At 54.0% G+C, this 43835-nt stretch carries 27 protein-coding genes and 2 pseudogenes (1 of these 29 only partly in view); 5 read left to right on the top strand and 24 right to left on the bottom strand.

Features of this window, described 5'->3' with window-relative positions:
* Window positions 1-143: 143 nt before the first annotated feature.
* Both ACIOU9_RS16580 and ACIOU9_RS16575 read right to left on the bottom strand, forming a co-directional pair.
* A complete protein-coding gene (locus ACIOU9_RS16580; protein WP_400288793.1) occupies window positions 144-1238 on the bottom strand; it encodes a branched-chain amino acid aminotransferase in 1095 nt (364 codons plus the stop codon).
* A gap of 115 nt (window positions 1239-1353) precedes the next feature.
* Window positions 1354-2412, bottom strand: a complete 1059-nt coding sequence (locus tag ACIOU9_RS16575) for a 3-isopropylmalate dehydrogenase (protein WP_105659143.1) — start codon at window positions 2410-2412, stop codon at window positions 1354-1356.
* Window positions 2413-2595: 183 nt separating this feature from the next.
* Between ACIOU9_RS16575 and ACIOU9_RS16570 the strand changes: the two genes are divergently transcribed.
* Complete coding sequence (locus tag ACIOU9_RS16570; RefSeq protein WP_105659142.1) at window positions 2596-3828, top strand: sensor histidine kinase; 1233 nt, start codon at window positions 2596-2598, stop codon at window positions 3826-3828.
* Window positions 3829-3835: 7 nt separating this feature from the next.
* Window positions 3836-4528 carry a response regulator transcription factor gene (locus tag ACIOU9_RS16565; RefSeq protein WP_105659141.1) on the top strand — a complete coding sequence of 231 codons (693 nt, stop codon included), beginning with the start codon at window positions 3836-3838 and terminating at the stop codon, window positions 4526-4528.
* Window positions 4529-4605: 77 nt separating this feature from the next.
* On the opposite strand, the gene metG is transcribed toward ACIOU9_RS16565, so the two are convergent.
* From metG to ACIOU9_RS16525, 8 genes are all read right to left on the bottom strand, one after another.
* The gene (gene metG, locus ACIOU9_RS16560) at window positions 4606-6156 is read right to left on the bottom strand and encodes a methionine--tRNA ligase (RefSeq protein ID WP_402697609.1); all 1551 of its coding nucleotides are present in this window, start codon (window positions 6154-6156) and stop codon (window positions 4606-4608) included.
* 57 nt (window positions 6157-6213) lie between these two features.
* Window positions 6214-7221: an NYN domain-containing protein gene (locus tag ACIOU9_RS16555; RefSeq protein ID WP_105659140.1), complete on the bottom strand. Its 1008-nt coding sequence runs from the start codon at window positions 7219-7221 to the stop codon at window positions 6214-6216.
* 122 nt (window positions 7222-7343) lie between these two features.
* Window positions 7344-8528: a non-hydrolyzing UDP-N-acetylglucosamine 2-epimerase gene (gene wecB, locus ACIOU9_RS16550; protein ID WP_133834663.1), complete on the bottom strand. Its 1185-nt coding sequence runs from the start codon at window positions 8526-8528 to the stop codon at window positions 7344-7346.
* A gap of 27 nt (window positions 8529-8555) precedes the next feature.
* Window positions 8556-9788 (bottom strand): UDP-N-acetyl-D-mannosamine dehydrogenase, encoded by a 1233-nt coding sequence (gene wecC / locus ACIOU9_RS16545; RefSeq protein WP_133834664.1) that lies wholly within the window; start codon window positions 9786-9788, stop codon window positions 8556-8558.
* Window positions 9789-9920: 132 nt separating this feature from the next.
* Window positions 9921-11696, bottom strand: a complete 1776-nt coding sequence (locus ACIOU9_RS16540; RefSeq protein WP_402697608.1) for a glycosyltransferase family 4 protein — start codon at window positions 11694-11696, stop codon at window positions 9921-9923.
* On the bottom strand, window positions 11677-12852 hold the full coding sequence (locus tag ACIOU9_RS16535; protein WP_286172294.1) for a glycosyltransferase family 4 protein: 1176 nt from the start codon (window positions 12850-12852) through the stop codon (window positions 11677-11679). Before ACIOU9_RS16535 ends, ACIOU9_RS16540 begins: the two co-directional genes overlap by 20 nt.
* Window positions 12853-12902: 50 nt before the next feature.
* Entirely contained in the window at window positions 12903-14816 is a 1914-nt protein-coding gene (locus ACIOU9_RS16530) for a glycosyltransferase (protein ID WP_402697606.1), read from the bottom strand.
* Window positions 14817-14925: 109 nt separating this feature from the next.
* Entirely contained in the window at window positions 14926-19359 is a 4434-nt protein-coding gene (locus ACIOU9_RS16525) for a glycosyltransferase (protein WP_402697604.1), read from the bottom strand.
* Between the two features lie 394 nt (window positions 19360-19753).
* Here ACIOU9_RS16525 and ACIOU9_RS16520 point away from each other — a divergent pair.
* Window positions 19754-19902 (top strand): annotated as a pseudogene (locus ACIOU9_RS16520) (ISL3 family transposase); the annotation flags it as partial.
* Here the strand turns inward: ACIOU9_RS16520 and ACIOU9_RS16515 are convergent.
* The 7 genes and pseudogenes from ACIOU9_RS16515 to serA all read right to left on the bottom strand — a co-directional run.
* Window positions 19884-20327, bottom strand: a pseudogene (locus ACIOU9_RS16515) (IS481 family transposase); the annotation flags it as partial. The pseudogenes ACIOU9_RS16520 and ACIOU9_RS16515 overlap by 19 nt on opposite strands.
* Window positions 20328-21509: 1182 nt before the next feature.
* Complete coding sequence (locus ACIOU9_RS16510) at window positions 21510-23330, bottom strand: hypothetical protein (protein WP_402697602.1); 1821 nt, start codon at window positions 23328-23330, stop codon at window positions 21510-21512.
* Window positions 23327-25501, bottom strand: coding sequence for a glycosyltransferase (locus ACIOU9_RS16505; protein WP_402697600.1), 2175 nt, complete (start codon window positions 25499-25501; stop codon window positions 23327-23329). Before ACIOU9_RS16505 ends, ACIOU9_RS16510 begins: the two co-directional genes overlap by 4 nt.
* Window position 25502: 1 nt before the next feature.
* A complete protein-coding gene (locus ACIOU9_RS16500; protein ID WP_402697599.1) occupies window positions 25503-26663 on the bottom strand; it encodes a hypothetical protein in 1161 nt (386 codons plus the stop codon).
* Window positions 26664-26744: 81 nt separating this feature from the next.
* A complete protein-coding gene (locus ACIOU9_RS16495; RefSeq protein WP_402697597.1) occupies window positions 26745-27650 on the bottom strand; it encodes a hypothetical protein in 906 nt (301 codons plus the stop codon).
* A gap of 17 nt (window positions 27651-27667) precedes the next feature.
* A complete protein-coding gene (locus tag ACIOU9_RS16490; protein WP_402697595.1) occupies window positions 27668-28549 on the bottom strand; it encodes a hypothetical protein in 882 nt (293 codons plus the stop codon).
* Between the two features lie 164 nt (window positions 28550-28713).
* On the bottom strand, window positions 28714-30312 hold the full coding sequence (serA, locus tag ACIOU9_RS16485; RefSeq protein WP_402697593.1) for a phosphoglycerate dehydrogenase: 1599 nt from the start codon (window positions 30310-30312) through the stop codon (window positions 28714-28716).
* 431 nt (window positions 30313-30743) lie between these two features.
* Here serA and ACIOU9_RS16480 point away from each other — a divergent pair, with 431 nt between their 5' ends.
* Complete coding sequence (locus ACIOU9_RS16480; RefSeq protein ID WP_402697591.1) at window positions 30744-31829, top strand: glycosyltransferase; 1086 nt, start codon at window positions 30744-30746, stop codon at window positions 31827-31829.
* A 25-nt stretch (window positions 31830-31854) separates the two neighbouring features.
* On the opposite strand, the gene ACIOU9_RS16475 is transcribed toward ACIOU9_RS16480, so the two are convergent.
* The 5 genes from ACIOU9_RS16475 to ACIOU9_RS16455 form a co-directional block, all read right to left on the bottom strand.
* On the bottom strand, window positions 31855-33300 hold the full coding sequence (locus tag ACIOU9_RS16475) for a glycerophosphodiester phosphodiesterase (protein WP_402697590.1): 1446 nt from the start codon (window positions 33298-33300) through the stop codon (window positions 31855-31857).
* Window positions 33301-33370: 70 nt separating this feature from the next.
* Window positions 33371-36898 (bottom strand): PKD domain-containing protein, encoded by a 3528-nt coding sequence (locus tag ACIOU9_RS16470; protein WP_402697588.1) that lies wholly within the window; start codon window positions 36896-36898, stop codon window positions 33371-33373.
* Window positions 36895-37647, bottom strand: a complete 753-nt coding sequence (locus ACIOU9_RS16465; RefSeq protein ID WP_402697586.1) for a hypothetical protein — start codon at window positions 37645-37647, stop codon at window positions 36895-36897. The genes ACIOU9_RS16470 and ACIOU9_RS16465 overlap by 4 nt, the downstream gene beginning before the upstream one ends.
* A gap of 19 nt (window positions 37648-37666) precedes the next feature.
* Window positions 37667-38107, bottom strand: a complete 441-nt coding sequence (locus ACIOU9_RS16460) for an adenylyltransferase/cytidyltransferase family protein (protein ID WP_402697584.1) — start codon at window positions 38105-38107, stop codon at window positions 37667-37669.
* A 109-nt stretch (window positions 38108-38216) separates the two neighbouring features.
* Window positions 38217-39404 (bottom strand): DUF1972 domain-containing protein, encoded by a 1188-nt coding sequence (locus ACIOU9_RS16455; protein WP_105658099.1) that lies wholly within the window; start codon window positions 39402-39404, stop codon window positions 38217-38219.
* 397 nt (window positions 39405-39801) lie between these two features.
* Here ACIOU9_RS16455 and ACIOU9_RS16450 point away from each other — a divergent pair, with 397 nt between their 5' ends.
* Entirely contained in the window at window positions 39802-42348 is a 2547-nt protein-coding gene (locus ACIOU9_RS16450) for a right-handed parallel beta-helix repeat-containing protein (protein WP_402697583.1), read from the top strand.
* A 78-nt stretch (window positions 42349-42426) separates the two neighbouring features.
* Here ACIOU9_RS16450 and ACIOU9_RS16445 read toward each other — a convergent pair whose 3' ends face one another.
* Entirely contained in the window at window positions 42427-43719 is a 1293-nt protein-coding gene (locus ACIOU9_RS16445) for an O-antigen ligase family protein (RefSeq protein ID WP_402697581.1), read from the bottom strand.
* 2 nt (window positions 43720-43721) lie between these two features.
* Window positions 43722-43835, bottom strand: partial view of a Wzz/FepE/Etk N-terminal domain-containing protein gene (locus tag ACIOU9_RS16440; RefSeq protein ID WP_146112302.1) — the final stretch only. 1179 nt of this gene lie beyond the right edge of the window; the window shows 114 of its 1293 coding nt (coding positions 1180-1293); its start codon lies beyond the right edge, outside the window — the gene reads right to left on this strand; it ends in the stop codon at window positions 43722-43724.

The raw sequence follows: 43835 nt of genomic DNA, 5'->3' as shown, positions 1-43835 counted from the left end.
CAAACGCTATCTCGCCCGTCGGATCTTCAGAATCTTCAGTGCTTCAAAAATGATTGAAGAGGTTCCGGTTGCGGCTTGACAGACATAGAAGAGTCACTGGTCCCGAGACTACAAGTCTCGAGACCAGCAACTTTGAGCTAGCTTTACGCCAAACGTTCCAGCCAACCGTGACGGTCTTCCACGGTACCCCGCTGAATTCCCAGCAGTTCTTCGCGAATGGACATGGTCACCTCACCGGCTGCAGCATTCTCCTCACCAATGAGCTCTTCGCCGTTCTTCAGCAGGCCGATTGGGGTGATCACCGCTGCTGTACCGCAAGCAAAGACCTCGGCAATATCGCCTGAGGCGATGCCTTCACGCCACTCATCCAGGGTGATCTTGCGTTCTTCGACCTCCATGCCGCGATCCTTCGCGAGCTGGATGACCGACGAACGGGTCACGCCTTCAAGGATGGTTCCGGTCAACGCTGGGGTCACCAGCTTGTTGTCCTTCGTTACGAAGAAGACATTCATGCCCCCGAGCTCTTCAACGGCATTGTCATTGAAGGAGTCAAGGAACAGAACCTGCTTGCAGCCGTTTTCTTCAGCTTCCAGCTGGGCTACGAGCGAGGCCGCGTAGTTGCCACCGCACTTAGCCGAACCTGTACCGCCTCGGCCTGCTCGTGCGTAGTTCTTCGATACCCAAATAGCCACTGGCTTGAGTTCGCCACCGAAGTAATTGCCTGCTGGAGATGCGATGACGCGGTAGGAAACCTCACGCGCTGCACGCACACCAAGGAATGCTTCGGTAGCAATCATGAATGGACGCAGGTACAGGGCTTCGCCGTCCCCGGTAGGAACCCAATCGATATCCGTTGCCACCAGCTTGCGCAGCGAGTCGACGAAAACGTCTTCATCCAGCTGCGGAAGTGCTAGGCGCTGAGCCGACTTGTTCATGCGGGCAGCGTTGGCCTGCGGGCGGAAAGTCCATACCGAACCATCGGCGTGGCGGTAGGCCTTCAGGCCTTCGAAGATTTCCTGGCCATAATGCAGGACCGAGGCGGCCGGATCCATGGCGATAGGGCCGTATGGCTCAATTCGAGCATCATGCCATTCACCGTTACGGCCGCTATCGTCTGCTGACCAGTCGATGACTGCGGTGTGGTCAGTGAAGAAGTCTCCGAACCCAGGATTAGCCAAGACGCCGGCTCGGTCCTGTTCGCTCTTGCGATTCGTTGAGAGATTTTCGGTGAATTCCATCTACCCTGGACTTCCTAGTTCAATAAACAAAGAACGGATGCTCCACGCCTCTGCGGAACATCCGTTCGTGGATTTGGCTACTGGTTATCAGCTAACCAGAAACGTCACTTTCAGCTTATGCCAGTAACGCGACAATTGCATCGCCAATTTCACTTGTGGTGCGATTATCGGTCAATTCTTGACGTGAAGTGATCTCTTTTTCAACAGCTTGCTCAACTGTGCGAGCTTCTTCAGCCAACCCGAGGTGATCAAGCATCAGTGCCACGGACAGAATCGCCGCGGTTGGGTCTGCCTTCTGCTGGCCGGCAATATCCGGAGCCGAACCATGAACCGGCTCGAACATCGATGGGTAGGTACGGTCCATATTGATGTTGCCACTGGCTGCCAGGCCAATACCACCGGTAATGGCGCCGGCCTGGTCGGTGAGGATGTCGCCAAAGAGGTTGTCAGTGACAATCACGTCGAAACGCGATGGGTCCGTGGTCAAGAAGATGGTAGCCGCATCCACGTGCAGGTAATCGTGGGTAACCTCTGGGAATTCCTGCGCCACCATTTCGACAGTGCGCTTCCACAAATGCCCAGCGTGCACCAGCACGTTGTGCTTGTGCACCAGGGTGACACGCTTGCGTTCACGCTCTGATGCACGGCGGAATGCGTCGCGGACAACACGTTCCACACCATAGGCGGTATTTACCGATACTTCGGTAGCGATTTCATGCGCGGTGCCCGTGCGCACCGAACCGCCGTTGCCTACATACGGGCCTTCGGTACCTTCGCGAACCACCACGAAGTCAATTTCACCGGGGTTAGCCAGGGGGCTCTCAATTCCAGGATAGAGCTTAGCCGGACGCAGATTCACGAAATGATCCAGCGAGAAGCGGAGCTTCAGGAGCATTTCGCGCTCGATAATTCCGGACGGAATGCGCGTATCTCCAGGGGCAGCGCCAACAGCGCCGAAGAGAATGGCATCGTGCTTCTTGAGAGCTTCCAGCGTCGCATCCGGAAGTGTTTCGCCAGTCGCCAGCCAATGCTCTGCACCAAGCTTGTAGTCGGTCAGCTTGATCTCGTTCTTGCCACCATTAGTGACGAACTTCAGAACCTTAACCGCTTCGGCAACAACTTCTGGGCCAATACCGTCACCCGGAATGACCGCAATATCAATTACATTTCCCATGGCACAGATTCTATCGACTAGCGTCCGCCATTTGAGAGTTCATCTCAAATAATGAGATTTGATGAGTTTCCGCCGACATATTTCCTCCCTGGGCATGAGGCATCGCCGTCTTCATTGCCGATAACCTTGGATAAACAGATCCTTTGCTTCGCTATACGGATCAACAGCTACTAAAACGTTGAATTGCAGGAACTCTTGATCTTTGCCAATCCCCACCGTCGAATTGACGGTTGGATCCGCGAGAATCCCGGACGGGTAGATTTCATCACCGGCCTGCTGTACACGCTGTTCTGCATACCGGCCGCCCTCAGCCTCGCTTCTTCGATGTCAGTTGCCGCCGTTCTCGCCGTGCTGAGCCTTTCTCTTCTCCAGTCAGCTCCGCTGATGGTGCGGCGTCGCTGCCCATGGGCAGCGACCCTCGTTGTCGCCACCGGGCATGTATTGCAACTGGGCTTTGACGGGCTAATGATGTTCTCGCAAGTATCCGTTCCAATCATGGTTTATACCATGGCTGTCTACGGGAAACGCTGGCAGTCATTCAGCACGCTGGGGCTGGGTCTGATTGGCGCGTTGTTGGCGACGTTCAGCATGTTCGGCGCCTCAAGGTACTCGCCTGATCCATCCCCCGTCTTCACCTTCGACATGATGATTTCTTTCGTGGGTCTTGCATTGGTTGTCACCCTTTCTTGGACCTTCGGTGACTTAGCGCGAACGAGGCGTCTGGCCATGAAGTCCCTGAGGGATCACGCCGAACGCCTCGAGAAAGAACGCCTCACCGAGCGCGCCCTGGCAGCTTCCGACGAGAGAAACCACATCGCCCGCGAGATGCATGACATCGTGGCCCATTCGCTCTCTGTCATCATCACCCAGGCTAACGGGGCACGATATGCGGCGGCGAAAGACCCGGAGATTGCCATCGAGACCCTGAAGACAGTTTCAGATACTGGCCGCGCTTCACTGAAAGAAATGCGCAGGCTTCTGGGAGTTCTACGCAAAGATGAGGAATTGGAGAATCGCCCTCTTCCGTCATTGGCAAACGTACCTGAACTCGTAGAAAGCGTTGCCGTGTCCGGACTGAATGTCCATCTCGAAACTTCTGGAACCCCGCGGAAAGAACTACCGGCAGGCGCGGAGCTCACAATCTATCGATGCGTTCAAGAATCGCTCACGAATGTCATTAAGCACGCTGGTCCTGATACACAGACCCAAGTCCATATTGAGTGGACTTCCCGGGGCCTGAATTTGAGCGTCAGCGACGATGGGCGAGGTGCCGGTTCCATCGTCCTGGAAGGCGTAGGACAAGGTCTGCAGGGAATGAAAGAACGCGTAGCCTTATATGAAGGTACCTGCACTGCACTCCCCCGGACCGGGGGCGGTTTCGCCGTTAATGTTTTCATCCCTTACACCGAGGACTAATATTCAAATGCCTAATACAGATGCCATCAAGGTCGGCTTGGTCGATGATCAGCTCTTGGTTCGCAGTGGCTTCAGAATGCTCATTAATTCCCAAGAGGATATGGAAGTCATTGTTGAAGCTGGCAATGGCCGTGAAGCACTAGCTGCACCACTGATGGCTCAGGCGGATGTCATCTTGATGGACGTGCGAATGCCGGAAATGGACGGCATCGAAGCTACCGAACGCCTATTGGATCCAGATAAGAAGGCCGCTGATGGTCCCAAGATCATCGTGCTGACGACTTTCGACATGGACGAATATGCGCTAAGCGCCATTCAAGCCGGCGCCAGCGGCTTTCTTTTGAAGGATGCGCCCCCAGAAGAACTCTTGGAGTCAGTACGCACCGTCAATCGAGGAGATGCCGTCATAGCGCCATCGACCACTCGACGGTTGCTGGACCACATGGCGCCAATGCTCAAGAAGAGCTCGTCACAGCACAAGGATCACCTGATTGCCGCGGTTGAATCGCTGACGCCTCGCGAGCGGGAAGTGTTTGGCCTGATTGCAGAAGGTTTTTCCAACCCGGAAATCGCAGAAAAACTATTCCTGTCAGAAGCTACAGTCAAAACCCATGTGGGTCATATTCTGGCCAAACTGGAAGCTCGTGACCGGGTCCAGGCTGTAGTCATCGCCTACCAGACCGGAGTCGTCACACCCTGACTGAATGAAAAAAATTGAGGTGTTCTGCTCGGATTCAGAATCAAGCAGAACTCCTCAATTTCCTCTCAGGAAAATTCTTACTTCTCTTCCTCGTAACGTGGGAACACAGGAGAAGGAGCTGGGAGCTCAGTGCCTGGGACCAAAGCGCTATCAAAGGACTCGAAGGTTCGCGCCGAACCTTCGCCAACTGCCAACGCATTGAGCATAGAAGTCATGGCCTGCGGCAATACTGGCTGAAGCAGCAACGCCACCTTGCGGACAATCTCAATGGTCACGTACAAGACAGTAGCCATACGCTCAGGATCGGTCTTCTTCAGCTTCCATGGCTCCTGCTCAGCGAAGTAGGCATTGGTATCGCCCAGAACGTGCCAAACGGATTCAAGTGCCTTGCTGAATTCCTGACGCGAGAAAGCATCTCGGTTGATCTCCAGCAGCTTGCCGGCTGCTTCCAGAATCTGCTGATCAGCTTCCAGCAATTCGCCCGGGGTCGGGACTACTCCCCCACAGTTCTTTGCGACCATCGAAAGTGAACGCTGTGCAAGGTTGCCGAAGTTATTGGCCAGGTCACCGTTAATACGGGCAACGATGGTCTCGTGGTTGTAGCTGCCGTCGGCACCGAACGGAACTTCACGCAAGAAGAAGTAGCGTACCTGGTCCAAGCCATAACGGTTCACAAAATCATCTGGGGAAACAGTGTTGCCCAGGGATTTGGACATCTTCACGCCGTTATTATGCAGGAATCCATGGATCATGACGCGCTTAGGCAATGGCAGTTTTGCAGACATCAAGAATGCTGGCCAGTAGATCGCGTGGAATCGCGAGATGTCTTTGCCGATCACGTGGACATCTGCCGGCCAGTATTTCTGGAAAGAAGCAGACTCAACGTCCGGGAATCCAACGCCCGTCAGGTAATTGGTCAGGGCGTCTACCCAGACGTACATTACATGCTTCTCGTTGCCCGGTACCGGGATGCCCCAATCAAAGGTCGTTCGAGAGATCGAAAGGTCCATCAGACCGCCTTCGACAAACCGTACTACTTCATTGAAGCGGGAACGTGGCGCGCCGAATTCAGAGTTGTTCTGGTAGTACTCCAGCAACTTGTCCTGGTACTTGGATAAGCGGAAGAAGTAGGACTCTTCTTCAGTCCAAGTAACTTCAGTGTCGGTTTCAACGGCATAACGAATACCGTCCTTGCGCACTTCCGTCTGGTCTTCGGTGTAGAAGGCCTCATCGCGTACCGAGTACCATCCTGCGTACTTATCCAAGTAAATGTCATCATTGGCTTCCATGCGGCGCCAGAGTTCCTGCGCAGCCGCATGATGGTCTGCATCAGTGGTACGGATGAAGCGGTCGTAGCTTGTACCCAGCTCATCATTCATGGCCTGGAATGCATCCGAGTTACGCTGGGCCAGCTGAGCCGGCGTGACCCCAAGATTCTCTGCGGTCTGCATCATCTTCTGGCCGTGCTCGTCGGTGCCGGTCAGGAAGAAGACGTCAAAACCATCCAGGCGCTTGAATCGAGCCATAACGTCGGTAGCCACTACCTCGTAGGCATGCCCAATGTGCGGGGTACCGTTCGGGTAAGAAATAGCCGTGGTGATGTAAAAAGGTTTCTGCTGAGAAGTCACGATATAAATTTACCTTAGCTAGCGTCGGAAAGCGGATTTCCAGATTGTACTGACTCGTCACATGATCTTGCCCAAATACTCCCAGAAGGCGCCACGAAGTGTGCGGCGGATGATCTGCTGATCAGTTTTCCATTCCCCAAGCACTTGAGCGCAATCCTTGAGCAAAGTCCTGTCAATTTCGGGTGGCAGCTGCGGCTTGTCAGCAATGAGTTCTACTACGTCAGACTGTGTCGTGAAGGCAAGCCAGGATTCAGCAACCTTTGCGCCGATCTCTTCTGCAACCTTCAACTCTTGTTGCTCATAAGCCGCGGAACCCTGATAGCCAGAAGCTTCACCACCACTGGAGTAGATCACCACAGGTTCGGCTTCCGGTTCAACGGCTGGCCTGATAACTGGCTTCTGAGCCATGACGGCAGGAGTAGGAACCGATGGCTTCGCTGCTGGCTTTGCTTCTGTCTCCAAAGACGCACTAGCAATTAGAGACGTCTTTTCAGAATGATTCTTGTCCCATTCAAGAACCTTGGTGAATGCGCTATCCAATAGTTGATTCGGAACGATTTCAATGTAGTCAGCGGTCAAAGCCAGGTGTTCAGCCACCGAGGCTACTCCAAGACGGCTATCGGATTTCGCTACGCCTAGTAACACTACTTTCATGCCCAAGTCTTGCGCTTCTTCGACGGCCTCGGCGAGGTCGTCATCGCCGGAGACCAAGTAAGCAATTGATGCCGAGCCATTACGGGCAACCCCTACAAGGTCCAGCGCCAGTCTCAGGTCCACACCTTTTTGCTCGCCGTTATAAGAGATACGACCTAAGCGCACTTTAACGCCGGGTATCAAGCCAATCCGCTTATGCTGCTCAGTAAATAGCCCGTCTTTCGAGGCGTCATACCAATACACGCGGAGGTTATTAAGACCCGTATTCTTCTTTACGGTTTGCACGATCCCGCGTACCAGCGCCTCGTAATGGGTTGTAAAGGCTGATCTTAAGGTCGTTCCGGCGGCACGATGACCGCCTAGTGAGAGCAGAAATCCGGCATCAATAAATATTGCAGTTTGATTCATCATGATTCGATCGTACTGATAAAACTAGGCAAACCATATTGAAAGGGCCTGCATCGCATGACTCTTTCCGGTGTAAACCAGAAAAGACCAGTTCAACTGGTGTTGAACTGGTCTTTTGAACGGAACTAGATGCTGGTTGCCCGCATCATGTCTTCTGGATCTGACAGACTGGAATCGAATTCCTCGATACGCGAACCTACGCCAAGCAATTCTGCAATTGCAGCGACGGTACGTACGGAAGCCCTGCCATCACCGTAAGGGTTTACAGCGTTAGCCATTTCGTTGTAAGCCGCTTCATCATGCAACAGCTCAGTGACCGATTCGAAGATGCGGTTTTCATCGGTGCCGATCAGGCGTACGGTACCCGCGGTTACAGCTTCAGGACGCTCGGTGTTCAGGCGCATGACCAGAACAGGCTTGCCGAGGCTTGGAGCTTCTTCCTGGACGCCACCGGAATCGGTCAAGACGACGGTCGAAGCATCAATGATGCGAGTGAATTCGCCGTAAGCCAGCGGCTCGGTCAAAGTCACGTTAGGCAGTCCATCGATTTCCGGAAGCAACGCTTCGCGAACCGCAGGGTTGCGATGCAACGGCAAGATGAATTCAACATCTGGTTCCGCCTTGGAGAGCTTTGCCAATGCACGGCCGATGCCGCGCATTGGTTCGCCTTGGTTCTCACGACGGTGCGTCGTCACCAGAACAATGCGCTTGTCAGAAGAAACCAATTCTTCCAACTTGGGATCCGAGAAAGGAACCTTCTTTTCGACAACAGTCAGCAGTGCGTCAATGACAGAGTTACCGGTGATAACGATGTCACTTCCCTTGAACGTTTCACGCTCAAGGTTACGCTTGCTCAACGACGTTGGAGCCAAATGCAGGCTGGCGATCTGGCTGGTCAGCTTGCGGTTAGCTTCCTCCGGGAATGGAGAGAAGATGTCATAGCTCCGAAGTCCAGCCTCAGCGTGAACCACTGGGATACCACGGTAGAAAGCAGCGATTGCGCCAGCCGTCGAAGTGGTGGTGTCGCCCTGGACCACTACAGCGTCAGGCTTTTCCTTTTCGAAAATCTCGTCAAGACCAGCAATGGTCTTAGTAAGCAGACCATTCAGGGTCTGGCGCGGCTGAATGACGTCCAAGTCATAGTCCGGCGTGATGCCAAAGAGCTCGTTGACCTGATCCAGCATTTCCCGGTGCTGTCCAGTTACGACAACAACGCATTCAAACTCGTCAGCTTCTTTCAAAGCCTTGACGATCGGCGCAACCTTGATGGCCTCAGGACGAGTGCCATAGATCGGCATGATCTTCTTCATAGATATATACCTTGTCAGCTTGGAGAACTAGCGCCAGAGACCGCGAGTGTCGATAACTTCCTTGCCGGCCAGCGCGGTTGCTGGTACGGACTTGAACTGGTCGTGGTCGACCAGCAAAGTAATTACACTTGCCGATTCTAGGGCTTCATCGGTTGCAACCAGCTTCAGGTTGGCGATGCCCGCAAGATTCTTAGGCAATTCTTCTACATGTGGCTCCACTGCAAGGAACTCGACGGTTGGGTTGGCTTCAGCCAACTTGCGAGCGATCGCAATCGATGGCGATTCACGCATGTCGTCAATGTTCGCTTTGAAAGCCAAACCCATGACCGCTACCTTGCCGTTGAAGGATGGGAGTTTGGTAGCTTCTACAACCTTGTCGATAACCCAGTTCGGCTTTGCATCGTTGGTGTTACGAGCCATGCGGATCAGCTTTGATTCTTCAGGAGCAGCCGAGACAATGAACCATGGATCAACTGCGATGCAGTGACCGCCAACACCTGGACCGGGCTGAAGAATGTTTACGCGTGGGTGGCGGTTGGCCAGGGAGATCAGTTCCCAAACGTCAATGCCCAGCTTGTCGGAGATGACCGACAATTCGTTAGCAAAGGCGATGTTCACGTCGCGGTACGAATTCTCGACCAGCTTTGCCATTTCAGCAGTCTTAGCATCGGTGGTGAGGATAGCTGCCTGGCAGAAGGTCTCGTAAAGAGCCTTGGCCTTCTCTGCAGCTTCTGGGGTGATACCGCCGACAATACGGTCATTGGTGACCAATTCTTCCATGACGTAGCCAGGAAGTACGCGCTCTGGGCAGTGTGCTACAAGCAGGCTGTCCTTGTTCAGGTCGGGACGCTTCTTCAGCAGGTAGTCGAAGAGGTGCTGGGTTGCACCTGGAGGCGAGGTCGACTCGAGGATAACCAGTTCGCCGCCCTTCAGCTTTGGAGCGATGCCCTCTGCTGCAGCCTCAATGTATGAAAGGTCAGCGGTGTAGTCATCGTTGAACGGCGTTGGCACAGCAACAATGTACGCTTCAGCTTCTGGAGTATCGAAGCTTGCAGACAAGGTACCTGCAGTCACCGCGGCGGAAACGAATTCGCCCAACGCCGGCTCTACGAACGGCACCTCGCCCTTGTTGACTGCCTCTACAGTTCGAGGAGTTACATCGACGCCTTTTACGGTGATGCCCTTCGAGGCAAGAATTGCAGCAGTTGGCAATCCGATGTAACCCAAACCGATTACGGCGACTTCTTTAATGTTGTTCACTAAAGTGACTTTCCTTCTGGTACGAGCGATGTTCCCTACGAAAGGGCCTGCAAGCTGATCTTGAAGCACAAGAAGTGCAAGATTAGCCCTATAAACCATATCCCATCACTGAGTTCAGCGACAGCCTCATTGTCACGGAGCTTTACTTATTACTTGCTCGTAAACTTGGACAACGCTAAGCGCGTTTTGCTCCCAAGTTCTATTGGCAAGCACGAATTCCCGCCCTGACTTGCCCATGCGTTCAGCTGCCCCTTGGTTTAAAATCAACTTTTCGATATTTTCGGCCCACTCAGCCACATCCCCCGCAGGTATCAAGTGACCGTTCTCACCGTCAGTGATCAGCTCCTGCAGGGCAGGAAGATCGGATGCCAAGACAGGTACGTTCGATGCCATTGCTTCAACTGGTTTGAGCGGAGTTACCGAGCGAGTGACAGCAGAGTCAATTCGTGGCACGACGAAAGCGTTCAACGCAGCATGATAGACATGCGACTGTTCCCGCGGAATGCGACCAGGAAAAACACAACGCGCGGCGATGCCTAGACTTTTGGCAAGACTGATCAGATTCTCGCGATCCGTACCATCGCCAACGATCAACAAACGTAACTCCTTGTGCTGCTTCGCAAGTTCAGCAACAGCACGGACAACTGTCGAAAGCCCCTCATAAGGGACCAAGCTGCTAACCGTCCCCACATAAAATGCTTCAGAATCGAGGTCCAGCTGCGCACGAGCTTGGTCCCTGGGCACGGGTTCCTCTAGGAACTTTTCCCCTATCCCGTTCGGTAATATTGAAATCTTTGATTCATCAACGCCCGCGTCAATCAGGTTGCGTTTCATGGCATCGCCCAAGGTGAAGACATGATCGGCATGCCGAGCTACAAACGCTTCGCGTTCCACGAATAGTCGGTATCGTTCTGAATCTTTCGAGCGCTCGGGACGCGTAGAAAGCCACGTGTCTGCCAGCTGTCCGCGAACTTCATAAACCCACGGTATACCGGTCGCTTCTGCAACGGACTTAACCGCTAGAGCGTTAGAAAAATCTGTCGTCGTGTGAAGTACAGAAGGGGCCTCTTGAAGGACTCTGCTCAGTAGGTCTTCAGCTTGTTGCTGGATTCTTCCGGTGAAGTCATGCTTCGCTGGAAAAGGCAGGCAGCGCTGGTATTCGATACCAGAAACCACGTCAGCTTCTAAGACGGATAGTTTGCCGATATTCAAGGGATAATTCACACGGGTAAGTCCTTTGACTCCCCATCCTGCATCCCTTAATGACGCGAGAATTGAATGAGTTCGTTGTGCGTAACCGCTACCAGTGTGTGGCAACGAATTGGTAGCAACGTAAAGAACAGAACGAGTCGCGCTAGTCGATATACCGGCGGTACGGAGCGGAGAAAGACAGGGCTCTGCCCCCTTGAAGGATGCCAATTCTGATTCATAGTGACGAAGTTGACGGCCACTGCGATTCTGCTGCAACAGCTCAATGGCATCTGTCATCCAGCCCAATGACCACAATAGACGGGCCTTGGCACGTACGTGGGCGATGGAAGGTTTGCCCCTATTGAGTAATTCTTCTGCAAGTTCCCACTCATTGGAAGCAATGCAAAGGTTAGCCAGGAATACTGACTGCCTTGGGTTGCTGTCGGAGCTTAACCATTCTCTGCAGGCAGAGAGCAGGGCACTAGTGTCATCCTTCAGCATGGCCGAGAGCGCGCGTAGCCGAATGCTGGATTTATCACTCCCAAGAGTAATAATCAACGAGCGTAGAACCGGCTTGGACTTGAAGCGGCGAGCAACTTGGAGCGCAAAATAAGTAGGATCATCAGCAATGTTGGAAAGTACCAAATTACCGGTGTTGATTGCATTCGGAATGACTTTTAGATTCAAAAGTTCTGCTCTATCTCTTGGAGTACGCATCGACGACTGTGGCTAGTAGTTCGGCATATTCCCGCCCGGCTTGACGTAGCGATCCATGTTTCCTGACCCAGTCGGTCCCGCGACGATCGGTCCGCAAAATTCCAGGGTTCGCAACCAAGTTGTTAATGTAAGCGGCCAGGGAAGGTACATCTTGTTCAATCACAGTCCCAGCCTCGGAATCACGAATAATTTCCGCTGCTTCTCCTCTGACCAAACCGCTGACGTGCTGATTCAAGTAAAGAAGTTCATAGAGTTTCGAAGGCACTGTGTGATTAAAGCTCGGCCAGTCAGGACGCAGAGAAACTAGGCATGTATCCGCCCACGAGTAATTTTCCAGTACCTCCTGGCCGTAGACAGGGTCTTGGAAGTCAATATCAAGCCCAAGATCCATCGCTAGGCTCATCAATTTACTCTTTTCAGTACCCTGGCCAACAATGCGCAGACGTACAAATTCTGGTACGTACTCCATCGCTCGGATAACGGTCTCCAGACCCTGGCTCCGACCAATGTTCCCTAGATAGAGAATATGGAATTCGCCATCGATCTCGCGTTGAGAAACTGTAAGATCTTCGCGTTCGGTTTCAACGCCGTTGGTGATTGTGGCGACGTTCTTCACGCCATTTCGCTTCATCTTCCCCGCCAGGCCGTACGTCACCGTGACGAGCATATCGCTTTTATTCACAACGAAACTGATGATCTTCGAAATAGCTGGCTCGACCCAGCGGAACTTGATAACTTGTGATTCACTGAGCAAATCTGGCCAAGCATCCCGGAGGTCGACAACTAAGGGTACACCCCGTAAACGGCTGGCCACGAAGCCAACAATTAGCGTTGGAATTGCTGGGACAGTTGCGATAATAACGTCAGGCTTTTGCCCTCGGAATGCAGCAGGGACGCTCAGAACTGCATCAACGCCATGCTTCAATACTTTTCCGAGCATCGTTTTGGAACGACGCATTGATGGATAGTGCTGCAGCTTCAAATAATGATTATCAAGAAGACGACTTTGCCGTTTAGTTGCAATCCGATTTGATTTCGGGGTCACTACAGTAACTTCGTGCCCCAATTGCCCCAGTTCGTCGGCAATAATTGACCAGCGTCGCTGAGGTGGCGAGATCTCAGGCGTGAACGAGTGAGTCAGAAGCATAACTTTCATCTTCTTCACTCCCCTGATTTACCTCGTACTATTTGCACAATAAGACTTTCCTAGAAAAAGACATGTTTATCATTGCGTCCAAACCACTGAATACTACCAGTTGCAGTCAACTCCGCATCACTCAGATCCCAGGTATGCGCTAGCCCATCATTCCCGCGCATCTGGGTAAAGTTGAAACGGTCACTCGAATAAATGGTTCCTCCACGTTCAATGACGTCTTTTAGGAATCTTGTATCTTCGCCACGGTTACGTGTATCAAAGGGTGTCTCGCGGAAAACGTGCGCGCGGCCAAGCATCGTCGGACCCATCACGAGGTTTGTAAAGCGGTGCTCACGTTCGGCAAATCTCAGCAAAGTAGCATCTGAATCCGCGAGGTACATGTAATGCGCCTGCTTGCCTACTATCGAGGCGCCACTGTATCGAAGCGCTGAAACTTGATCGAAGAGATAGTACTCCCCGTATAGGTCGTCATCATCCATTTTGGTGATGAAGTCGCCGTTGGCCATGGCCACCGCGGCGTTCAGGCAGTCACCCAAAGTATTTTCTTCACCCATCTCAAGCAGTTGGTAGTTCGCTACTCCAGCTGCTGATGCCATATCGGCCAGTTGTCCAGTGGCGGCCGAGAACTTATGAGCCACGAGGACGAGCTCAACTTCAACATCCTTCTGTTTCCCTACAGTCTCGAATATATGCTGAAGCTGGTGAGGCCTTATGGTCGAAACAATCGCACTTACCTTTGGAGTGCAGGACATGGACATTGGCTGACCGTGAGCAGAACGGAGCCCAACGAATTGTTCAACCTGTTGAGCACGATGCGCATAAGTATGGTTCTTCCAGATCCTGCGCTGACCCATATGGACCATTCGCTGGCGAAGTTCTGGGCTCCGAACCAAGCTGCGAATCGAGTTAGATGCTTGTTCCCTGGTGGATACCTGAAGTACCTCTGAAGGCGTGAAGAAATTCTCTATCGCTGCGCTTGGAGCCGAAACCACAGGAGTGCCAGCGGCGGTGATCTCGAATATTCGACGGGCACACATGCTTGGCGAATCGACCACGGAGTTGACGTTCAGAAAAACGTTGTAGTTCTTGTACGCAGAAAGCATCTTGTCATAGTCGAGCGAGCCGACAACATTCTGGTCATACGGTGCCGGGAACTGGTACTTCGCGTCTCCGCCGTGCTGCCGGGAGAAAATGTCTAGCCCGCTAGTGAGCTTTGGCGAGATATCCATGGCTCCGCCAAGCACGATCTCCATCTGTTCTTGTCGTTCGGGGTACTTGTCCGCAAAATACATTCCGGCGAAAGCTACATCTCGGCGTTCTTGGCTAAGTGTCCGTACCGGATTATGGAACTTCGGCTGAGCTGCAAAGCTCAACGCTGCGACACGTTCATGGCCCAGTGCTTCATGGTATTCCGGAATTTTGCGGGAATCTGATGTGAAAACGACATCGAACAGCCTTGCAGAATCGAGGAAGTCGGCGAAGTGCGGTGGGTCTTCTTTATTCCAGAAAACTGCTGGAACAGATCGTTCTTTAAACGCTTCCACCATCTCGACAAACGCTGGTCGAGGTGCCGACGGACCGGTTAGGTGGTACTGCCAAGACTTGTTGTTTCCAGCCCAGGCCGACTCCACGAAGAGAAGATCAAATTCTCGTGTTTCAAGTTCATCCTGCCATGAGCTGGGGGTGATAAAGGTGCAGTTCCATTCAGGCGCCCAAGCTTTCGCGCTGAAATCATCAAGAATGACGGCAACGTTTAACTTTCCATCGTGGTCCTCTGAAGGTTCAAATTCTACCGGTGGGAATTGCAGTCCAAGCAATTTCTCAACATCTGTTCGCAAGTAGCGCTGCTGTCCCCCGATGCGCAAATCATAGTTGCGGCGCTGGTACCACTCCTGCAATTGCTGTGGACCACCCTGGCGAAGATGCCAAAGTGCTTTTCGGAAGTCCCCTAATGCAATTTTCACTTCTCAACTCACTTTATCTTCAATGCAGACTAGATCAATAATACAGTGAGGTGCATTCGGTGGCGATTGCCACTGAACGCACCTCACTAGAGAAAAGCACTAAAGAGCGCTAGTTAGCTTCAATTTCATTCATGATTCGAGCAAGCACATCGTTGGAATCGTAGTTCTTCACAGTGAACTCGCGTGCAGCTTCAACCTGCTCTGCCAGTTTCGCTTGATCCTGTACCTGACTGATCACGTATTGAGCTGCTGACGCAGTGTCTGCATGCAACCACTCATTCGGGTACAGCCATTCCGCTCCCGGCCAGGCCAGGCCTACCGGCAACGCACGAGATGCCGCTCCATCTGCAAGAGTGAAGTGGAAGGACTCGAAATCACTGGTGGATACGGCAACACCGATCTCCTGGTACCACTGGGCCATATTATCGCCTTGAGGATCGAAGACCACAGCACCGCGGAGTAGATCAGATTCTTCAATACGAGCATACTGCGCCTCGTAGAAAGCCATTTCTTCCTCGCGTGCAGCCATCCAGGGGTAATCTTCCGGTCGTTTGCCCTTGACGCGCAACGTAAAGCGGCTATCGATTGCACGCAACTTTTCCAGTAGATCAAGCACGAGGTCGAATCGCTTCATCTGCGGAACCATGCCGACGAAGCCCAGTACAAATTGAGAATCATCGGACTTGGGAAGATCCAGCTTCCTGGTATCCACAGAGTTAGGAATGACCATCGTTTTTTCCTCAGGAATTCCGAACTTTTGAATCGCCATTCCTCGGATCAACTCGCTGACAAAGATCACCTTGTCAACCTTCTTGAAGTTCACCGATCGAGGGTAATCCGTGAATAGTTCCTGCGAGTGGAATCTGGTAACCAGTTTCTGCCCGGGCTTCAAATGCGTTGAATACCACGCCAAATTGCCAAGTGACCATTCGCAGAACACCGTGTCAGCATCTTCCAGAAGATCCTGGCTCTCTTCAACATTGTGCTGAGCGTGGCCGTCCCACTTATCGATCTTCAGGTTGTGCCCGTGTTCGGATATCCCGGCCATGATTGACCCGGCAAACTTCAGGTCATGACCCGCGACTAGGATGTTCTGCGAGTCCTTGGACGCAGGATTGTCAATGAGCGTGCCGTCCGCTTCTTCGACGTCAAGTGGGCGTCGAAGGCATATGGTCTCTACGGCAGAATCTGCGATGTTGCTACTGCGCGTCAAGGTGGGCAGCTGCGCATCCACGTGCTCGCGCATCCAGAGCGGCAGGCCCTGCGTACCCACGTACTTGTCAGAGACCTGTACCGTTGCAGCTTGGCTATAGAACATGGCAGTTAGCATGTCTTCAAGAACCTGATGATCTTGGAGAATTTCTTCAGCGTTGGAGGCAATCACCTCTGCTTCACGAACTGCGTCATTGCTCATTACTCCAATTCCTGCAGTTCGCAGAATGTTTACTGCAGTATCATCGTCGCTGAACCCGGCAACGTATACCTGCATAGGTCGCACGCTAGCTGCTACAAGATCCCAAGCAATTTCTTCGGTTAACGTCTTCAGTTCAATGCCAAGTGATGGCAAAGTCGGGATATCAACTGCGAGACCAGCCATGCGAAGCGCCATGGCCAAACGATGGTGCGCCAGATGTTTGCGGAAGGTCACACGCAATGGCTCCCAAGCATCGGCCACGCGATCAGCTTCGGAGTTCATCCACAGTGTTGAAATCAGTTCCGATTCCCGGCGCGAACCGACCACAGGAACCGACCCATCAAACATCCAAGTAACGCCGAAGCTCTTGCCGCTAATTACCGGAGTACCACATGCCGCAAGCTCGAAAACTCGACGGGAGAACATAGTTGGCGAGGCATTCACCGAGTTAACGTTCACGTGCACCGGATGAGACTTGTAAGCCTCTACCATTTCTTCGTAAGTCAGACCACCCTGGACATAGTCCTGCAATGCTGGTGGGAACTTGTATGGCGATTCAGGATTATCGGCTTGGCGATCATAGATGGTCAGCCCCTGGGGACGTGCTCCCTCGAGGATTGCGCGCAGTTCCTTCGAACGCTCCGCATAACGATCACCATAATAGGAGCCACCGTACGCCACAGTATGCGAGTAGGTGCGGGAAGATCCCATTGGATTGTGGATTTCCGCTTGCGCCCAGAAGGAAAGGCTGCCCAACGCCTTGAGATTTCCACCACGGTGATCCCAGTAGTCCCGCAAGCAGTTGGCGTCAGTAGTCAAAACAACGTCGAAGTACTTTGCGGTACGGCGGAATCGATTGAAGTGAACCGGGTCTTCCTTGTTCCAGAAGATTGTTGGGATGTTCTTGCTGCGGCAGTAGCCAATTAGCGCTACTAGATCCGCACATTGCTCATCATCGTAGTAACCGACCTTGCGGGTCCAAGTTCCATCATTGCCTGCCCACGCCGATTCTACGAAGAGCACATCGACCGGATTCGATGTCAAGGCTTCTCGCCAGTTCTCAGGAGTTGGCGACACGACATTAACTTCGCGGCTGATGGTTGAGGTCGTAAATTCGTCAGCGATAAGAGCCATACGAATCTTATTAAGCTTCTTGCCCGTTGGCCTACGGCCCTGGACACTGGCAGCTTGGGAAACGAAAGTTTTTGCCACGATTGGCCATGTACGGTTCTCTACCGTCCACTTACGGGCACGACGCCCCATATCCTGCGCGGTCCTCGGATCATTAGCCAGGATGGCGATCGATTCAGCCAAGGACTGCACATGATCCGCTTCAAAGAGCAAGCCTCGAGCACTATCGGTACCAAGCAACGTAGCAATTGGCGAAACGTTGGATCCGATCACCGGACGGCCTGCAGCCATTGCTTCAATAGGCTTCAATGGTGAAACTAGTTCTGTAACAATATTCGATTTTCGCGGGCAGACCACGGCGTCAAAAATTGCCAGGTAATCGTTGATTTGTTCATTCGGTACGCGCCCGGTGAAACGAATTCGCTCTTCCAAGCCCAATTCGGTCACTTGCCGCTTGAGCGCGGGTAAGACCAAGCCGTCGCCAACGATTAGTGCGCCAACGTGCGACAGAGATTCTGGTAGCTCGGCTACCGCGTTGATTAGTAGATCCAGCCCCTCGTAGTCCACAAGGCTGCCAGCATATCCAAGAAGGAACTCGCCCTTCTTTTTCTTGTCAACGACCTTCGATCGCTCAGCTGGGAGAGGGACGTACTGGAAAATGTTCGCAGCATTCGGCAAGATTTCAATCTTGTCTCTTTCTGCACCGCGCTTCACCAGTTCCTCACGGACTTCCTCCGTGATTGCGAAGGCGCGATCCGCTTCGTTCGCCACCAGAGTCTCAATGCGGCGTGCTAGTTCGAATCGTTCCGATTTATGCCAGGTTTCGTTACCAGCGGCTGCGGTAATTTCCCAAAGCCCACGTACTTCGTAGATGAACGGGATTCCAAGACGACGAGCTGCGATCAATGCTGGCAACGCCGTAATGTGATTGGACGCAGAAACGATCACTGAAGGTCGATTCATCATCGCTTCGCGAACATAGATATCCGCCGCGATCTGCACAAACTTATCCAGTGGATCGCTACGTAGTGACACACCTGGGTTAAAGTACGTATCGACGCCCTGGTAATCGCGAATCAGGCGCTTTTCTTTCGGCATCTTCTTGTTGACTTTGGAGTCCCAAGGGTAGCCAGGTCGCGCTGCAATGAAGAGATCCATGCCGGCTTCGGTGACGGCAGTGGTGAGACCAGTCGTACGCGTCGAATAACCGTTGCTGTTGTATTCGCCAGTGCTGTGCGCGCAATACATCACTTTATCCGGCTGCGGCATATAAGCAGGCGTAGAGGTCTTCGGCGGAACTACCGGCAAGGAATCGAATAGTCGGGCTTGTCCCAGAATCTGATCGTGCAAGGCTCCGAAGCTTGAAGGCGATTCCTCCTTCGCAGCAAGAGCAACTAACCCTTCTGAAGGTTCAACAATCTCGCCCTGGTCGCGGTAACGGGCTATATATGCATCCGCTTCACGCTTAATAGCATCGATGAAGCTTTCTTCGATGCCGGTTCCGGCAGGACTGCCTGGCCGACTTAAATTGTCGAAGTTGGAAATGATTGGTGATGCCGCCAGAACTGGAACATTCTTTTGAACCTGGCGAGGAGCAACAGGCTTACGCGCAAAAGGGCTCTTCAATCCGCGTGCGGCTCGAACGACCGGATGGTTCTTTAGATTCTCATACGCGGACTTGAATTTCTCGGCACGCTCATGTTCATTGGCGAGTTGCGTCTTGAGAATCGATGCCTCACGGCTGAATTTCTGTCGCGCGTCCATAGCGGAAGCAAGTTCTTGCTCAAGCCTTGCGATTAGGCCCTCTGACTTCACCCTACGCGATCGCAAAGACTCGTTCTCCCGCGATAATTTCGATGATTGCGCACGGTACTTAGCCAAATCGTCCAGTACTCTGGTCTCAAAATCACCTTCAAGATTCAGATATTCCTGTTTGATGCTAAAAAGTTCGGCACGCGAACTCATTGCTTGAGCGGTCTTGCGATTCGATCGTTTCAACGAGGAAACTCCCTCAACTTTGTGTTGTTATCCGCAAGTAATTCTAGCGGTTCGATTGGAAGAGCTGAATTCTGACACAATCTAGACACAGAGATTCCGCAAAGCCCTGCTCAACTCATCGCGTTGTCGATAGAACCGACGTTCTATCGACTTTTGGAGGCTCTTCGAGTTTGAGCGTGGAGAACCCGGAAAAGAAGTGATGCTCGCACTCCCCTCTACGAATATGGATGTTGACTAAGTCAATTCATACGCGAAGAGCTACGAGCCGTGTTTAACGGATACCGGCCGAATCGACGCTGCGTCGATTCTGTTGAATGTCGCCGACTACTGCGTCATCACCGTGGTCCAGGAATCTGCCGGACGGTACATACTTGTTGATCCATCGAAACTGCCCCGGGTCGAGGACCATCCCGCCGACGGTGACGTCCTGCAGGTCCTAGTGCGCAAGCGTCGCATGCTTGCCAGGAATCAGCATGCCCACGCCGTTCGTTCGTACAATCCACCGAGCTGTTGCCCTTGCGTGCACGGCTCACCACTCGTCTGTTTATCAGAGGTATTTGGTAGCACCAGTGTTCGGGATCCGACGAAATGAATTCGTCGTCGGTGATAGTCCTCAGGAATTCTCGGTCGGCATAGGTCTGCGGCAGTGAAATCGGCTTGCGCCGATATTAGGTTTGGCAGTTGTCCTTATTGACCCGGACCAGCATCTGATGGCGTACCTGGTCCATGCCAGGCTCGTGCTGCTGAGTTTGCTTCTTCACGAAGTCGCCGGTCTTCGAAACGACAAGGTCAGCGCTGTTCACCTCAGAACTACCGAGTCGGCGCTTCAACAGGTATTCAGCAGCCTTTGTTTCCAGCACCACCATCGGTATCGGCTCGGTAGCCGGTGTGTGTTCCAGCAGCTCCCAGGCTTTCTGTGGAGTTGCCTGGTTCAAGGACTGATGGGGGCGGCGCTGGTTGTAGTGCTCACTGCAGAATAATCCTTGAAGGTACTGCCATTCTTGCAACATGAAACCACTGTTCTTCCAACCAGGTACTGTTCGCCACTGTCGCTGCCCCAAGACGGATCGTTCAACCGCCTTCCGGCCTCGAATCTGTCAACGGCAACTTCGCTTGGCTGAGAAATAAGAAGGCCGTAGCACACCCGGATTATTTGCCAGCGTGGCAGCTCGTTGCCATTCCGAAAGCACCGCGGAGATGCTACCCAAGATTCAATCGACGGATGACCTGATGATTCCCTGGGACCCAGGTTGCGCGGCACGAAGATTCCCCGTCCTTCAGCAGCGACGAAACTACAGCAATGCGTACTACCTCCGACTGTTAGATGACCACATGGTTGGGTTGGTCCGATGCGATCCTCATGGACTCCTAACGCACCAAAGCTCACATCATCAGCGGTACCTTCTAGCAGGTTTTGAAATACCAGGTCGCAAGAATCGCTCGGTACCCGGTCACAGGAACTGAAGTACCATTTCGTGCTATTCGGTAATCGTGGGTGGCATCTAACTTGCCAGCGGGCCCGAGACCTGCCAAGAACCATTAGAGAAGTAATGAGTTTCAGTGTCCACGAAGTCCCGGGAATTCACACTATTTGGCCGGAATACCGGTAGCCTAAAGCGCTATTCATCGATGTGGCCCTCACATGGTGAAAGGAGCATGCTTTGAGGGTTCCAATGACGCTATTGCTGGAATCCAAGCAGAATATTTGTGGTTCGCGGCGGTGGTTCCATAGAGCAATATCGTTGGCCCCACAACGGCTGATATTCATATGATCCTGACCGACAGGGGCCAAGCGAGCTATTCCCTTTAGATCCCTTTTGAGAACCATAGGAACGGCCGCTGCTTGCTTTCAATCACATGCCAAAACACAAAGCAATCTAATGTATCTCAAGGTGTGACACCAATGGAATATCAATGCCACACCTAAGGCACTCAAAGTTGCATTGCCAATCTCGAATTCCAGTATCCGCGATCCGAAATCAATATTCGATTTTGTTAGTCACGAGAATTTCATTCAATATCCGACTAGTGCATGCATGAACCCCACATTTATCACTACTATACGCACTTCAAAAACTAATCAGAGTTTCATAATAAGCTCTAGAGATAGCAAGCGCAGAACCACAATATGGATTAAATGATATGTTACTCTAATCCCGAATCCAAGACCCTGAAAACCATACGCAAGCCGTAAACACACGCCAAACATATTTCGCAAACTCTCGATGAATTTCAGAATACTTTTGTTCTTCACCTGCAGCAACAAGCACTACGTTCTGAACGAAATCAGACTGTAAATGACAGGAAACAAACTTCCAGTTTTCCAGCTCAACCAGTTCCCGACATAGATCCGCGACAATTGGCTTAGATAGCTCTCCACCCTCGCCAGGTACAGAATCAGCAGTCCGCTCTTCGATCTTCGCTGGTGGAAGATCAACCATCTTCATCCTGTGAACATACGAATCACCAGAGAGAACCGGATCTGCACCACCGCTTTCAAAACGCCATGACGAACCGTGGAAGCTGTAGTTCAGCGATTCCGGCCAAATTTTCTTCAGAGCCACAAATAACGCCTTTTCGGAAACCTTTTCAGCCATTGATAGCCGGTCGCATATAGACGTTACGCGCATGTCACTTATCGGATAAAGGAGCTTGGCATCCTGCGAATAATGATTGACATGGGATTGCATATAGAGCCCTGATCGAAACTCCCGGGCAAACAAATAGAGCTTTTCCAACTCACTACTTGCGGAAACGTTCTTACTCCATTGCGACAAGAAGTCATCATGCTCTATCTGATATGCATTAAGCAGAATTCCAGAAGACTGCTTGGCTAACATCAAATTCACATACTCAGTCGTATTTCGCAGAAGCTTCGCCATACCACCTTTCCAAAGTGGCCACTGCCCTAACGAAATTGCTTCACCGGGAAATTCAGGCGCAGATCCCTTGTATTGAGATAAGTGCGCTTCAGATGGTGGAATTCCTAAACAATCACTTAGAACGTTCCGAACTCTTGCTTTCGTCGTATTTCCAGGCACGAATGATGGACGTCCAATAAAGTGCTTGATACCGGACATCGAAGCTAGTGTCGAAGCAAGATGTGTTTCTAAATCAGAGTTCGTTCCGTAAGTGACTGCTCGCACATTAGCGTTGGTGCGCTTTAGAGCCCCTAGAAGCATCCTGGAGTCTTTGCCGCCACTAAGCCTAAGTTGCACCCTAGGATCCTTGAGAGCATCCACTGCATCAGTCGTAGACTCAAGCAATGCATTAGCTAGAGCCTCGCCCCCCTCATTCAGATCATGATCAAATGAAAAATCAGGCACAAGTCCACGAGGGAATTCAGTGAGTGAAAGCCGGCCGTCTTTTATCTTTAGTGTTTTATTAATTGGCAGGCACAACACATCTTCAAATGGAGTATTTCCCGCCAACGAATATCCGTAATTAAGATACTCCAGGAGATAAGAATAGCTAAGAGCAACACCCCGACCGGAAACCTGAGCAAGGGCCAATGCTATCAAAATTGGTCGATTTGATATGAAATGAAAACCAAATTTTGAACTATAGTGAATAGGCTCAAGCGCTGGGGTTGTATTCCAAGCAAATAATCGGTTTATATACCGATCGCCAAAAACTGCACCATAAGTTCCCCACACCGGCTGCTGATATTCTAGACTGCCCCCGATAAGCCGTAAATTTGAATGTACATTATGGGAGGACGACGGATCCGAAGATATAGTCCAGAAATCGCCCTTTGAAACAAAGAGTGATTCATCTTCGCTCCGGGACATGGCAAAGGTTCCATATCGACTTGCTGATGAATGAAGTTTAGAGCCTGCAACAACATTTTTCTGAGCATATTTTTCATACTCTGAAAATGCAGCTTCGAGAATACTACAAATATGATCTTTCAATTCATCTGAGATATTATTTTTGCCAGCAGTAGGTGTAACGACTAGAAATTCGCTCACGCAGACATCTCCTTAGCTATAAGTCCGGCCCAGAGCTGCGCACCGACTGTAACATCATATTTTCGAGCCTGATTCCTAGCCTTCTCAACAAATTTAGTTCGTGTTGACGATGCACGCAACCCAAGAACGAAGTCAGTCATCTCTTCGATGGAATCATGCACAAATTCCTCTGAAAATATCTCTTCTGCTCCTGGACGATCCCACACGACTGGAACCGCCCCGCCCGCCATTCCCTCAATCGGTGCTAAATGAAAACTTTCTCTCGTGCTGCACGACAGAACTACACCTATCTTTCTAAACCAGGATCCCATATCCGGACCAAAGTCCTCAAACACGACTGAATTAGATAGTTTAGGATCAGAAGCTATAGCTTCGAAGAACTCTTCATACGCGTATCGCTGGAGACCCTTATTCCATTCATAGGTATACTCCCATGGCATCCGCCCGCGAATATGAAGCGTATAGCGTGAATCATGTTCTAGGAGGCTAGAAAGCAGCTTAACAGCTCGGTCAGGGCGCTTAATGAAAGGAACTATTCCCACAAGTCCAATTCGATATTCCGATTCTGGTGCTTTTGGTCTGTCTAAATCTAGGCAGTCAATAAGATTTGGAATAACAGCGATTTTTTCTTCGGGCCAATTGGTAATATCCGCGGTCAATCCTGCATATAGATCAGAAACACAAAGCACCTTGCTAACATTCTTGATGCTAATATCTTTCAGCCAAGCGCCGCGAAGTTCAAAAGCATGTAAACGTACATATAACCGCTGATCAATTCCAACATTCTGAGAATACCAAACTGCATTCGGTCCAGCCCACTCACAAATTACAACATCAGCATCATTTAACAGCTTCCGGCTTTCTTCCTGATCATGTTTATGCAGGGTTGACCATTTATCGATCACCAATTCTACATTCGGCGAAGCTTCAAGATACTGGATTAACTCGCCACAAAACTTAAAATCATGACCAGCAAGCAGAACACGAACCGATCCGACTTTTCCTCGCACTGGAGTATTCACCGGCAAATCACGTTCGAAATAAGCTTCGAATCTTTTTGCAGCTGAGGTCATCGAATATCTAGAAACCGAATCTCTCACTTTCGATTTATAGGCATCGATCTTATTCCGACTTTTATCAAGCATTTCTACAACGCTTTCAATTTCATCGGTTACAAAGAATGGATAATCCTCACCAAATATTTCTTCATGTGCACGAGTTCGATTAACAACCGGGGGTATACCAGAGGCGGCATATTCCAAAGCTTTGGTTGAAATTTCCATACTAGAATCTAAAGCCGACGTTCGCCAGCCTAGACCCAAGTCTGCCTTACGTATCTCAAGCATAGTATTGTGTCGACTTAATCCGCCCAGCCATGAGACATCAGCGTCAACAATTCCGGACTCCATTTGTTCGTGCCACTTCGGGTCACGCCGACTCTGTTGGAATTTATTGCCGACCATCGTGAGTTGTACATTAACTCCGGAATTCTGGCATTTTTCTGGAAGAGACAACATCTCCAATGTCTTCCAGTCTTCGGCGAACTTACCTGCATAAATAAGCTTCAGTGCAGATATTGAGTCATCAGCAATCGCATCGTCGAACTCTTCGAAATAGATGTCAGGAACCATCGGTGACATTAGACGAGTTTTGCCCGCTGCCTGTGGGCAAAGAGCTTCGAGATACGCACGTGATTCTTCTGTCTGAGAGAAAAGCCTGTATGCCTTCGCCGTAATGATGTTCAAATCATCGAGTGACTTTTCGGAAACCTTCTCGATTGGAAATGGAAGATCAGTGACGTATAGCCATGATCTCCGATGCAATCGCTCGGACATTGCAATAAATTTGCAAACCGTCATACCACGAGCAATTATCGCGCTGAAATGATGTTCGGAGTCCAATCCCAAGATTCTCTGCGCAGCCTTACGCGGGCTAAGGGATGAAGATTCCCCTGGTTCTATATCCACTGTTGTCGGCTGATGAATAACGAAATTTGCGTTCTGGCTAAGTCTTTCCAATGAGTCGTTTGAACTCACCTTTGTCTTTAGCAAGACATGCACTTGTACACCTGCGAGCAAGAGGGCCTCGGAGATAGAGGTTAGCCAAATGGCGGAACCGTCAATGATGTTTAGATTAACATCCCCGTAGACTAAGACTTTACGTAGGTTCACTCTATTTCTCTTTCTCATTAAGGTAATCCTGGAGCAAGCGTGGAATCCGCAATTCAGTGTCAAATGCCCAGTCTTCTTCGAATTCTTTTGTGGTGATACACGCATCCACATTACTTTCAAGACTCGACGAGAATGTATTCGCTGACTTACCATTGCCAACTAAGAACGAAAAACCTTGTTTTTCTCGAATTATACCGGAGATTTCTCCAATGGTGCGGTACAGGCGAGTTCCCGACGATGAAAGTGATGATGCCCAAATGCCATCGTCAAGCGCGTTCATCTCAATAATGAAAATTGGGATTACTTGACTCGTAGTTTCTGATAGAGCATTGGTGACCTCATAACCACCAGCTGAGGGATGAAGCGTTGTGACTTGAATCCCTAATTCGTTGGAGAGATGCAGTTCAAGTTGATCGCTGCCGAGGAGAAAAACTCGGAATTCGCGATTAAGCTTTAACCTACTGAAGATTTTGAAAGTTCGTTCCGGGTCAGCCTGAACTGCCGCAGCTCCCCGGCCATATACGGTAGAAGTATCTCGAGACTCATTGTTGTAAGAATGATTTTTTGTGAGCATATTACGCGTCAGGGGAGAAGGATTCCGGTCTGACAGCACGGTCTGGTCAGTGAACTTACGGAGTGCTTTCTCCAGTCCGGCGTTATTACTCTGTTGGATCTTACCAATTTCGTGGATAATATTTCTGCTTGACTGCTCCAATGCGTCGACCAGACTCTTCGTCATGTATGGAACCTCGTAAGTAATTTTTTTCTCGAGCTTCTTTTGATCTTGTATGAACCGACTCAATACGTTATCAAGTTTAGGTTCGAACGAATTCTCTAGTTTCGCGCTCACTTCGCGTGTTGAATTGGAGTGCTTTTTATCAATAAATTCCAACAGTCCCGATAATTCATAACTAACCTGCTCCGTTGATGATTTCTCAACTTGTAGAATTTCCCTCTTGACTCTTTCTATCCTTTTCGCCAGGAATGCCTTGTCCAAATTAGTTTGTACAATTACAAAGATTGATACGATCCAAGTGAACGAAAGCACTAAAGGAAAGGTTATGTTCTTCGTGTTAAAGGCAGTAAACACGATACATACAAGGGCAGCTAATGTGACTGTTACTCCGAGTAACCAGGTTTTCCTATCAAGGTTTCGCATCATGCGCTTTCTCCTTAATTTTTCTAAAGCTTAAAATGGCAATCTCGGCAATTATGTAATCCGTGGAAATAATGCAATATGTCATTATTGATCATTCGACCAAGCTCTGAAAACTTCCGCAGCAAAGGTCTTAGATGGTGCTTGTGTAAAACTCTTTTCCAATAGAGCGGATTCCCAGGTGTTTTTTGGGTCGAACACACCTTGAAGGACGCTTCTGAAAAGTTCCACCGGTGGAGCTATATGACCACGACCCCAGTCACCCATCAATAGAAAGAGATTTCGCGAAGGACGTTTATGGCCTCGAATCCAAGGGGCGAGGTGCTTATCTCTATGATGTCCGTCTCCTATATTCTGAAGATAGGCCACGCTATTGGGAAAACCGTCCGCATAAAGACCAGTTAGGTCACTAACGATTTTTACATCTTTAATAGAATCCGAGCACCAGGCTCTTTGAAGATAGTCGTCTACAGGTCCTTTAGTGTAATTACCAATATCGGTTTGAGGATTCGCTACTAAAGCCAACGATCCGGGGAATAGATAGGAATAAAATAGCGCCGCAAAACCGCCACCGGAAGCACCGAAAAATACCGTTCGCTCAGATGATCGAAGAGACTTGAGCATATGCCTAATGACTCCCGGTAACTGGGATTGGAGGAGCTGTGATTTATTTCCAGCGAACCATGCCAGTTCAAGTCCTAAATCTAAGGAAGGATCCGAAATCGCAATGATATTGGAATCGATTCCTTCCATCATGCCTAATCCAGAAAAGACAGGATAAGAAGACCATGCCTTCGATTTTGCTGCATGAAATATTACAGTGGTGTTCGTTGATTGACGGTCGACCATGAGTATATCTAAAACACTATCGCCATATACAATCGTCGAAATTCCCGCTTCTGCTCTCTTTGAATGAAACTCCTCGAGAGACGAGAATCTATTTTGTTTGTAATGGAAACGATTTATGTTACGTTGGAGCATACTTGAATTCATTACTACTTTCTTGTGCCTTAATGATCAATAACGTTAGGATAAGAGTCAGTGAAGCACATTTTCTGCAAAATTAGATTTACTGTCTTCAGGTACCTTCTCCTGCCATCTTTCTGAAAATCTTGTAAGACTATCGCACGGTTTTCATCAAAGTGATTCGTACCGATAATCAACTCGTCTGACGAAGCTGTCTTCCAAAAAGATACCAATTGCTGAGAAAAATTGGAATTACCGGCCTGTTGTAAGAAAACCATTCTTCTCGGTGTGGTAAACGTTTCAAGCGATCTAACGGATGTTCGAATACTTTGTTCAGTTCTTTTTTTGCAAAAGTCTTTCCAGTCTTCACGTCTCAGTGTCGCATTCGAAACACCAATTATGGCGCGCAAATATGGCTTCACGAATTTAGCGGGAGATTCGTAAATATCTGTATGAGCATCCCAAGTAAGAACGCTTGATTTCCCTTTGAATTTTCTTCCAAATTCTAGCGCCGCATATCCTCCTCCATTTCCACCGGCAAATAGTATTTCTTTGCCGGTCGTCCGTTGGAGGGACTTAATAAGATCCACTAGATAATCGTTAAAATTGTCTTCAGGTTTACCCGTAAACCAAGCTAATTCGAGTTCTGGGTTGGACTTCAATAGCGGATCCGCGATTTGTACAACTGGCAGGTTGCTCTCAAGAATTCGAGTAAATGCCTTTACAGGCCATGCTAATGATTCGTTCATGCGCCGCGCACCGCTAAATAACACAATTATCGATCTGGTTCTCGTGTCAAATACCGGCCCACTAATTTCAAGTTCAATCGATGACCCATCGTCGAAAGCTACTGAGTGGATTCCCGTCAAACTGCTCACGTTATCTTCAAACTCGTCCAAGTCATCCCAAACGTATACTTCGTTCATTTTCTAATTCCCTTTACCCATTCGGTAGCTTTCCGAGAGACTCGCTTAGATTTCCTTGTAAAATCGTATCGTGATTAAAGCAAAAGACTTGGCAACCTACCGAGTAAGTTTTGTTGCCAAGCCTTTTCCAGTTACTGTGCATCAGTTGTTTTACAATGTCATGTTTAGGCGTCTGCCAAGTTGATCTCTCGCGCGACGCTCGCACCAATCGCCGCACCAACGACGTCCAGAACGCCCTGCGGCAGTGCGGAATCAATGTTGATGACAGCCAAGGCCTCCGCCTTCTTTTCATCGCGCGATACCTGCATACCGGCAATGTTGACGCCCTGCTCCCCCAGCACATTGCCCAGCGACCCAACGACGCCTGGACGATCCGCGTAGCGGACCACGATCATGTGATCCGAAATAGGGATTTCAATTTCGTGGCCGTTGATGCCTACGAGCTTCTCGATCTGCTTAGGCCCAGTCAAGGTGCCTGCCACAGCAAGCTGGGTGCCCTCGTTGGTGGACCCCTTGATGGTCAGCTGGTTGCGGTACTCAGGCGAATCAGGGGTGGTGATCAGACGGGTAGCAACACCGCGCTGCTCAGCCAAGACCGGGGCATTCACGTAGGAGACCTGATCCGAAACAACGTCCATGAAGACGCCCTTGAGTGCCGAGAGCTCCAGTGCCTTGACATCCAGTGAAGCGATCTCGCCGGCAACTTCAACGTCAATGCTGGTCAGCGAGCCGGAAGTCAAGGCGTTGAAGATACGGCCCAGCTTCTCAATCAGCGGGATGCCAGGGCGCACGTTCTCATCGATGACGCCGCCGGCAACGTTCACAGCATCCGGGACCAATTCGCCGGCCAGTGCCAGGCGAACCGACTTGGCAACCGAGACACCGGCCTTTTCCTGTGCTTCATCTGTTGAAGCGCCAAGGTGCGGGGTGACGGTGACGTTCTCGAATTCAAAGAATGGAAGATCGGTGCTTGGCTCCTTGACGAACACGTCAATGCCAGCGCCTGCAATCTCTTCATTCTTCAATGCTTCGTAAAGCGCGTCTTGATCCACCAGACCGCCACGGGCCACGTTGACCACGTATGCGGACTTCTTCATCATGGTGAAGGCATCCTTGCCCAGCATGCCCAGGGTTTCCGGAGTCTTTGGCATGTGGATGGTGATGAAGTCGGCCTCAGCCAACAACTCGTCCAAGGTCAGCAGGGTGACGCCCAGCTGTGCAGCACGGGCAGGAGTGACGTATGGGTCGTAGGCAACGATCTCCATGCCGAAGCCCTGCAGGCGGGCAGCAACCAGTGCACCGATGCGGCCCAGGCCGATAATGCCGGCCTTCTTCTCGAAGAGTTCAACGCCAGTGTAGGCGCTGCGCTTCCATTCGCCGTTCTTCAGCGATGCGTTGGCAGCAGGAATGCGACGTGCCAGGGACACGATGTGGCCCACGGTCAATTCAGCCGCGGAGATGATGTTGGAGGTTGGAGCGTTGACCACCATGACGCCAGCCTGGGTGGCTGCCTTGATGTCTACGTTATCCAGGCCCACGCCGGCACGGGCGATAACCTTCAGGTTCTTTGCTGCGGCGATAGCTTCGGCATCCACCTGGGTTGCGGAGCGAACGAGGATTGCATCTACCTCGGCAATGGCTTCGAGCAGCTGGGAGCGGTCAGCTCCGTCGGTCTGACGAATTTCAAAGTCGGGGCCGAGAGCAGCAACGGTTGCTGGGGAGAGTTGTTCGGCCAGAAGTACGATTGGCTTGTTGTCAGACACGGGTGTGGCACCTTTGCGATTTCTTGGGCTGATGCTTGCATGGAGGCAGCTGTTTTCCACTGCCTACATTTCCAGAGTAGCGCTATGCATCCCCCGTTTTCCCTCGAATTCATGCATGTTACGCAGGGAAAAACCGACTTTGTGAAAACTTTCACTTATTGGATAGGATGTATCGAATGCCGGTGCGAAACATTACGTTTCCGCTCAGGATGCCATCTCTCATCCCTGTGTTTCCGGATCCACACCAACTTCGCCGCATTGCTGGCGGATTTTTTGCGGTCCCCCTACTTTTACTTGGATACAAGATCTGAGACTGACTGCTCCTATCGGATATCAGTTTCGAATGGGAAGATCATTTCATGGGGGCAAAGGCATCGAACCGAACGATCGTGGTAGCGCATCCAGGTTCCGAAATGTATGGATCCGACAGAATGCTGCTGGAGGACGTCAAAGGCTTGTTGCGGGGAAGTTGGAGGGTCACCGTCGGACTTCCTGCCGAGGGTCTGCTGGCGTCGGCCTTGCGTGAGCAGGGCGCCAAGGTAGTGGTCTGCAATACGCCGGTGCTGCGCAAGTCAATCTTCACCCCGCGCGGGGCCGTGGGGTTTGCCAAAGACACTTTCCAAGGCGTGCGCCAAATGCATGCATTGCTCAAGAGCACCAAGCCATCCGCTGTCCTGGTGAACACCACCATCATCCCCTTATGGGTCGCCTATGCCCGCCTGTCGGGGCACAAGGTTGCCCTGCACGTGCACGAGTCCGAATCCCATTCCCCCAAACCGATGCGCTTGGGCTTGTCCCTGCCCGGGACCTTCGCTCACAGGATCATCGCCAACAGCCGCTTCACCAATGCCGCGTACCTCCAGCACGTGCCTTGGGCGCAGAAGAACAGCCAAGTCATCTACAACGGCATCGCAGGACCCCCGCATCCAGCGCCGGCCCGGCAGAAACTTGACGGCCCCTTGCGATTGCTCTACGTCGGACGGCTCTCTGAGCGAAAAGGGTTGCTGGTGCTGCTCGATGCCGTCACGATCCTGCAACAGCAAGGCGTGGACGTGTCGTTGAGCCTGGTCGGGGCCGTATTCGAAGGCTACGAAGCCTTCGAACAGGCGCTCAAAGATCGCGTCAAGGCTCTGCCGCGACCCGAACTTGTGGAGTTCCTGGGATTCCAATCCGATGTTTGGCCCCATTATGAATCCGCGGACATCGCTGTGGTCCCCGCGCAGCTCGAAGAATCCTTCGGGAACACCGCGGTGGAAGCCATACTCGCCGAACGTCCGGTCATTGCCTCGCGCATCGGCGGCTTGCAGGAAGCCGTGGAACCGTATTCCAGCGCGGTACTCGTTGAACCAGGAAATCCCCAACAGCTGGCGGCGGCCATCGAGACGATCCGCAGCGGGTGGGAGCAGTTCAGAGTTTCGGCGCAGCAGTCGGCGGTGAAGGCGCGAGAATTCCACGACCCCGAGCTCTTCGGACAGCGCATGGATTCCGCCTTGAAATCGCTTCTTGCCTCCGGATAGTCTCCAGCTCCATGCTCTGGCCCGGTTACGCCGACGCTTCCAGCTCCAGCGACACCTTTCGGAAGTCCACCCCATACCCGGCCGGAATCAGGTTCAGCAGGTTCAGGTAGCCTGGCGCAACAGATTCGCCCAGTTCCGCTGCCAATGCCTCGCCACCGCATTCGGCCAGGATCCGTCCATCCGCCATCACCAGCTCGATCTGCGCCCATTCACCTCCAGAAGGCGCATTCCACATTGCCCTTCCCAGCTTGTGCGGAGTTTTCCCGCCTGCTCGCCAGAGCGATACTTCGCCGTGGCTTTCGAGCTGGAGGTGGAATCCGTCTGCCTGCGATTCCTCGAATGCCCGGTAGGGCTCATCCGTTGGCAGTCCGAAGGCCAGCCCGGCAATCTGGTTTCCGCTTCCCCGCTGCGGCCAGCGGATCTGGGCCTTCAAACGCCAATTGCCGGCCCCAGCCAAGGCCATAGATCCCAGGGCATAGGATGCCTTGCGGGAGTCGCCAAGCGTGAGAATGCCCTCTGCGGCCAAGATCTGCGGCTGCGCTTTCCAGGTGATCGCATCGGGCAGATCACCCGCGGCCCGCAGGCCGCTGGTAAAGCCGTCTGCAACCGTAGGCACGGCTTGCGGTGAAGAAGTTACGTAGGGCAAGTTCGAGCACATCATTCCCCGCACGCCCTGCCGTGCCAGCCAGTCCCTCTGGCTTCTGCGGTGCACTTCCCAGCAGATCACTGGAAGCCCCGTGTCCACTGCGCGTTCAATGGTGCCCGGGTCAGCCGAATCGTGGATTCCTAGTGCATCGAACCCACCAGCAAGCTGTTCAATGCCGCCAAAATTCTCCGGGGCGAAGTAGCCCCAGGTCTTCATCCCGGCGGCCGATGCCAATTCGGCTCCGGTGCCGGTTGCCGGCTGCTTCCACACCGTCGATTCGATAGGAACCGGGGAAGCAGCAATCATCTCGATCAGCTCGGCGGCGTGCTGTCCGCTCTTGTCCTCGATAAAGAGGACCGCCTGGTCCGCCAGTGCTTCCAGAACAGTTTCCAGGCGTGCCAAGGGCTCCAACGCAGCATTCGGTCCAAGCCATTGGCGAGCATCGTTGCGCAGTGCTTGGAGCTCGTCCCACGCGGTTTCGCTGATCAGCCGCGGGACTCCGCACAGGCGCTCCAGGCTGGCGTCATGGTGGCAAATGAAATGGCCGTCCTTGCTCCGGTGCACCGAGATCTCGATGGCTTGGGCGCCATGGGCCAGGGCTTGCCGGTAGGCATGCAGCGTATGCTCGGTCCAGTTATCCCCCGACCCGCGGTGGGCAATGTAGAAGAGATCTTGCCCGAGCAGGTCTGCCGCGCTGACCGCCTTGGGCGAGGCGCGCTTTGCCACCAATTCCCCTGAGCACCCGGCCAGCAGCAATGCGCCGGCAGCCAAGCCCAGGAACGTGCGGCGGCTGACCGCGAGCGGCCCTGCAGTTCCGGTTTCCATGATGCCCCCTCGGCAGCCCAGGCCCGCCAAAGCCTGGGCTCTGGCGGGTCTGGCATTGTGCGGATCCTAGCTAACCGATCACGGACAGGTTGTCGAAGGACGCGGTCACCGGTGCATTGGATGTCGAGCCGGAGAGGTACAGGCGCAGGCCTATGCCTCCTGGAACTTGCAGCGCACTGGTCGAGTCGCTGGCGTTGAGCTGCCAGTCGGCTGGCTCGCTGTCTGCGGCAGCCCAGATCTTTGCCGCCAGCTGCGTCGGGTTGGTTCCTGTCACCGACAGCTTCAAGTGGACCGCCTCGCCAGCCTGGTAGCCGAAGGAGGACTGGTACTGCGTGGCCAGAACACTCTCCGCACCGCCCACGGCACGAATCAGCTGGATCTGGATGCCGCCTGAGGAAGTGAACTGGCTCTTGAGGTAGTACTGGTTCGCATTGCCCAGATACCTCGACGAGAAGGACACATAGGTTCCATTGCCGGTCGGCTGCTTATCCAGCTGCACCTGGACAGCGGCTTCCGTGGTGGTGCTGTCGACCACCGGCAGGTAGATTGCCGGCCCTGAACCGGGATTCAGGCCCAGAAGCTGGCCGACTCCCCCAGCGACGTTGGCGGTCGCCGCGGATCCGGTCCGCGTCCACGTGCCACCGGTATCGGCAGCGCCCCAATTGCCGGTGACATTGCGGCTAAAGGCGTCAACTGCCACCGGCCTTGGCGGTAGCGAGACCTTCACCGTTTCGGTGTGGCTATCCACCAAGCCGTCCGGATCACTGGCTTCCAGGGTTATCGTGTACTCATCTGGTTCGCTGTAGCTGAACGATTCAATGGCTGCGCCCTCCACCCAGTCGCTGCCGTTGCCGAAGGACCAGCGGTAGCTGAGCTCATCATTATCGGGATCAGAACTCTGCGAGGCATCAACGGTAACCTTCAGCCCGTCCACTTCAGTAATTTCGAAGGCCGCTTCCGGAGGCTGGTTGGGTTCGGGCGGCGGCAGGATGGTGACCTGCTTCGTGGCCGTATCCGTCCCGTTGGCATCATCGGTGACCGTCAGCTTCACCTGATAGGTCCCGGGTTCTGCGTAGCTATGCCCGGCGGTGATGCCTTCGGCGCTGTTTCCATCTCCGAAATCCCATCCATAGCTGGCGATGGTGCCGTCGGGATCCGTGGACTCCGATGCATCCACGGTGAGCTGCTGGCCCTGGATCTCATGGGTGAATTCAGCCGTCGGACTGGCATTGGCAGGTCGTCCGATTCCAGCCTGGTAATGGTTCTCCACCGCGGCCGGGCTCAGCTGCTTGCCGTAGACCGCGACTTCGTCGACCCGTCCGGCGAAACCGCCAGTTGGCACCGAGCTCCATCCGCTGACACGGTCATTGCCCACTCGCCAGAAGCCGTCGAGTTCCAATGCGGATTTGGTGCTTGCACGCGAGGCTACTTGCTGCCCGTCCACGTACAGGCGCATGCCATCTTCTCCCAGGCTTGAGACCACATGATGCCACCTGTTGTCGTTGTAGATCCCGGACGAGGTGATCACCCGGCGAGCGCCGCGTTCGGTCACGCCGAAGGACAACCGTCCCAGGGAATTCACATAGGTCAACCGGTCATGGTCGGTCGAGTCCGCATTCTGTCCATTGCCATAGCCGATGAGCCGGCCACGCTGCAGGGGCGAGGCCTTGAACCACAGTTCGGTCGTGAACTCCTGCGGACGCTGCCACCGAACCATGTCCTGCGCCCCGCTGCCGCCCAGGGACAGGCTGCGGCCATTTCCCCCGGCAATAGCTGATGAGGAATCGACTCCTGCATTTCCTGCGAGCTGCAGGTCTTCGCTTCCGGAGGCGTCAAGGGCAGTGGAGTTGTCAGCTGCTCCGAATGGCCAGTAGGCCTTGGGCTTGTCAGCTTTGATGACCTTTTCGTATGCGGTGGAGGCAACGGTGTCCTGCGCCACCGTGATGCTTTCGGTGGTGCTGCGTGCCTCCTTCCCCGTCGGGTCCACGGCGAAGATCCGGTAGCTGTGCGTGCTTCCCGGCTCCACGTCCTTGTCCACGAAGGACATGCCTTGGCGCATCCAGAAGGTCGAGTCGGCTTGGACCGTGTGGATGGGCGCGTTATTCGCTCCGTCCCGGATCACCTTGTAGGCCAGGGTCCCGTTGTCCATGTCCGAGGCTGCCTGCCAGCGGATGCGCACTTCGCCTGCAGTGGTGGAGCTCAGGGTCGGAACGAAGTCCTCGCCGCTTGGCAGCGGGCCCCTGTCATTGGGCGCCAGGCTGCGGATGGCGAAGCGGACTAGCCCCTGCTGGTTCTTGTAGTTCACCCGCTGGAATTCACCACCATAGACAATGTATTCGTCATTGCCTGTGACACTCCATGGTCCTTGGCTCTGCCCGGTATAGGTGCCGGTGCTCAACGCCGGGAACCAGGTCTGCAGCCGCGGATGCGGCAGTCCTTCGAAGTTGGTATATCCGTGGATTTCACGGTCAATTGTCCCTGCCGTTTCCTTGCTGAAGGCCATGGCGCGGTTGTACTGCCAGTTGGGTTCCTGGGCGAATCCGCCGATGTTTCCGCAATAGTGCGGATGCCCGGCAAGGTAGAGCAGGTCTCCGGTGGCGTGCACGGAGTAGGTATCCCCGTGGCAGTCCTCTACCCAGCGTGTTTCGAGGTCTGCCCATTTGATGGCCACCACGCCTTCCAGGGTGGTCGCTCGACCGAACGTGTAGCCGCTGGCGTAGAAAGTGTCCTGATCTGTGGCAATGGAAGTGATGGAACCAGTCTCCCCGCCATTGCGGACGTGCGAGGCTGCCGGATATGGGTACTTCCCGCTGGTCTCGGTGCTCACGACGGCCAGGCCGTTGGCAAAGTCGCTGGTCGAGTTCACCTGCGTGAATTTGCCGCCCAAGGCCAGCTTTGTCCCATCGGGCGACAGCGACATGGACTCGACGTGCCCTCCTCCGACCACGGGCCTGAACGACAGGAGGGCGGCGTCGCTGGCACGCAACGCAGCCGCTTGCTCGCGCCAGGCTTCGCCGATGCGGAAGAACGAACCGCCCAGGTACACCGTGGTGTTCGTGGCGACAATGCTGCGCACGGAATTGGAAGGCTGCGGGTCGAATTCCTCGATGCGTTCTCCGGTTACCGGGTCCAGTGCCGCAATGCGCGAGGCGCTTTGCCCGTCCAAGGTGGTGAAGTCGCCGCCAGCGTAGAGCCGGCTGCCGTCCGGCGAGGCAGCAAGAGTGAGTACCTGGGCATTGAATTCCGGAGTGAAGCTGTTGAGCAGTTCTCCGGTTCGAATGTCGTAGGCGAGGATGTTCTTGCGTGTTGCGGTTTGCGTCCCGGCCGCAGCACCTGCAGGACGCGCGGTAGCGAAGCTTCCTCCTGCATATACCGTGTTGCCAATGACCACTTGGCTCCAGACCACGCCATCGATCTGGACGGTCGGGAGGGCATCGGCGGTGACGGTCGCAGGGGTGAGCGGGTCTGACGGATCCGCGGGCACACTATCTGCAAGTGCCTGCGGCGGCGTGGCTAATGCGGCGGCCGCGATCAGCGCGGTTGCAGCAATCATGGTCATGGCCCATCGGGCGATGGCCGGGGCGGATCTGCGGATCATGGCAATACCTCACCTGCGAGCTGTTGGATTTTCTTAGTTGCGCCAGTTTCGAATTCAAGGGTCACGTCAGACGCTGATTCCGTTTGGGCGCTGAATAGATAGGTGGCAGTAGCCTGCTTGCCTGCCGCCAGTTGTGGAGGAAGTACGGTGCTGCGTGTGTCGGTAAGCACGGCCGCCGGTTCCCTGCCGTCCCCGTAGAACAAGCGCACTTGGGCCTTGCCCAAGTCCAGCATGGTGACTCCGTCGTTGGATAACTCGATTTCAACCAGTGTCGCGGCCCCTGCGATTTGCCCGATGCCTTCTGCTTCAGACTGGGTTTGCTCGATGCGCTTGATCCGCATCTGCGCATGCGGGCCCGCCTGGACTTCTTCAGCAAGGTCCACTGCCTTGGCTGTGGCAGGCGGCTTGCCAGCCGCTTGGGCATCCGGCGCCACTTTCTGCGCATCCTTGTCCTTTTTCCATGTGGACTTCTCTGCTTTCTCGGCAGGAGAAGCTGAATCCTCGGATTTTTCAGCGGCCTTGCCCGCCTTGGTGGAGGGCGCCGCCAAGGCTGATTCGTGCAGCTGCTGATCGATAGTCGCCAATGTAGTTTCGGCTGGTTCCCCAGGCATGGCCGCTTGCGGCGAAGCCTGGGGTTCTACCGTGCAGGAAACCAGGGCGATTCCCAGCAAGAGCAGCATCGGAACGATGCGCATCTTGGCTGGGACATGGCCGCAGGCCGGAGGTTCTGCTGCTTGTGCGCGTTGCATGATCTGTCTGGTTCTGCGCTCAGGCCCGCTGGACCTGGATAGATGGCGAGCTTAGTTGCCCTAAGGCCACTCTGAGCTTGGTGCTGGAAGTATGCACGGTGTAGGGGAAGTACTCGACTCTCACCCCGACGGTTGCAAAGAGCTCTTCTAGTCCTTTTCCTTCGCGGGTGCCCTTCCAGTCATCTCCCTTGAAGAACACATCGAATCTGACATCGTCCCACGTCAGTAATCGGTTCGGATGAAAATCGAGAACCGCCTCATCCACGAAGCCTATCGAGGAGACGATATCCAGTCGTTCGCTTTCCGGTATCACCGGCCGTTTCCCCTTGGTTTGGAGCAGCCTTTCATCACTGACCACACCGGCAATCAGGTAGTCGCATCTGGACTTGGCTTGCCTGAGAATATTCAGGTGCCCGACGTGGAACAGGTCGAAAGCACCTGCGGCGTACCCAGTGATCATTATTTTCCCCAATTTCTCATGAACCAGTTGCTGATTCGATTCCCCATAGCATCCGGGCCATCCCCATGGCCTGGACGCTTTACTGTTTCCCAGAATTCTCGTGCCAGCCTCAGGCGCGGCGGCGGCCAATTTCCGCAGACGGTTCTGCGTCGAATTCCACCGAAGGCTCTCCAGCACCGGCCAAATCCAAGCACAGCTTTTCGTAGGCCCGGGCAACATCGTCCCAGTCATAGTCGCTAGCGCGCTTTCGTGCGAGCTGGGCGCGTTGGCGAACGGCATCGTCCTTTGATTCGGTGCGGTCGAAGAGCCTGGACGCGGATTGCGGGTCATTGAAGTATTCGCCGGCTGCCTGGGCCACTTCGCGGTTGAAGTTCACGTCATAGGCGTTGATCGCCGTACCGGCACCCAACGCCCTGAGCAATGATGGGTTGGTACCGCCGACCGAATGGCCATGCCAGTAGGCAAGTGCATGGGCATAGAGCTCATCTAGCAGCTGCTGGTCCCATACTCCGCCTAGGAAGCGGACTTGTTCCGTGGCCGCGGCATGAACCTGCTGAGTGTATTGCTCGGCATAGGGCGCCGAACCGACGACCACCAGCGGGAGCCTGGCCTGCGACTGGCTGTAGCCACGGACAATCATCTCCACGTGGTTCTCCGGCTCGAAGCGGGCCACTACCAGATGGAACTTTCCGGATTCCAAGCCGAGCTCAGCCAATTTCACTGCAGCAGCCTCGGGAATTTGCGGTGCCCCATAGGTGATGAGCCTCGTTGCCCGCGAGAATTTCGCCGCGTAGTAGTTGGCGATACCCAGGGCATCGGCAATCAATTCCCTGCTCCACCAGACGCAGAGGCGCTCGCATAGCCGGTAGTACTTCTGGCCAATAGGTCCCCACTTGGCCCGTTTCCATTCCAGCCCATCCACGTGCGTGGCGACGGGAATCCTTCCCAAACGCAGCAGCGGGAGCAGCGGGGCATTGGCCGCGTTGAAGACAATCGCCGCATCGGGCCGGTTGAAGAGGGCATGGATCACCGACAGTGCAGTATGGCTCAGCGTCTCGAGGCTCCTTCGCCTCATGGCAGGCAAATGCACCAGCTTCATGCCCTGGTATTCGCTCATGCGCTCGTCTTTGGCAGTGCCACGGCAATATACGGTCACCTCGTGCCCTTGATCGGCCAGGCGGCGCCCTACCTCTTCAATAGCGGTCTCGAAACCTCCATAGCGTGCAGGTACTCCCCTGGTGCCGATCAAGGCGATGCGCAGCTTGGCGCGCGAGTCATGGTGCTCGGTGCGTTGCATTCTGTTCCCCCAAATTTAAACAGCAGAATCAACGTTCGCTTGCTTGCCGCACCTGCGTCGATCCCCAAAATCAACGGCGAGTTCCGGAACATGCCGCAAGCATGCGTTTCTCATCTACCGAGCATATGTGTCGTGCCGTTGCGGCACACGAGTGCACCCGTACTTGCGTTACCCGCGAATTACTTGCTCGGGGGTACTTGGAATACTCACTGGCCACTGGGGAAGTTTCCTCGTCAACCTCGAAGTCCAGGGATCGAGAGAGAAACATCACGATTGAATAACGGTTCATTCCATGCCACCATTTACAGCAGGGCCCGCGTGACCCTTAAACCATCGTCTATATTGAATGAGCAGGGCCTGTTTTGCTGGGGAGCACGGGTTAAGCTCCGAGGATCCTTTGCAGAACCTTTCCCCCAAGAACCTCTTGCCTCTCGGTCCGGATACATCCGGCCAATCTTCCCAGCGGCCGCGCCTGATCGCGGCATTGGCCTTGGCCGCCGCGTGCGGCATCGTTGCCACCTCCTTGAACCCGGTGCCCGTGGCCGCTTCGACCACATTGGTCGCCGATGCCATGAACCGCACAGTTGGCTCCGGCTGGGGCTCTACTTCAAGTGGAATCCCCTACCTAGCCAACAGTCCAAGCCGTTTCGCCGTAGATGGTTCCCAGGGTGAAATTACCTTGGTCCCCGGCAAGCTCAGCCATGCCACCGCCGCCATCAACGCTGCCGACATGCAGGCCGGCGTCGATATTTCCTTCGACTCGCTGCCCAGCACGGGTTCGTCCTATGCGCACCTAGGTGCCCGAAGTACCGCAGATGGCCAATACACCGCTTCGCTTCGGTTGCAAAGCACTGGCAATCTGTCCCTGGAAATTTCACGGACCGTCAGCGGTAAAAAGATCGTGCTCGATTCTCGGCAGATCAGCGCAGCGGCCCGCCCGGGGACTGCGTACCATGTTGACTTCGCCATCACCGGAAGCGGCACCGCGTCGCTCAAGGCCCGAGCCTTCGCAGCTGGCAGCGGAACCCCCGAATGGCAGCTGGAATCGGAAGATGCATCCACAGCGCTGGCCTCGGCCAAAGGCAGCTTGCGCATAGGCGGTTACCTTTCGGCCAGCGCCACCGGCAACTCCGGTCTGCACGTTGATAATCTGGTGGCGCGTTCAGCTACCGAACCGGCGATGCAGGACCCGGAACCGGCACCTGCCCCATCGCCTTCCCCAATTCCCGAACCTGCACCTGATGCCGAAGGAACCGTTCCCCACTCCGAAGAGGTCAGCCTTGGCGAGCAGGCACCGCAGGCGGGAACCCTGGGCGCCATCCCTTCAACAGCACTTTATGTTTCGGCATCCGGAAATGATGCCTCCGGCGGTACCGCCTCAGCGCCACTGCGCACCCTGTCCAAGGCCATTTCCAAAGCCTCCAGCGGACAGACCATCGTGGTGCGTGGTGGCAGCTACCATGAGTCGGTAGTGATCCCCGCAGGCAAGAGCCTCAAGCTGCGCGAATACCCGGGAGAGACCGTCTGGCTCGATGGTTCCAAGGCAATCACGGGCTTCTCCGCCGCGAGCAATGGATGGGTGAAATCCGGCTGGGACTACGATTTCGATACCAGCCCGACCTACACCCGGGGAGCCACAGACAATACGGCTGAAGCATGGGGCTTCATCAATTCCAGCTATCCCATGGCAGCCCATCCCGACCAGGTATGGATCAACGGGACCAAGCAGACCCAGGTATCCTCGGTTGCCAAGCTCAAACCGGGTGCCTTCCATGTGGACCGCGCCAATAACAAGCTGCACCTCGGTACCGACCCAACCGGAAAGTCCGTGCGCGCTTCTACGCTGGTCAAGGCCCTGAGCATCCGCAGCGGCAATTCCAGCGTTTCGGGTATCAATGTGCGCAAGTTCGCTCCTTCGGTGCCCGACATGGGTGCGGTCACCGCGGAGAAGCCGGGCATCACTGTGCAGAACCTGACCATCGAGGATACGGCAACCACGGGTTTGAACGTCAGCGCTGTGAAGAACACCGTGAGCAACGTGAAGATCCAGCGCAGCGGCATGCTGGGCATGAACGCCGTGTACGCTGACGGACTGGTCGTCAACAAACTGGCCTCCACAGGCAATAACCACGAGCGGTTCAACACTTCGCCTGTCTCCGGCGGGCTGAAGATCGGACGCACCCGGGGCGTGACGGTGAAGGATTCCAAGCTCAACAGCAACTACGGTCCGGGACTATGGCTGGATGAATCCGTCTACGATTCCAAGATCCTGAATAATGACCTGATCTCCAATACCGGGCACGGACTGTCGCTGGAGATCTCCGCAAAAGCAGTGGTGGCCAACAACCGCATCACCAAGAATTCCGGATTCGCCTTCAAACTGAACAACACCAGCGATGTGAAGATCTGGAACAACACCATCAGCGGCAAGAACCGGGTGCTGAACATCGTGCAGGATGCGCGCCGCGCAGCGAACAAGTCCGACCCCGGGCACGATCCGCGCCAGCCATTCCCTGACACCACCATGACCTGGATCAATAAGAACATTGTCGCGAAGAACAACGTGTTCTCCAATACCGGCGGTGGCAACGCAATTCTTGCCGTCGAGGACTACTCGGGCAGCTACACGGCAGAACAGATGAAGATCTCCCTGGCGTCCAATGCCTATCACCGCGTCAACTCCACGAATCCGAAGTGGTCCTCCGTCTGGTCCACAGGCGCTGGAAACCCCGCGGTGTTCACCACCTTGCCGGCCTTCGCCAAGTCCACCGGACAAGAGCTGAATTCCTTTGAACTCACCTCCAGCACGGTGCTGAGCAGTACCAATAATCCGACTACCAGCGTTACGGGCAAGAACAGCCAGGCTACCGCATTGCCTAGCGATATTGCCTCCCTGATAGGACAGGCCCCCGCTTCCAAGCGGATCGGCAGCTACCCGCGCTAGGCTCCGGGCCACCCCGTCAGTACAAGCAACGGATCCCGGATCGGCAGTGTGCCCAGCCGGGATCCGGTGCATTCGGGTTCAGTTGCCCATCGCCACCGGCGGATCCGGCGGCTCCGGCGGCTGCTTGCGCTGCAGGGGTGCAGCGTGTTCCCAGTCCAAGGCCGCTCGGCTGCTGGCCGGTTCCAGCATCAGGGCGAACACCAGGAAAATCAGGAATAGCGCACCGGCATCTACCAGCCCGTTTTCCATCACGCTGCGGATGATCACGAATGCCAGCAGCGGGAACAGCAAGCTGCGCAGCCTGCTTGAACGCAATGCGGCGAAAACCGTCAGCAGAACCCAGAAAGCCACAAGCAGCGTTCCGATGATTCCAGTTTGCGCCAGCAAGGAAATCCACGAAGAATCGAAAACCTGCTCGTCCCAGTACTGCCCTTCGACAGCAATGGTCTTCTGGCTCAATCCCGCACCGATCCATCTCTGCCATGAATCATTGGGCAGGTTCAGCACTACCGACCAGCTGATAGTCCGGGAGTTCAACGTCATCACCGAGGCACTGTCCTCGCGAGCCATCAGATTCTGCAAAACCGGAGTCAGGAACGCAAGGTAGAACACCAGCGGAAGGGCCGCCAGCGCCGCCACGATGGTCTGCAACGGGATTCGGCGGAGCATCAGCAGCATGCCAGCTGCCGTGCAAGCAGCCGCGATGAGAGCGGTACGCGACTCGGAGAGCAGAAGGATGGCGCTGAGCAACACCAGCATCCCCACGTGCCACCACCGCACGTGCGCGCGCAGCGATTGGTGGAAAAGAACCAGTGCCGGGATGCCGGAAAGCAAGGCAATCTCATTGGGGCTCAGCGGAGGGATGCCGCCTGTCAGGCGCCCGCCTCCGCCCAGCGCCAGCCCGGTCCCCGCGCTGAGGATGCCCACCGCGGCCAAACCGACGCACATGGCCAGCAGCACCTGGTGGGCCGGGAAAACCCGCATGATGAACAGCACTGTCGCTGCCAGCATCGCCACGCGGATCGCGATGATGGCCGAGGCCATGACATTGCCTTCTGCCATCGCCCCGATCACGCTCAGGGCCAGAACCGGAGCGAGCAGCGCGATACTGCGCACGCCTACCGGCTGACGGGCCCCACTCCACATCCACAGCAGGATCGCCCAGCACAGCACGGCGCCTTGCAGCAGCGCCTTGAGCACGACCACGAGGTCCAGTCCGCCGGTGAACAGCGTTCCTTGGCGCCAAGCAACCACGCTGAAGACCATCAGGATCCACAGCAGGTTCAACTGCCACAGACGCGGAACCCGGTAGCGCCGTGGCACCGGAATCTGCTCCGCCGGCGTCCAGGACGCACTGACGGCCGGAGGCATGATCAGGTACCCCGCCGGTGCCGGAAGCGCGAAGGCTTGCGCACCAGCACCAGCCCGGTCGCTCCGACTCGCACAGCGTTCAGCTCCTGCAGGGCATCGGCAACCTGTCGGTAGGT

Source organism: Glutamicibacter sp. NPDC087583 (assembly GCF_044743685.1).
Taxonomy (GTDB): Bacteria; Actinomycetota; Actinomycetes; order Actinomycetales; family Micrococcaceae; genus Glutamicibacter.
The sequence above is the reverse complement of the archived record's forward strand: the minus strand, read 5'-3'. Positions and strand labels throughout refer to the sequence as shown.

Bases quoted from the DNA above. Each gene is read 5' to 3' on its own strand.
- ACIOU9_RS16580 (WP_400288793.1), bottom strand. From the start codon at position 1,238: ATGGAATTCACCGAAAATCTCTCAACGAATCGCAAGAGCGAACAGGAC.
- ACIOU9_RS16575 (WP_105659143.1), bottom strand. From the start codon at position 2,412: ATGGGAAATGTAATTGATATTGCGGTCATTCCGGGTGACGGTATTGGC.
- ACIOU9_RS16565 (WP_105659141.1), top strand. From the start codon at position 3,836: ATGCCTAATACAGATGCCATCAAGGTCGGCTTGGTCGATGATCAGCTC.
- ACIOU9_RS16555 (WP_105659140.1), bottom strand. From the start codon at position 7,221: ATGATGAATCAAACTGCAATATTTATTGATGCCGGATTTCTGCTCTCA.
- wecB (WP_133834663.1), bottom strand. From the start codon at position 8,528: ATGAAGAAGATCATGCCGATCTATGGCACTCGTCCTGAGGCCATCAAG.
- ACIOU9_RS16540 (WP_402697608.1), bottom strand. From the start codon at position 11,696: ATGCGTACTCCAAGAGATAGAGCAGAACTTTTGAATCTAAAAGTCATT.
- ACIOU9_RS16535 (WP_286172294.1), bottom strand. From the start codon at position 12,852: ATGAAAGTTATGCTTCTGACTCACTCGTTCACGCCTGAGATCTCGCCA.
- ACIOU9_RS16500 (WP_402697599.1), bottom strand. From the start codon at position 26,663: ATGATGCGAAACCTTGATAGGAAAACCTGGTTACTCGGAGTAACAGTC.
- ACIOU9_RS16495 (WP_402697597.1), bottom strand. From the start codon at position 27,650: ATGAATTCAAGTATGCTCCAACGTAACATAAATCGTTTCCATTACAAA.
- ACIOU9_RS16490 (WP_402697595.1), bottom strand. From the start codon at position 28,549: ATGAACGAAGTATACGTTTGGGATGACTTGGACGAGTTTGAAGATAAC.
- ACIOU9_RS16480 (WP_402697591.1), top strand. From the start codon at position 30,744: ATGCTGCTGGAGGACGTCAAAGGCTTGTTGCGGGGAAGTTGGAGGGTC.
- ACIOU9_RS16475 (WP_402697590.1), bottom strand. From the start codon at position 33,300: ATGGAAACCGGAACTGCAGGGCCGCTCGCGGTCAGCCGCCGCACGTTC.
- ACIOU9_RS16470 (WP_402697588.1), bottom strand. From the start codon at position 36,898: ATGATCCGCAGATCCGCCCCGGCCATCGCCCGATGGGCCATGACCATG.
- ACIOU9_RS16465 (WP_402697586.1), bottom strand. From the start codon at position 37,647: ATGCAACGCGCACAAGCAGCAGAACCTCCGGCCTGCGGCCATGTCCCA.
- ACIOU9_RS16460 (WP_402697584.1), bottom strand. From the start codon at position 38,107: ATGATCACTGGGTACGCCGCAGGTGCTTTCGACCTGTTCCACGTCGGG.
- ACIOU9_RS16455 (WP_105658099.1), bottom strand. From the start codon at position 39,404: ATGCAACGCACCGAGCACCATGACTCGCGCGCCAAGCTGCGCATCGCC.
- ACIOU9_RS16445 (WP_402697581.1), bottom strand. From the start codon at position 43,719: ATGCCTCCGGCCGTCAGTGCGTCCTGGACGCCGGCGGAGCAGATTCCG.